Origin of the sequence: Streptomyces sp. SCPE 10 (assembly GCF_051980735.1) — a bacterium.
Taxonomy (GTDB): domain Bacteria; phylum Actinomycetota; class Actinomycetes; order Streptomycetales; family Streptomycetaceae; genus Streptomyces; species Streptomyces misionensis.
The window spans coordinates 2,537,098-2,593,680 of record NZ_CP197069.1 but is presented as its reverse complement, the minus strand read 5'-3'; the positions used below and the strand labels follow the sequence as shown (position 1 = coordinate 2,593,680).

Sequence of the window (56,583 nt, the reverse complement as noted above, 5' to 3'; positions counted from 1 at the left end):
GCAAGATCAAGTGAAATGTGGCGCCGCTTGACCCATGCAGGGTCCACGTCTCGCTCGGAAGCCTCGGGCTTATAGCCGAAGATCACATGGTCGATGCTCACGCCCTCGTCAAACTGACACTTCTCATAGAATTCAATGACTTGCTCAACCGTGTACGGAGGCTCTTCCAGGTCAATGTAGTTGAACGCGCCGCAGTCGCCGAGGCTGGACATTCCCTCAGGGAGACGGAAGAATTCTCGAACCCCATCTCGATAGAGTCGATACCTTTGCCTATCGCTGTATTTTCCAGCGCCCTTCACGGAGCCGTCGACAATTGCTTTGCTGACCAGGATCCCCTCGTATGGGATCGGATGCACGACCTGGTGAGCGTATTTATCGTCGCGCTGCCGGACACGGTGGGTGGGATATTCCTCGTCGATAAAGTCATAGGTCGGACTGACCTGATCTTGACTGTCCGGGAAGTAGAACTTCACGACGCGCTCATCCTCGACTGAAGGTAGATTCGGATCAAAAGGTTGGACAGGGTGCTGATATGGCGGGGAGTGTTCTGGAGTTCATTCCAGGGGATGTTGAGCTCTGGCCAGCGACCCTTGGTCCAATGGCAGTAGGGCTTAACCAACGCCAGTTCCGCCATGGCCCTGTTGTAAGCGTCCTTTGATCCGATGTCCGCCGCGCCAAGAACGCGGTCCATTATCCGATCCATGAGGCGTCCCATTGATCGAATTCCGACACCATGCATGAGTCGGCTCCGAGCGGGCGAGAGTCCCCACGCATCCGGGAAGGTGTCTCTTACGGCTGTCCAGTAGACGACGAGGATATCCCTCATCGCTGCCGTGTCGGTGGTTCCGTTGGAGAGGTTCTTGTATGGAAACAGAACCCCTGAGGGAGAGAGCGACTCTTCAATAGCCGAGATGAGGCTGTTGTCCTTGACGACTGCCTCGGACTTCCTCTCGCCTGCTGTTGACGCCTGCTTGATCAGCCCTCTGAACGGTGAATCACTGTCCTGGTTCAGGGCGTTGACGAGCGCAGAGGGAAGCTTCCGAGCGGATAGCTTGGTGGGGAGTTTGGTATTGACCTCGGGCAGGAGTTCAGACACCAGGTTAGTGGGAAGGGGGGACACGGTGTTGACGCGGAGGAACTGGTCGCGTTGGACTTCGAGGTCTTCAGCAACGAAGCCGGCAATGGCGATTGGGAGCTTCGATCGCTTGGTACGCGCGAGCGCGAGGCTTCGCTGCTGTCCGTCTACAATCAAGGCGGGGCGAGGTGCTTCGTCAGATTCCGGTAGCGGGATCTCGATAGTCCCGATTGTCGCCAACCCGTCGGTGCTGTTGGGCCCTCGGCTGCCTTTGAACCGGACCGAGGAGGGAAGGGCGAGGATGAGGCCGTTCGGGAAGAGGACGTTTTCGCTGTCAAGGTAGTCGAGGATCTGCTTGACGTGCTGCTTCTTCTCGGGCCGCTGATAGCCAAGCAGTTTCCCTGCCTCGTCGCGGGAGATCCGTGCGACGTCGGCAACACGGTCTACCTCTCCGGCCTGCAGGGCGAAGAGGTAGAGGGGAATGTCTGGATTCTGCTCGATACGCAGTGCTCTGCGCCGGATCGGGTTCTCCGTCACGACTGCCCCACGGTCTTGATGTATAGGTTGGCGAAGCGGCTCTGTTCGCAGGCCCGGCCCTCAGCTCGGAGCTGGCGCAAGAGGCGTGTCCGCGAGATCCCCGGCTGGGATGCGGTTTGCTGTCGGACGAATGTGATTACCTCGTCATCGGTCATCGGCTTGCGGTTGTGCTGCTCGGGCCTCGATTCGCTAGCCGCCCACTTCTTCCAGGAGCCGCTGGTAGCTGGCGAGGTGAGTTGACCGTCCTCGCAGTGCTGGAGCCATGACGCGGCCATGCGCACGTTCAGGCTCGTCAGTGTTCCGCCCAGGGCATGTCTGAGTCCTGCATCGGCCGGGACTCTTTGGATGCCGGGGATCTCTTCGACGCCGCCGACGAGGAGTGCCTCACTCGCAACCGCGGCCAGGGCACGCAGTTCTTCTCCCATGGCTTTCGCATAAACCTCGGAGAGCGCCACGAGGACGGGGCCGTTCTTGCCGAGCTCCTGCAGCGTTGCGCGGCCCGTTCCCTCTTGGAGACGGCCCCACCATTGAGCACTGCCTGCCGCGGAGGTAGCCACCGAGTCTGCGTGTCGGGTACTGAAGGTCGCCGCGTACGAGGGAGCTGACGCAGATACCGGCTGAAGACCGAGGCCGGCGGATGCTACCCAGAGGTCGGCGGCGAATCCTGCCTTGGAGGCCGTATCAACCAGACGCCGCGCCTGCGCCCAGTGGTCGCCGCGATAGAGCTCGGCGAGTGCGTGCGTGTGGGAGGCACCCTTAACGCGCTCAGCCCAGAGCGCAGCGCGCTCTTTCACAGACCCGCTCGGGAGCGACCTCGCATGCAGTGCATCCTCTGGCGCCGCAGCCTTGCGGTCTGTGCACGTGACTACCAGCGTTAGTTGCCTCACGCGGCCCTGCTCCCCGACGAGTATAACTGGAAGGTTGTTGCCGTTACTCTACCTGCCAGTTTTCACGCTAGTGTTCAGCTGTACACGTGAGGGCTAACTAGGGAGCAGGCATGGCGGAGCGTCCCGCGATCGTTCTACTGAGTGGCGGGCTGGACTCGACGACTGTTCTGGCGATCGCCAAGGACCAGGGCTACACGCCGTACGCGCTGAGCTTCCGCTACGGCCAGCGGCACAGTGTGGAGCTTGAGGCCGCGAAGCGCGTGGCTGCGGCGCAGGGGGTCGCACGTCATGTGATCGCGGACATCGACCTGCGGGTTTTCGGTGGCTCGGCGCTCACGTCGGACATCGAGGTTCCGAAGCGCGAGTCTCTGGACGCCGCTGACGACAAGGGCATCGACAGCAGCGTGCCCATCACCTACGTTCCGGCACGCAACACGATCTTCCTGTCTTTCGCGCTGGCGTACGCGGAGACGGTCGGGGCGAGCGACATCTTCACGGGCGTGACCGCCGTCGACTACAGCGGCTACCCGGACTGCCGACCCGAATACATGGAGGCCTACGAGCGCATGGCCAACCTGGCCACCCGCGCCGGGGTCGAGGGCACGCAGAAGCTCAAGCTGCACTCCCCGCTCATCTCCATGTCGAAGGCCGACATCGTCCGTGAGGGCCTGCGCCTCGGTGTCGACTACTCCCTGACGTCCTCGTGCTACGACCCGGACGATCAGGGACGAGCCTGTGGGCACTGCGAAACCTGCCTGCTTCGCCTCAAGGGATTCGCGGAAGCCGGCGTCACCGATCCTGTGCAGTACCAGGGCGCGTGAGAATGACCTACCTGGTCAAGGAGATCTTCTACACCCTGCAAGGTGAAGGGAGTCACGCAGGCCGTCCGGCTGTCTTCTGCCGCTTCTCCAGGTGCAACCTGTGGACGGGCTTGGAGAAGGATCGGCACCGTGCGATCTGCCAGTTCTGCGACACAGATTTCGTCGGAACTGACGGAGAGGGTGGCGGCAAGTTTCGGACCCCGGACGACCTCGCTCAGGCGGTCGAAAAGGCGTGGCCGTCGGCATCTAGGGAGCACCGCTTCGTGGTGTGCACGGGCGGAGAACCGCTTCTGCAACTCGATGAAGAAGCGATCGATGCCCTTCATGCACGCGGCTTCGAGGTGGCAGTCGAGACGAACGGCACGCGTGTGCCGCCCAAGGGCATCGACTGGCTCTGCGTGAGCCCCAAGATTGGCTCTGAGCTGGTCGTGACCAGCGGAGACGAACTGAAGTTGGTCTACCCCCAGTTGGGAGGTGACCCACGTCAGTTCGAGCAGTTGGACTTCCGGTACTTCCGCCTCCAGCCCATGGACAACCCTGACGTTGAGGCCAACACCAGGGCGACGGTCGAGTACTGCATGAAGAACCCGCGCTGGACTCTCTCTCTCCAGACGCACAAGTATCTGGGAATTCAGTAATGGAAATCTTTCGCGAGTTCACGTTCGAAGCCGCGCACCGTCTGCCCAACGTTCCTGAGGGACACAAGTGTGCGCGCCTCCACGGCCACTCTTACAAGGTCATCGTCCACGTAGAGGCACCCGTCGACCCTGAGGCGGGTTGGGTCATGGACTTCGGGGACCTCAAGAAGGCGTTCAAGCCCATCGAAGCCCGACTCGATCACTACTACCTCAACGACATCGAGGGTCTGGACAACCCGACCAGCGAGGTCCTCGCCCGCTGGATCTGGGATCGGTTGAAGCCGGCGCTGCCCGACCTCTCTGCACTCACCGTCCGCGAAACGTGCACGTCCGGCTGCACTTATCGGGGCGAGTGACCATGCACGACATCCAGAACGAGACCGATGCCCGAGGTATCGAGATCGACGACGTGGGCATCAGCGGGCTGCGGTACCCGCTGTACTTCGAGGACGGTCACCTCCGCCAGGAGGGCATCGCCGAGATCGAAGTGACCGTGCGGCTCCAACACGACCGCCGCGGAACTCACATGAGCCGCATGGTGGCCTTCGCGCATGAGTACCTGCGCCGGTTCGATCCCCGCAAGCTGCCATACCTCCTGAAGGTCGGGGCGGATCTCCTGGACGCGCCGGCTTTCGCAGTGGCGATCGATCTTCCCTTGAGTACGACAGTGGTGGCACCTGCTAGCGGTCAGGAGTCGCTACAGGTCCACGATGTTCGCTTCGAAGGCCGCTGGGACACCGGTGCCACCTCGGTGGTCACGTCCGTCACCACCGAGGTGACCAGCCTATGTCCGTGCTCGAAAGCTATCTCGGACTACGGTGCGCACAACCAGCGCAGCCAGGTCACTCTGTCCGTGACGGGACACGGGGATACGCCTTACCCCTTCGGTGTGCAGGAGGCTGTCAGGCTTCTGGAGCGGTGCGCGTCCGCGCCGGTCGTTCCCTTGGTGAAGCGCCCCGATGAGCGAGTGCTGACGATGCAGGCGTACGACCACCCCATGTTCGTCGAGGACATGGTTCGGAAAGTCAGCTACGACTGCCGCGAGCGAGGTCTTCGCCACCGTGTGAAGGTCCGCAACCTGGAAAGCATCCATAGCCACGACGCCATCGCTTACGTCACTGGATAATTTTTGTGGCCGGTGCAGGGGCTTAGACCGTGTCCTACATGGCCAGTTGGTCGTTGGTTCGGTTATGGGGAGTGGGCGGTGGGGATGGATCGTTCCGGATGGCTTATGGGAGATCGCCAGGCCGCTGCTGCCGCCGGCGCGGGTGCGTCCGCAGGGCGGTGGGGTCGCGAACATCGATGACGAAGCGGTGTTCGCCGCGATCATCTATGTGCTGGTCAGTGGCTGTGCCTGGCGGGCGTTGCCGCCGTGCTTCGGGGCGTCGAAGTCGACCGTGCACCGTCGGTTTCTCATCTGGTCCCGGGCTGGTGTGTGGGGACGACTGCACCAGAAGGTGCTCCAACTCCTGGACGGTCAAGACCTGATCGATCTATCCCGAGCGGTCCTCGACTCGGCCCATGTCCGCGCTAAAAAAGGGGCGAACTTGCAGGTCCGAGCCCCGTGGACCGGGGTAAGCCCGGTTCCAAGATGCATGTCCTGTCGGATGCGAACGGACTGCCCCTACGCGTCGGACTCTCGGCGGCCAACACCCACGACAGCCTCGCCCTGAAGCCGATGCTGTCCCATTTCCACATGGGACACGAATCCCATGCGAACGATTCCAAGCCTGGGCGGCTTCACGCCGACAAGGCCTACGACGTCCCTCACCTGCGGCGATGGCTATGGGGCAAGCACATCGGCGTCCGCATCGCACGCAAGGGCATCGAGTCCAGCGAGCGGCTGGGCCGCCGCCGCTGGGTCATCGAGCGCACGATGTCCTGGCTGACCGGCTACCGACGTCTCAACCACCGCTACGAGCGTCAGCCAGGCAACTACCTGGCCTTCCTCGGACTCGCCGCCGCCCTCTGCTGCTACAAGCGACTCCTCAAACGGACCATGTAGGACACGGTCTAAGACCGTGTCCTACATGGCCAGTTGGTCGTTGGTTCGGTTATGGGGAGTGGGCGGTGGGGATGGATCGTTCCGGATGGCTTATGGGAGATCGCCAGGCCGCTGCTGCCGCCGGCGCGGGTGCGTCCGCAGGGCGGTGGGGTCGCGAACATCGATGACGAAGCGGTGTTCGCCGCGATCATCTATGTGCTGGTCAGTGGCTGTGCCTGGCGGGCGTTGCCGCCGTGCTTCGGGGCGTCGAAGTCGACCGTGCACCGTCGGTTTCTCATCTGGTCCCGGGCTGGTGTGTGGGGACGACTGCACCAGAAGGTGCTCCAACTCCTGGACGGTCAAGACCTGATCGATCTATCCCGAGCGGTCCTCGACTCGGCCCATGTCCGCGCTAAAAAAGGGGCGAACTTGCAGGTCCGAGCCCCGTGGACCGGGGTAAGCCCGGTTCCAAGATGCATGTCCTGTCGGATGCGAACGGACTGCCCCTACGCGTCGGACTCTCGGCGGCCAACACCCACGACAGCCTCGCCCTGAAGCCGATGCTGTCCCATTTCCACATGGGACACGAATCCCATGCGAACGATTCCAAGCCTGGGCGGCTTCACGCCGACAAGGCCTACGACGTCCCTCACCTGCGGCGATGGCTATGGGGCAAGCACATCGGCGTCCGCATCGCACGCAAGGGCATCGAGTCCAGCGAGCGGCTGGGCCGCCGCCGCTGGGTCATCGAGCGCACGATGTCCTGGCTGACCGGCTACCGACGTCTCAACCACCGCTACGAGCGTCAGCCAGGCAACTACCTGGCCTTCCTCGGACTCGCCGCCGCCCTCTGCTGCTACAAGCGACTCCTCAAACGGACCATGTAGGACACGGTCTTAGACGGTGTCTTGATTGGTGGAAGCTCGTTGTCTGTCGTATGGGGATAGTTGAGCGGTTGGTGCCAGACGCGCTGTGGGAGTTGTTCCAACTGGTGGTGCCCAAAGTATCGGTGCGTCCGCAGGGCGGGGGCCGGCGCCGGTGTGACGACCGTGCGGTGCTGGCCGCGATTGTGTTCGTGGCCACCTCGGGCTGCACCTGGCGGCAACTCCCGCCAGTGTTCGGTGCTTCCTGGCAGACGGTGCACCGGCGCTTTACCGACTGGTCGACGGCCCGGGTGTGGGCCAAGCTGCACCGGGTGCTGCTGGATCGGCTCGGTGCGGAGGGAGAGGTGGACTGGTCGCGCTGCGCGATCGACTCAATCAGTCTCCGGGCGGTCAAAGGGGGCCCTTGACGGGACCGAATCCGACTGATCGTGGGAAGAAAGGTTCGAAGATCCATGTCATCTGCGACCGCACTGGTCTGCCCATTTCGGTCGGCATCTCCGCCGCCAACCTGCACGACAGCCAGGCACTGGTGCCGCTGATGCAGGGTATTCCGCCGATCCGCTCCCGCCGAGGTCCCAGGCGTCGCCGCCCAGCCAAGCTCCACGCCGACAAGGGCTACGACTTCGACTACTTGCGCAACTGGCTGCGACGGCGACAGATCGTGCCGCGCATCGCACGCCGCGGCAAAGAGAACTCCGGCCGCCTCGGTCGGCACCGCTGGGTCATTGAACGCACGCTGTCGTGGCTGGGCGGCTGCCGACGTCTGCACCGCCGCTACGAGCGCAAGGCCGAGCACTTCCTCGCGTTCGTCGGTCTCGCCAGCGCTCTGATTTGCTACCGGCGACTGCTGGAATCAACGATTCTGAGCAGCAACGCTGGCGAACAGAACAGCCGCAGCGCCGAGAACGAGTAGGTGAACGGACCCGGCGATCCACAACCGCAGGCCCATCAAGCCGCCACCAGGTACAACCGCTGCGCAACCACAGAGCCATGCCCCGCGCCGCCCGGCTTGGGCAGTGCGAATCCCGGACGATCCGAAGTCATCACCCGAGAACATCACATGCGCCCCGAGCCAGACGATAAGCATGGCCGACACCGGAAGAAGCACGATCGCGAGCCCAAGATCCAACCACACCGAAGGACGCTGCATGTCCGCCAGCATGCCGCGCCACCCTCAGACGCACCTGAGTATGGGTACTCATCCCGCACGCCAACTGAGACAACCTCTTACTGGAGCGCCCAGCGGCCGTGTCTTGCGACCCGATGCGATTTGCGAAATGAGACACCGGCCATCCAGCGCGGTCTGAGGGTGACACGAGGGTTGTACGACAGTGGTACGACCTGAAGCTTTCCTGTTCCGTTGGTTTCCTTTGCTGCAGTGCGTGTGCCGACCCGGTTGGGGCGGCACACGCACTGCAGCACTGTTTGACCTACCGGCCAATCACTCCTTCTGCGGCAGCGTCACGCCGGAGAGCTGAGTGCCGTGGCTGCGCAGGGTTGAGGAACCACTTGCGCGCGGAGGCCAGCCACCAGATGCCGCAGAAGGCGATGACGACTCCGACCGCGACGGGCGCGTAGTTGAAGGTGTTCGCGGTGACGGGGGAGGTCTGAGGCAGCATGAACAGCACGATGATCACGAGCACCCAGACGACGGCGATCGTGCCGACGACGGGGGACCAGGAGCCGAGGTGCCAAGGGCCGCGCTCGAAGCGGCTCCCCTGGCGGAGCCGGAGGTAGGTCGGGACGACGTAGGCGATGTAGAGGCCGATGGTCGCGATCGATGTGACGGCCGCGTACGCCGTGGTGTTCCACAGGTAGGGCAGGCCGAGGGCGAAGGCGCCGCCGGTGGCGAGCCAGACGGCGTTGGTGGGTGTGCGGGTGGAAGGGTTCAGCTGGTGCCAGACCTTGGAGAAGGGCAGGGCACCGTCGCGGGAGAAGACGTAGATCATGCGCGAGTTAGCGGTGACAGACGCCATGCCGCAGAAGAGCTGGGCGACGATTACGACCAGCAGCAGCCACTTGCCGGCCGCGGCGCCGAGGGCGTCCATGAGGATCTGCGCCGGGGGCCCCCGGTCCCGGAGGCGAGTGCGCCGGTGTAGGACTGGATGGCGTAGGTGAAGCCGAACAGGAGGACGAAGCCGGCGGCGAGGGAGACGAGGATCGAGCGGACGATGCCCTTGGGGCCGGCGGTGGAGGCGTCGATGGTCTCCTCGGTCATGTGGGCGGAGGCGTCGTAGCCGGTGAAGGTGTACTGCGCCATCAGCAGCCCGATCAGCACCACGTAGGTGCTGGAGGAGAAGCCGGTGTTGTTGACGAACTCGCCGAAGACGAAGCCGGTCGACTGGTGGTGGTTGGGCACGAGCACCAGGGCGCCGCAGATGACGACGACGCCGAGGATGTGCCACCAAATGGAGACCTCGTTGAGGAAGGCGACGATGCGGACACCGAAGGTGTTCAGCACGCCGTGCAGGGCGAGGTGATCCCGAACAGCGTGACGGTGTGGCCGGGCGTGGCGGTGAAGCCGAACTGAAGGTCGAGCAAGGCGTTGAGGAAGCTGGCGGCGCCGAAGTCGACGCCCGCGGTCACCGCTATCTGGCCCAGGGCGTTGAACCAGCCGGTGAACCACGCCCAGGCCGCGGCGGTTCTCGCGGGGGCCATGCGGTGTGCCCAGAAGTACAGGCCGGCGCTGGTCGGGTAGGAGGAGCAGACCTCGGCCATTGACAGGCCGACGAACAGCCAGCCCCACATGATCACGGCCGGGCCGCCGGTGTTCATGCCGTAGCCGTAAAGGGTCATGCAGCCGGACAGGATCGAGATGATCGTGAAGCTGACTCCGAAGTTGGCCCGGCCAGACATGGAACGGGCTAGCGTCTGCTGGTAGCCGAGTTGCTTCAGGCGTTCCTCGTCGGACACGCGGGAGACGTCAAGAGGCATAGGAATGCCGCCCTTCGTACGTTGATGGGTGGTCTCGGTGCTCAGTGGTGCCGGCTCCGCGGCGGGCTGTAGGCCCAGGCGCGGTGCCGCAGGAACAGTTGGTCAGCCTGGCCGCAGTAGATCCAGGGGACTTGAGTGGCGTATGGGCCGATCGCGTCGAAGACCTCTGCAGCCTCGCTGTGGCGGTTGGCGAAAGACAGGGCGTGCGCGAGGTAGTTGGCGTCGTCCGCGAAGCAGGCGTGCGGACGAGGCGCGCGCGGTAGTGCCACCAGCGTTCCAACACGTGATCGATCTGCGGGCAGTCGATCCAGGGGTGGATGGTCAGCCCGTACGCCATTTGGTCCATCTCTTGTCGTGAGCGATGGGCCTCGGCGACCACGACCAGCGGCAGGACCGCGATTGGCAGTCCCCGTGGGGCAATGGACGCCTGCTCTTCGGCCCACCACATGGCTTCCCCCGGCTCGCCGTGGTAGCGCGGGAACAGGTAGGTGACGGCCTCATGGTGTGCCTCGCGGTTCCAGGGATCACGCTGCTTGATCTCCGCCCACACCTGCCGCAGGGTCGCCCGGTCTGGAGCGTGCGTCCGCAACAGTGCGAGCATCACCACCAGCGGCGCCACGTCGTGCGGCCACACCTCCAGCGCGGAACGACAGGTGGCCCACGACTCTTCCATCAGCGACCAGCCGGAGTTACGCCCGGCGATCATCGCGCGGAGCGCCTGCACGTTCGCGAGGAGGGCCAGTGCGTGTGGCGAGCGCGGCTCTGCCTTCGCCCAGGTGTCGGCGAACCGCAACCGCGCCCCCGCTTCGGCGAGGACCTGCAGGCGGAATATCCTGCGATCCCAGTCGGCACCGGTTGAGGCCAGCAAGTCCCGCGGGCCCTCCCATCGCCCCATGGAGGCGTCTTCTAGGACCCGTCTCAGCGCGTCATCATCTCTTGCCGGGCGCATGTCAAGAGATGGCTGACCTCCAGTCGTAGGCATCATGTTCGCTCCGGTAGCCACCTCCTGCCTGCTCAGCACGAGGAGGCGAGGTCGTCAGGCGGTCCGGATCTCGGTGCCGAGCGCCGCCGAGATGGCCCGCTGGTGGACGAGTCCTGTGCGCACCAGCCTGGCCTCGGGGGTGAAGCAGTCAACGATGGTCATGTGGTTCGCCGCCGGGCACACTCCGCCGTTGACGATGACGTCGGGCTCCAGGCCGGAGGCGGCCAGGAAGGCGTGGACCTGGTTGATGGTGATGGCCGGGCCCGGGTCGTCCGGGCCGGCGTCTCCGGAAATGTTCGCTGTGGTGGCCGCGAGCGGGACTTTCACCGCCGACGCGAGGTCCCCGAGGATGCCGGGGGCGACCGTGACCAGGGCAGGTGATCCGACGGCCGCATGCTGGGCGGCGTCTTCCGCGTTCTTCCACGGCAGTAGCAGCGCGAGATCGCCGGGCCAGAAGGCTCCCGCGAGTCGCCTGGCCTCTGGGCTGAGGATGAAGCGTTCCTCGCAGGAGGCGGTTGAGGCCGCTACGTAGGCAAGGGGCTTACCGCTCGGGCGCCGCTTGCCCGTGATGATGTCGTCGCACGCCCGCGCGTTGCTCGCGTCGGCGCAGACCATGTACCAGCGCCTGAATTGCCCAGGTCAGCAAGCGAGCAGGTTGCATGCCCACGTCATCTGGAGGGCTACTTTGCTACCCTGTGAATAGGCGGCTGACCTGCGGAAACGTCGCGCGGCTCCACCCTCGGGCGAAGAGGGCGGAGCCCTTCTCGTCGGTAAGGCACTCCGCTGCGTCCAAGTTCAACCGGAGCGCATCTCGCGGTGGCGACCAGGGCCTTAGCGAATGAGGTGGCGCCGCGGCTATCTCATCGCGCGTCGAGGGGCCGGCGAAGGGACCTTCCAGGGACCCGAAAGGCGCCCAGGGGCCAGCAAGGGACCGGAAGGACCCGGAAAGATCAGGAAGGGCACTGGCCTCAGGCGTATGGCAGCACGGCTCTGACCTGCGGATACAGGAAGCCGAGGGCAGTATTAGGAAGATCGCGGAAGATCCTCAAAGGACTCATAATCCGTCGGCCGTGGGTTCGAGTCCCACCCGCCCCACCCGTCGCAGGTGGCTACAGGACCGTTTCTACCTGCAGAAACGCGAGAACGAGGGCCGCCACTCCAGAGTGGCGGCCCTCGTTCATTCGATCAGGCCAAGACCCGCTGGACGCGTGGCGGGCGCGGGGTGGACGCGTGGCGGGCGACATATCAAGCCATGATCGACTCGCGCCGCTTCAGCCGGACGGACGTGGCGAGACCGGCTCTTTCAACAGCGCCGCCCGTTCAGGCGTTCGGCCACGAGCCGCCGGACCGTACGGGCCGGGTGTGGTCGGCACCCCGGCCCGGCCGGGGGGAAGCCCCCCTGCCGTCCGGTGGTTGGCAGGCTGTCCCGAGCGGACGGCCGTCGCAAGACTCGACGGCATGACGATTTCCACACAGGCACCCGTGGCCGCGGGTACCTCCGCCGCCGGCAGCGACTACGCCCGCCTCACCCGGCGCATCACCGATGCGGGGCTGCTGGAGCGGCGCCCCGGCTACTACGCGCTGCGCCTCGGTGTGGTGGTCGGGCTGCTGGCGGCGGGCTGGGGGGCCTTCCTCGCGCTCGGCGACACCTGGTGGCAACTCGCGGTCGCCGCCTTCCTGGCGCTGGCCTTCGGCCAAGTGGCCCTCGTGGCCCACGACCTGGCCCACCGGCAGGTCTTCCGGCGGCGCCGGCCGAGCGAGATCTGGGGCCGGCTCTTCGGCAACCTCGGCATCGGCATGAGCTACGGCTGGTGGATGAACAAGCACACCCGCCACCACGCCAACCCCAACCACGAGGACCTCGACCCCGACGTCGCCCCCGACATCCTGGTGTGGTCCACCGACCAGGCCCGTGCCAGCAGTGGTCCGGCCCGCCTCATCGGCGGCCATCAGGCGTACCTCTTCTTCCCGCTGCTGACCCTGGAGGGATTCAACCTGCACGTCGCGAGCGTGCGGGCGCTGCGTTCGCCGTGGATGAAGAGCCGGTTGCCGGAGAGCCTCCTGCTCTTCCTGCACATGGCGGTCTACCTGTCCGCGCTCTTCGTGGTGCTCCCCCCGGGCAAGGCGGTGGCGTTCCTCGCCGTGCACCAGTGCCTGTTCGGTGTCTACCTCGGCTGCACCTTCGCGCCGAACCACAAGGGCATGCCGACCTTCAGCGGCGACGAACGGCCCGACTTCCTGCGACGCCAGGTGCTCACCTCCCGCAACGTGCGCGGCGGACGGCTCACCGACGTGCTGCTCGGCGGGCTCAACTACCAGATAGAGCATCATCTGTTCCCGAGCATGCCCACCCCCCATCTGCGACGCGCACGGCTGGTGGTGCGCGCGTACTGCGCCGAGATCGGTGTGCCGTACCACGAGACCGGACTGCTCCGGTCCTACCGCGAGGCGCTCGCCCATCTGCACCGGGTGGGGGAACCGATCAGGCGGCGGCGCCGGGCGGCCAGGACCGGCCGGGCCTGAGCGGGCCGCGGCCGGGGGGCACGCGGCCGGCCGTCGTAGGCGGCGCGCCCCCGGCCGGTTGCGCGCGGTGCCGCGGCCGCGGAAAGTGCCGGAAGGAGCCGCGTACTTGGCGGATGCCGGTCACCGAGGCTTGAAGCACACCCGGTGTGGGCACGGACCTCCTACCGGTGTCGGCAGGAGGAGACGTCATGGACCGTCGGATCCGGGTACGCGTCAGCCGGCGGCCCACCGCGCCGCGCGAGCAGGAGATCGACCGCAGGACGCCGTCGGGGCGCGTGCTGCCGTACTGACCGGCGTCACACGGGCGCCCGGGAGACATGGCGGGCCGCCGCCGCGCGCAGGGCCGCCCGCAGGGGTTCCGGCGGGGGCGGGCCGTCGGGAGCCGCGCTGGCGGTGATCGCGTCGGCGATGTGGCGCAGCTTGGTGTTGGTGCGCTGCGAGGTCTCGCGCAGGATCTCCCAGGCCTGGTCGGGGGTGCAGCCGTGGGCGGCCATCAGGACGCCGCGGGCCTGGTCGATCACGGGACGGGAGTCCAGGGCGTGGCGCAGCTGCGCTATCTCCATGCGCAGCACGGCCAGTTGCTCGGCGCGTTCGCGGGCCACCGCGGAGGCCGTGCGCTCGCGGGAGTCCGCGGGCGGGCCCGTGCGCAGCGGGTCGGTGGTGTCCAGACCGATCAGCTCCAGGACCCGGCGCGGCTGGCCCCGCCAGCGGCCCGTGGTGACCCGTACGCCCTGCCGGTCGCCGTACTCGGTCAGCAGGTCCAGCAGGGCGAGCCCGGTGGTGTCCATGAAGGTCACCCCGGCCAGGTCCAGCTCCACCTCGGTGATGCCCGAGGGCAGCCCGGCGAGGGCCTCGGCGAGGGTGTTCGTGGCCCCGTGGACCAGTTCGCCGTGCGCCGTGAGAAGCGCCCGGCGGCCGTCGGTACGGCCGTCGATCGTCAGGGCGTTCAGCAGCAGGCCGTGGGCTCCGAGTCCCGCTGAGGTCATGTCTCCCCTCCCGATCGGCCCTTTGGGCGCCACAACCGTCGCCTGCCCTGCGTGCCGACGGCTACACCCGTGGCCCGTGCCACGTGCCCCGGAGCGCCGGGCGCGATCCGTGCCCTCCGTCCCCCTGGGCCGCGCCGGCTCGCATGGTCGCGGCCGGGGAGGGCAGGCGCGGCCGTGGTCCATGCCCCCGGGAAGCAAGGTGCTCCCGTGCACGGAGCGGCCGAGCCGTTCGCCCATCCCGCGCTGTTCTACGGCGACCCGCACGCCTACCTGGCCGGTACGGTCCCCTTCGTGCGCGCCGGGCCGGCCGCGGGCGAGCCGGTCGCCGTCGCCGTGCCGGGGGAGCGGCTGCGGCTGATCCGGGACGCGCTGGGCGCGGACGGCGCGGGGGTGCGCTTCCTGGACATGCGGGAGGTGGGCCGCAACCCCGGCCGGATCATCCCCGGGGTGCTGCGCGCCTTCGCGGACGCGCGGCCGCCCGGCCGGCGCGTCCGGATCATCGGCGAGCCCGTCTGGGCGGGGCGCGGCCCCGCCGAGTACCCCGCCTGCGTCCAGGACGAGGCGCTGATCAACGCCGCGTTCCGGGGGCGCGAGGTCACCATCCTGTGCCCGTACGACACCGCCGGGCTGGACGCGCGGGCCCTGGCCGACGCCCGGGGCCACCCATCCGGTCGTCATCGAGGACGGCGAGGAGCGGGCCGGCGCGGCCTACGACCCGCAGGGCGTCGTCGCCCGCTGCAACGTGCCCCTGCCGGCCGCCCCGGCCCCCGGCCCCGGGGCGCTCCGCGTCGCCTTCGACGAGGACCGGCTGCCCGACGCGCGGCACCTGGCCACGGACCACGCCAGCGGGCTGGGACTGACCGGCGAGGCGCTGGAGAACCTGGCGCTGGTCACCGCCGAGCTGACCACCAACAGCGTGCTGCACGGGGGGGTTCGGGCACGCTGACCGTGTGGGCCGAGGACGGCCGGGTGCTGTGCGAGGTCCGCGACCGGGGCCGGCTCACCGATCCGTTGGCCGGCCGCCGCCCCGTCGGCCGCGACCGGCGCGGCGGCCGTGGGCTGCTGCTGGTCAACCTGGTGTCGGACCTGGTGCGCGTGCACACCGGTCCCGACGGCACGACCATCCGCTGCCACCTCGGCGGTTGACGCGTCAGCGCATCAGGCCGATCCCGGTCAGCACCACCGCTCCCGCCACCAGCCGCAGCCGGCCGAAGGGTTCGCGGAACACGAGGGTGGCGATGACCGCGGCGACGAGGATGCCGGTCTCGCGCAGGGCGGCGACCGCGGCGACCTGGCCGTGGGCCTGGGCCCGGACGACCAGGCCGTACGCCGTCATGGACAGCACCCCGCCGGCCAACCCGGTGCCGGCGACCGGGCGGAGCTGGGCGAGCAGCCGCCCGCGCCGCCGGGCCAGCGCGATCAGCGGCATGATCGGCCCCTGGAGCAGGAACAGCCAGGCGGTGTAGGCGAGCACGTCAAAGGAGTGCCGTACGCCCACGCTGTCGACCAGGGTGTACGAGGCGATGATCGCGCCCGAGCCGAGTGCCGCGCCCAGGGCCGGCAGCTGGGCGCGGCCGATCCGGCCCGAGGCCAGCGCGAGGGCGGCCAGGCCCCCGGAGACCAGCAGCACGCCCGTCGCCTGGACGGGGCTCAGCGTCCCGCCGAGGAGGGTGACCGAGGCGATGGCCACGAGGAGCGGGGCGACCCCGCGCGCCAGTGGGTACATCTGCCCGAAGTTGCCCAGTTCGTAGGCGCGCAACAGGAACAGCTGCGAGGCGACCTGGAGCGCGGCCGAGGCGGCCAGGAACGGCCAGGCTCCTGCCGGGGGCAGCGGGGTGCAGCAGACCAGGACGGCCGCGCAGCCGGTGCACGCGAGGCTGATCAGGGTGAAGCCGATCAGCTTGTCCGGTATCCGGTGGGCTATCGAGTTCCAGACGGCGTGCAGCACCGCGGCCGTGAGGACGGTGGCGAGCACTCCGGCGGACATGGTGGCCGGCATGGCGAGGCGACTCCTGGCGGGGAGGTGTGGAATTCAATTCCACGCTAGGCTAAGTCCATGGAACAGAATTCCGCCACCGGGGGGACCACGGGAACGGGCTCCCTCCCGGCACGGGTGCGGGCCCGGCTCCCGGAGCTGCGCGAGACCGAGGCCCGGGTGGCGCGGGTGGTCCTCGACCAGGGCGCGGCCCTGGTCCACCTCAGCGTCAGCGACGTCGCCGCGCTGGCCGGCACCGCGTCCTCCACGGTCGTGCGCACCTGCCAGCGGCTCGGCTTCCGGGGCTTCCAGGAGCTGAAGATCGAGGCCGCCCGGCACACCGCGCCGCCGCCACCGCCGCCGGTCGACGAGCCCGCCGCGCACGCCCTCGCCGCCACCCTGCACGCCTCCCGCGACGCCCTGGACGGCGTCGCCGCCACCCTGGACACCGCCGCCCTCGCCGCCGCGGCCGAGGCCCTGCACGGCGCGTCCCGGGTGGTCGTCGTGGCCGCCGGGCTGTCCGGTGCGGTCGCCCTGGACGCCGCCTACCGGCTGCGCGCCCTCGGCTGCACCGTCGACGCGCCGCCCGATCCGCTGACCGCCCAGCTCGCCGCCGCGCAGCTGCCGCCGGACGGGGTGCTGCTCGCCATCAGCCACACCGGGGCCACCCGCACCACGGTCGACGCCGCCCGCCGCGCCCGGCAGGCCGGCGCCACCGTCGTCACCGTCACCAGCTACGCCCGCTCACCGCTGAGCGAGACCAGCGGCCATGTCCTGGTGGCCGGGGGGCAGGACCTCGTCTTCGGGCTGGAGACCTCCGCCAGCCGGATCGCCCATCTCGTCGCGGTGGACGCCCTGACCCACCTCCTGATGGGCCTGCGTCCCGAAACCGCCCGCCGGCACCTCGACCTGTCCGCCGACATCACGGCCGACCACGCCTACTGACGGCCGGCCCCACCGACTGACGGGCCGGGGACGGTCGTTCAGGCGGCCAGCGGGTCCAGGACCAGCGGCTCGATCCGGCCCTCCAGCATCTCGCCCAGCCCCCGGGCGGCACACAGGTCCGGGCGCTCGGCGATGAACACCGGCATCCGGGTGGCCTCGCGCACCATCTGGTCGAAGCCGGGCAGCAGCGCCGAACCGCCGACCATGATGATCCCGCGGTCGGCGAGATCGGCCACCAGGTCCGGCGGGCACTCGCGCAGCACCTTGCCGATGCCGTCCAGGACGGCCGTCAGCGGGGTCTGGATCGCGTTGCGCACGGCCGCGGTGTCGACCCGCACGCTCCGGGCCAGCCCCGTGGCCACGTCCCGGCCGTTGATCTCGGTCTGGGCCGGGCCCTGCGGGGTGAGACCGTTCTCGGACAAGGCCAGCTGGAGCGGCCGTACCGACTGGCTGGGCAGCACCAACTGGTGCGCGTGCCGCAGGTGTTGCACGATCGCCTGGTCCACCGCCTCCCCGCCCACCGGGATCCGCTCGGCGGTGACGATCGAGCCCAGCGACAGCACCGCGACCTGGGTGGCCGCCGCCCCGCACACCATGATCATGGTGGCCTCGGGCCGCTCAACCGGCAGCCCGCAGCCCACGGCCGCCGCGATCAGCGTGTCCACCAGCTCCACCCGGCGCGCGCCGAGCCCGACCAGCGTCTCCACCGTCGCCCGCTGGGCCAGCGGATCCGCGTCGTGCGGGGTGCAGGCGGCGGCGCGCAGCCGGGCCTTGCGGCGCAGCGCGCGGCGCATCTTGTCGCCGATCAGATGCCGCAGCATGCGCTGGGCCATCTCGATGTCGACCACCGTGCCGCCGGAGATGGGCCGGACGACCCTGATGTAGTGCGGTGTCCGCCCGGTCATCTGCTCCGCGAAGTCGCCCACCGCGATCAGCGAGCCGGAACGGATGTTCACGGCCGCGACCGAGGGCTGGTCCACGACGAGTCCGGCACCCTTCACATACACCCGGGTACGGGCCGCGCCCAGGTCGACGGCGAAGTGGCAGCGGCGCAACTGCTCCAGGCTGACGGTCACGGCGGTTCCTCCCGGCGGGGCTTTCCTTCTCCCTGCATCCTGTGCGGGGGCCGGGCGCGGGCGCCTTCTGAGGGGGGCCGGGCGGGGCGCCGCCGAACGGGGGGCATCGCCCGGCCCACCGGAGTGTCGCCGGGTCAGCCGCCGCGGATCGCCTCCAGCAGCGGTTCGAGCGAGGAGACCACGGCCGCACCGCCGCCCTCCCGCAGCCGCCGCTGCCCGGGGGCCGTGGGGGCGAACCCGACGAAGGGCAGCCCGAGCCGCTGGGCCGCGGTCAGCTCGGCGACCGAGGAACCGAGCAGGACCGCCGCTCCAGCGGGGACGTCGAGGTGCTCCAGGGCCCGGCGCAGCGAGTCCGGGTCCGGGGTCAGCAGCCCGAGGTCCTTGCGGCGCGCGTGCACACCCGCCAGCGGCAGCTTGTGGGGCGCAAGGCCCCGGTGCACCGCCCGCGAACTCACGTCCGACACCACGCTCACCCGCCGCCCGGACCGGTGCAGCGCGCGCACCAGTGCGAGCGAGAGGTGCGTCATCGGCGCGTCGGGCACGGCGGCCAGTTCCAGCTCGTCCAGCCGGTCCCGCAGCAGCGGCCCGACCGGTTCCCGGGCGAACGCGCGCAGCAGGTCCAGCGGATGCGGGAACGCCCCCGTGACCGTCGGCAGCGGCCGCCCCGCGAGCGCGTCCCCGGGGGCGCGGTGATCGGCCACGACGTTCAGCAGGTCCAGTACGGCCGCCCGCGCGCCCTGCACCGTGAACAGCCGGGCGAGCGGCCCGTCGAACGCCACCAGCACACACTCGGCCCGGGTGAGGAGGGCCGCCGGGGGCGGGGCGGCGGCGGGCGCGGGCCCCGGTGCGCCCTCCGGGCCCAGCCGCACACGGCACGACACGGCGAGCCCCGGCACCGGCCAGTCCCGCACCGCCTCGTTGACCGCCCGCTGCGCGGAGGCCGCCCGGCGCGCCGGATGCCGGCGGGTGACCGCCGCCGCCGTCGCGCGCAGATGCTCCAGCAGCAGCGCGGAGACACCGGCGACACCGGCCCGGACGAAGGCCACCGGATCGGTCACCTGCCAGGTCAGCTCGGCGACGGCGGTGAACGCGGCCTTGCCTGCGCTGGGCAGCGACAGGGTGTGCCGGGCCTGCTGCACGGTGAGGTCGACCGAGTAGTACGTCTGCGCGCGCGGCGGCAGGCCGCCGTACGGCTGGATCGGGTCCAACAGGGTGAGGGGTCCGTCGGCGCGGGTGTGCACGACGGCGGTACGGCCCGGTGTGGGGACGCCCAGCTCGCGCAGGTCCCGGGTGATGAACGGGCCGCGCACCAGCTCGCGTTCGCCCTCCTCCCGGGGCTCGGGGCCGAGGCGGCAGTACCAGGCCGCCGGGGGCGCCTGCGGATCGTCGTCGCGGTAGAGCGGTTCGAAGGGGCGGGCGTCCCGGGCGGCGGAGCTGGCGGCGAACTCGTCGTAGAGCGCGGGCGGTACGACGACGTCGACGCCCGTGGGAGCCGCCGGCGGGGAGACCGGCCCGGGCCCGAACGTCACCCGCAGCCGGGCCGGCCGCGCCAGCCCGGCCAGCGCGTGCGGGAGTTCCCGCAACACCGCGACCAGCACGGGCAGCAGATAGGCGTTGGACGCGGTGCGCACCCGGTAGCCGTCCGGGCGGACGTCCATCCGGAACCGGTCGTAGGGCAGGGAACGGGACAGGATCTCGTGCACGGCGGCTTCGAGGGTGATGCGGACCTCGGGCCGCCCGGCGAGGTCGTCGGTGGTGAAGAGGATGCCGGTGTCCGGGTCGGAGCGGACGGCCCCGACCCGCTCCGGAGGCAGCCTCCGCCCCAACGGGTCGTCGGCATGCGGACCCGAGACGATCGCCGCGACCCGCTCCAGGGCGTCCGCGCGGCTCCCGTGCGCGAGCGGCGCGGAGTCCAGGCAGGTCAGGACCGGTCCGTTCGGGGAGAGGACGATGGAACGGTCGTCCAGCTCGCCGCGCGGCCCGTCCTGCGCGTGCAGCGCGAGGACCGCCTGGCGCAGCCTCGGCTCCAGGAGGCGCGTCTCGTCGGGGGACAGTTCGGCGGAGGGGTCGCTGCGCCGCTCGCGCAGTGTCGGCCCCGCCACGAACTCCCGTACCAGATACGGGGTTCCGTCGGCGAAGCCGTGATCGAGGAGGCGTGCGATCCCCGGGTGGTCCACCGCGCCGAGGTCCCGGCACAGCTCGGCGAAGGGCACCACGGGCTCGTCCGGGGAGTACCGGCACACCACGACCGGGGCGTCCCCCTCCCGGGTGTCCTCGGCGACCCAACCCCGGTCGCCCGCACGCGACTTGCGGACCAGCCGGTACCGTCCCGCGAACAGCCCCGCCCCGGCCCCCGGCGCCAGCCGCCGCACGCTCTCCGCGCTGAGCGTGGCGACGACCTCGCGCTCCACGGGCGTCGGCGTGCCCCGCTCGGACGGGATGCGCACCCAGAAGTCACCGCGCGCCACCCCGGCCAGTTCGTCGATGAACTCGCCCATTTTGTCAAGGAGTTGGACCGTGCGGCCGCGCTCGCTGTGCGGCAGTCCGAGCAGCAGCAGTTCGCGTACGCCCTCCCGGAAGGCGTAGGAGCCGGGCGGGGCGCCCGGCAGCGCGGTCAGCAGGCCGCTGAGCACGACCTCGGCCAGATGCTGGGGTCGCGGGTCCTTCTCCACGGCGGCCTGCACCAGCCGCATCACCGGCAGGTCGGGGCGGCCGACGGCGAGGTGCCCGGCCAGCCGGAACGCCTCCGGGGAGGCGGTCGCCCGGAACCGCAGCACCAGTTCCTCGGCGGACAGCCGGCCGATGTCCGTGCGGTCCTGCGCGCTCGCCGGCAGCGGCCCGCCCAGCCAGGCCGCCGCGGCCGGGAACCGGGTGCCGCCCGGCGTCGTGAGCACCCCGGCCCAGTGCGCCAGCCAGCGCGGCTCCGGCTCCAGCACCGGGAGGGGCACGGCACCCTCCGGACGGCCGAACTCGGGCTCCTCGTACGGGGCGAAGGTGAGCGCGGCCGTGGGCGCCACCGGATGCGGGGCCGACAGCAGGCCGGGGGTCGCGGGCAGCGCCGACTCCCGCCACAGATGCTCGGGCAACGGCTGTACGACGGCCAGCGGCATCCGGCGCGCCCAGCGGTGCAGGGTGGCGAACCAGCGGGTGCCGGCCGGGCCCTGCCGCCACTGCGGACCCATGCAGTCGCTGATCAGCAGGGTGACGGTGCGGCCGTCGGCCGGGATCCGCCCCTCGGCGCCGCGCAGGGTGCCGTCCGCGTCGGCGCGGCACAGGGCGACCGTGCGGAAGGCGCCCGACTGCGCCAGGGCGGTGTGCAGTTCACGGATCAGGGGGCGCCACACCGGCATCGTGGGACCGGCGTCGTACACCAGGTTCAGGCTCAGCCAGCGCTCCCGGGCGGGGCGCAGCACGGGCAGCCAGTGGTCGGGGTCGGCGCCGAGCCGGGCGATGCGGTCGGCGGTCGCCCGCTCGTCCAGCTCCCGGCCCACGGGTGCGTCGACCCGGCGCCGCAGGGCGCGCAGCGCCCGCTGGAGGGCGAGCGGGTGGCGCAGCATCGGGGGCGCCGGGGCCAGCAGCGAGGCGCCCGGCGGGCCCTCGGCCGGGGCGGGCCGGTGCGCGGGGAGCCGCACGGGGACCCGGGCGGGCGGCTCGGGGGTGGGGCCCGGCGGGGCCTGCTCGCGCGGCGGCCGTTTCCGGGCGGGCGCGTCCACGGCCGCGGGGGCCGGAGCGGGGTCCGGTGCCTCCCGGGCGGGGGCAGGGGCGGGGCCCTCGCGGGTGTCGTCCTGGTCGGGCCCGGGCCCCATGTGCCGGGCCAGCCAGAGCAGTTCCGCCAGCTCGCGCGGGGTCGGGGGGACGCCGTGGGCCGCCTCGGCCAGTACGGCGGCGAGGCGGGCCAGCGCGTCCGGGGTGTCCCGGGAGCCGGGGCCGTCAGAAGACATCGGACTGTGTGCTCTGCCCCAGGTGCGGCATCAGCTGCTCGGCCAGCCGGTCCAGGGACTCGGCGGTCAGCTCGCCGGCGCCGGCCAGATAGATCGCGTTGAGGAGCTGGTCGGTGGCCAGGTCGCCCGCGCCGGTGCGCTCCAGGAAGCGGGTGATCAGGCTCCGCGCGTACGCGTCGGGCTCGCCCAGATGGGCGCGGACGATGTCGGCGAGATGCCGGTCGTCGGGCTGGCGCAGCCGCAGCGTGACACAGCGGCGCAGGAAGGCCGGCGGGAACTCGCGCTCGCCGTTGCTGGTCAGCACGACGAACGGGAAGGCCCGGCAGCGGACCCGGCCGCGCGCCACCGGGACCCGCTCGTCCGTGCCGTCGGCGGGCACCCGGGCGATGCCGTCCGGGGACAGCTCGGCGGCGCGCACCAGCTCCGGGATCTCGTACTGGCCTTCTTCCAGCACGTTCAGCAGGTCGTTGGGCAGATCGAGGTCGCTCTTGTCGATCTCGTCGATGAGCAGCGCGCGGGGACGGGCGTACGGCAGCAGGGCGGTGCCGAGCGGGCCGAGCCGCAGGTGGTGCTCGATGCCGGTGTCGTCGGCCGCGGGCCCCGCGGCCTCGGGCCGGTCCTGGCGGGCGGCCCGCTGCCGGGCCGCGTACAGGCGGGAGAGGGGGTCGTACTGGTAGAGGCCGTCGTGCAGGGTGCTGCGGCTGGTGATGTTCCAGCGCAGCACCGGGCCGAGCCGCAGCTCCCGGGCCACGGCGTAGACCAGCGAGGACTTGCCGGTGCCGGGCGGCCCGGTGACCAGCAGCGGGCGGCGCAGGTACAGGGCCGCGTTGACCAGCTGCACCGTCTCCTCGGTGGCCCGGTACGTCACGGCGCGGTGCACCCGGTCGGGGGAGACGGCGGACAGGTCGGCGGTCGCGTCGGGCGCGGCGAGCGGCGGGCCGCCGTCGAAGGCGCGCCAGGGCGGCGGCGGGGGCAGCTTCTCGATGCCGTCGTGCGGCTCGTTCGTACCGGTGTAGACGGGCCACAGGGGCATGGCTTCTTCTTCTCCGTGGGTGGTGCGGGCGGTCAGTCGACGGGTGAGTGCAGGCTGGCGGCGGGCTCGGGGAAGCAGCGCGGGTCGTCCCAGAGCAGTTGCAGGTCCCTCGCCCAGTGCCCGTCCGGATCGTCGGCGGCGTCCGCGGTCATCCGCAACGAGAGGATGTGGCGGGGGAGTTCGGCGGGCGGTACACCGGCGACGGCGGCGGTCAGCTGGTCGAGGAAGACGGTGCCGGGGCAGGGGGAGGGGGCCTCGGCGAGGACGGCGGCGTGCGGCCGGCCGGACCCGGCCCGCTGCTGCCCGTGCTCGCTCCAGGCCAGCCGCGGATCCTCGTGCCCGCAGCCCGCGCCCGGCTGTTCCCCGTGGACCGCCGCCGGGCACCCCGTGCGGGACCACACCAGCACCGGGACCGGCACGTTGAGGCCCACCTCGAAGTGCTCCCGGGCCGCCGCGGGCGGGGCCGCGAACCCGGCGAGATGGGCGTCGCCGTCCCACAGCCGTTTGCGCAGGCTCGGCGGCCGTTCCTGGCTGCCGCACTCGACACGGTGCACCTCGACCGGGAGCCCGGCGTCCAGCTTCTGCCACTTCTGGTGCAGCCGGCGCCGCAGCCGCCCGCTGCGGTGCCGGGCGCGGTCGGTGACCACCAGGGGGTAGGCGCAGCCCAGGGGAGTGCTGTCGTCCGCGCCGCACTCCCAGTGCGCCACCGCCTCGTTGAGCCACTCGCGCGGCAGCACGAACGTCACCAGTTCCTCGGCGTCCGGGTCGAGCTGGGCGACGGCCTCGTCGATGCGGCGCTGCACGTACGCCCGCACCCCGGTGCGCGGCAGCCGGCGGGTGCCCACCGGGCGGCGCTGTCCGTCGCGGTACGCCGACACCTCCACGGTCACCTGGTCGGGTCCGGCGCCGCTGTGGTCGATCTCCACCACGACCGGTGCCCAGGCCGGGTCGGCCGCCGTCGTGTGCGGCGCCGCGGGCGGGGCCTGCGGGCCCGGGTCCACCAGCTCCCGCAGCCGCCCGGCGAACCGGTCGACCGCCGCCGGGTCGGGCACCTCCCACTGCACGTACGCGGCGGCCGCGCCGAGCGTGTGGAAGCCGCCCTCGGGCAGCGGCGGCCCGAAGGCGCCCACCGCGTCCACGTACATCCGGTTGGGATCGCACTCCCGGCCGGCCCCCGCGGCCCGCCGCAGCAGCGCGTACAACTCCCGCAGCACATCGGTGTCATGGCCCGGGGTGGGCACCAGCGAACCCAGCTCCGGCCAGTACCGGGCCAGCACGTCCAGCGGCAGCATCCGGCCCTTGAGCACGTTCGGCGCGTCCGAGGCCGCGGTGATCATGCCGACCACCCGGCCGTTGGGCAGGGTCGCAGCGGCCCCGCTGAACCCGGCCTCGATCGGCTGCCCGTGCCCCTGCCAGGACACCAGCTCCAGCCACTCGCCCGCGATCAACTGCCCCGATACGGCCCGGTATTCGGCGAGCGTGCCCTCGTCGTAGCCGGCCGGGAAGCCGTAGGCGACGAGCTTCGGGTACGGCTCGGTGTACGCGCTGTCGGGCGGCGCGAAGCGGGCCGGGACGAGCGGCACGTCCCGCTCCAGTTCGAGCACGGCCAGATCGCCCGGGTCGGTGGGGCCGCCCGCCCAGCCGCCGTGCGCGACGACCGACGCGGACAGCTCGCCCAGCTCCCTGGCGTGCGGGAAGACCACCGTCACCGGGTCCTGCTCGCTCCAGCGCACGACATGGGCGCAGGTGAGCACCCGGCGCGGGGTGACCAGGAAGCCCGCGCCCACCTCATGGCCGCAGTGGATGCGGGCATGCCAGGCGGCACTGTTCATGGGCGGTCGGCGGCCTCCGGGTCGGACACCGCCTGCCCCGGCACGGCGGGCACGCCCCCGGCCGGTGCCGCCGCCCCGGGCGACCAGCTGAGCTTGACGGTCAACTGCCCTTCGGCGGAGCCCTTGGCGATGATCGCACCGGCCTCCGCGGACATCTTCACACCGAACTCGATCTCCACCGAGTCGGGCCGCAGGGCGCCGTCGCGGAAGACCCGCAGCGCGGCCTCCGCCGCCGCCCGTACCCCGTCCAGCGCGTCCTCGAAGGTGCCGGCCGCCCGCAGCACCCCGTCGCCGCGCGAGACCAGCCGGGTGCCGGGCCGGGTGCCGACGCCCTCCACCACGACGCGGGCGCCGTCCTGTGTCGTGAACTCCACCAACCCGTCCATGACGCCGATCCCGCTCCCCCTCGTCGCTGACCTGTGGGCAAACCCCATGGTACGGACCGTGCTTGGGCCGTCCCACTTCTTTGCCGCGTGGCGGGCCGACCGGTGATCGTGGCGGGAACCCGCCAGGGTGACAACCCGCCACCTGCGCGCCCCTGTGCCGTCACACCGGCCGCACCACACTCGTCCCAGCACCCGACGCACGGCAGACAACGGCAGTTTCGACGTGGAAGAGGGCGTGGATGAGCACAGGACCAGTAAGACGCCGGGCCGTTCTGCTGTCGGCGGGGCTCGCGCTCGCCGTACTGCCGGCACCCGGGGCGAGCGCCGCGGCGGCCGGACCCGCGCCGGCGGCCGGACCGGCCCCGGCGCCGACGGCGCACCAAGACCAACGGACCGTCACCCTCGTCACCGGCGACCAGGTGACCGTCACCGACCTCGGGCACGGCAGGCAGACCGTCACCGTGCGACGCCCCCCGGGCGCCGGCGGAGCGGTACGCACCCAGCGCAGCGGCGGCGACCTCACCGTCGTACCGGACGAGGCACTGCCGTACCTGCGCTCCGGAAGGCTGGACCGGCGGCTGTTCGACGTGAGCGCGCTGATCCGGCAGGGGCTCACCGACGCCAAGGCGAAGTCGCTCCCGCTGATCGTGAGTTACGGAAAGAACAGCCGCACCGCCGCCGCGGCCCCGGCCGGCACCACCCGCACCCGGAACCTGCCCAGCGTGCGCGGCGCCGCCGTCGAGGCGGGCCGGGGGCCCGCGTTCTGGCGGTCCTTCACCCGCGGCGACGGCGTCGACAAGGTGTGGCTGGACGGGCGGGTCGAGGCCGACATGGCCGAGAGCAACGCCCAGATCGGCACCCGGGCCGCCTGGGACGCGGGCCTGACCGGCAAGGGCGTCACCGTCGCCGTGCTGGACTCCGGCGCCGACCTCACCCACCCCGACCTCGCCGGCCGGGTGAGCCGGACCAAGAGCTTCGTCGACGGCGAGGACATCGCCGACCGCCTCGGCCACGGCACCCACGTCACCTCCACCGTCGGCGGCAGCGGCGCCGCCTCCGACGGCAAGGAGCAGGGCGTGGCCCCGGACGCGACGCTCGCCGTCGGCAAGGTCCTCGGCGACCAGGGCACGGGCAGCGAGTCCCAGATCATCGCGGGCATGGAGTGGGCCGCGCGGGACGTGCACGCCCGGATCGTCTCCATGAGCCTCGGCTCCACCGAGCCGAGCGACGGCACCGACCCGATGGCCCAGGCGGTCGACAGTCTCTCCCGGGAGACCGGCGCGCTCTTCGTCGTCGCCGCGGGCAACACCGGCGCCCCCTCCTCCATCGGCTCACCCGGCGCCGCCGACGACGCCCTCACCGTCGGCGCGGTCGACTCCGCCGACCAGCCCGCCTACTTCACCAGCGCGGGCCCCCGCCACGGCGACAACGCCCTCAAGCCCGACCTGTCCGCCCCCGGCGTCGACATCCTCGCCGCCCGCTCCGGGCTCACCGACGGCAGCGGCTACTACACGAGCATGAGCGGTACGTCCATGGCGACCCCGCACGTCGCCGGGGTGGCCGCCCTGCTCGCCCAGGAGCACCCCGACTGGACCGGCGCACAGCTGAAGGACGCGCTGATGTCCACGTCCACGCGACTGGACGTCTCCGCCTACACGGCGGGCGCCGGCCGGGTGAGCGTCCCGGATGCCGTCCGGGCCACGCTGACCGCCACCGGCAGCGCCGACCTCGGCTTCTACGGCTGGCCCTACGACGCCGACAAGCCGGTCACCCGGACCCTCACCTACACCAACTCCGCCGACCACGACGTCACACTGGAACTGTCGGCGCAGGGCGCCCCGGCCGGCGTCGTCACCCTGGCCGACACCGAACTCACCGTCCCGGCCCACGGCACCGCCACCACCACCGTCACCGGCGACGGCGCCAAGGCACCGGTCGGCACCACCAGCGGGCAGATCGTGGCCGCCGACGACACCGGCACCGTGCGCGCCCACACCGTGTTCGGGCTGGTCAAGGAAGACGAGCGGTACACGCTCACCGTCCACGTCAAGGACCGCTCCGGCGCGCCCACCGCGGCCGACCTCACCGTGCAGCGGCTGGCCGAGGGCGTGGACCCCGAGTCGGACCACGTCGGCGACTCCGGCACCCTGCGGCTGCGGCTGAAGCCCGGCACGTACGCCCTGACCTCGTTCCTCGACGTGCGCGGCAGCCACGGCCCCGACTCGCTCGGCCTCGGCTTCCTCGCCGCCCCCGAGGTCGACCTCACCCACGACACCGACGTCACCCTGGACGGCGGCACGCTGCGAGAGGTGAAGACCTCGGTGCCCCGGCGCACCGAGACCCACCAGATCCTCATGGAGTACGACCGCGCCGCCGACGGCGCCGACCTGTCCGGCGCGGTCCAGGTGCCCCTCACCTACGACAGCGTCTTCGCCGCCCCCACCCCGAAGGTCACCCGGGGCAGCTTCGAGTACCGCACCGTGTGGCGGCTGGCCAAGCCCCAGCTGGAGGTCAAGGGCATCGGCGAGGCGACCGTCCAGGCGGGCGGCACGCTCACCGACGGCCGCAGCAAGCTGGCGCTGACGGACGCCGGCGACGGCCCGGTCCCCGCGTCCGCGCGCGGCAAGGCGGTGCTGGCGCGGCTCGCCGACGGCGCCGATCCGGCCGCCCTCGCCCAGTCCGCCCAGGACGCGGGCGCCAAGGCCCTGTTCGTCACGGACGACGCGCCCGGCCGGCTGATGGACTGGTGGGGCACCGACGACAACGCCGGCCGACCCCTGGTGATCGCCACCGTGAACCAGGCGGACGCGGCCCGGCTGCGCGCCGCGCGGCACGTCGACATGACCGGCACCCGCAACTCGCCCTACGTGTACGACCTGTCCGACGGCCACCGGGGCGCGATCCCGGACCGCGACCTCACCTACGCGCCCACGGGCCGCGACCTCGCCGCCCTCCAGGTGTCCTTCCACGCCCCCCGGCCGGCGAGCGGCGGCGAGTTCCGCTACTCGATCACCGACGCCTTCCCCGTCGGCATCGGCTTCCAGGAGAGCGTCGACCTGCCCGCCCGGCGCACCGACTACGTCTCCACCGGCCCCGGCCAGCTGTGGCACGAGTCCGTCACCCTGGGCGAGGGCACCCTGGAGGAGCGCAGCGGGCTGGTGCGCTACGACGGCGGCGGCAAGCCCCGGCTGAACTGGTTCGGGCCGGTGTGGCACCCGTACCTCGGCACCGGTCTCGGCTGGGGCCAGCAACGCGCCGGGGACCGGATCCAGTTGAACACCCCCGGCTGGGGCGACTCCGGCCCCGACCACACCGGTTTCGGCGACGTGTGGGGCGACAGCGGCATGAGCCAGACCACCTCGGTGTACCTGGACGGGGTCCTGGCCGACAGCAGCAAGGACTCGACCGCGTACGTGACGGACGCGCCCGCCGACGAGCACACCTACAAGGTCGTCACCGACACCGCCCTCGACCCGGCCCGCTGGACGCTCGCCACCGAGGGCCACACCGCATGGACGTTCCGCTCCGCGCGGACGGCCGACGACCACTGGACCAACCTGCCGCTGATCAACCTCTCCTACGGCCTCGACACGGATCTCGCGGGCACCGTGCCCGCCGGGCGGCGGCTGCCGGTCACCCTGGGCGCGCGGTACGTGGCGGGCGCGGCGGGCACCGGGACGCTCGGCGCGGGCCGGCTGGAGGTGTCGTACGACGAGGGCGCGAGCTGGCGCACCGTGCCCCTGGCCGGGTCCGCCACCGAGTGGCGCGGCACGCTGGACGTGCCGCGCGGCGCGGGCTCCGTCTCGCTGCGGGCGTCGGCGCGCGACGACAAGGGAGGAGCGGTGACCCAGGAGATCATCCGGGCGGTGGCGGTGCACTGACCCCGTCCTCGCCGGCGGGCCCGACGATGCCCCGGACCAGCCCCAGCTCCACCAGGTCCTGCGGGCGCAGGCGGAGCTGGTCGGCGGTCGACTCGACGGCCTCCGGCGGGCGTTTGAGGATGGCCGCCGCCGGCTCCGGGGCGATCACCGAGAAGTAACTGTCCGGCGTGGCCCAGGTGTTGCCGGGAGCGGCCAGGGCCAGGGCCCCGCCGGAGCCGCCCTCGCCGATCACCAGCGTGGTGACCGGCACCCGGGCGGCGGCCACCGCCCCGAACACCTCGGCGATCGCCGCGCCCGCCCCCTGCCGCTCGGCCTCCGCGCCGTTGGCGGCACCGGGCGTGTCCACCAGTGTCAGCACGGGTGTCCCGAGCCGGTCCGCCAGCCGGATCAGCCGGGCCGCCGTCCGGTACCCGGCGGGCCGCGTCGCCGTCCCGGTCTGCGCGGCGAACGCGACCGTACGGCCGTCACGCTCGCCGAAGCCGCACAGCATCCCCTCCGGGTCGGCGCCGCCGCACCGGTCGCCGCTCAGGTGGGCCCGGTGGGTGAAGTAGGCGTCCAGATAGGCGTGCGCCCGGGGCCGTTCGGCAGAGCGGGCGCGCCGGACGGCCGCCCAGCCGCTGTCCGGCAGGCCGGTGGTGCCCAGCGCGGCCGGGACGGGGGCCGGTACGGCCTCGCCCGGCCGGGACAGCAGCCGCAGCCACGTGCCCAGCGCCTGCTTCAGGTCCTCCGGTCGCACCACCGCGTCCGCCGATCCCACCGCCACCTGCGACTCGGCCGTGTAGGCGGCGGGATCGGCGCCGGCCGGGCGGACACGCGAGCCGGCGAAGCCGACCTGAGCGCCGGGCAGGGCGAGGATCACGTCCGCGCCGGCGCCCAGGGTGGCCCAGCCGCCCCCGGTGGTCGGGTCCCGCAGGACCGCTATCTGGGCCTGGCCCGCCGCCCGGGTGAGCGCCGACTGCCGGGCCACCCGCTGGAGCTGGGTCAGCGCGACCATGCCCTCCTGCATCCGGCTGCCCCCGGTCGCGATCAACGGCACGACGGGCAGGTGGTGCTCACGGGCGTACGTGTACGCCGCCGCCAGCCGGTCCCCGGTGCGTTCGCCCAGGGAACCGCCGAGGAAGCCGAACTCGAACGCGATCAGCACGGCCCGGGCGCCGGCCACGGTCGCGGTGCCGCAGACGACCGACTCCTCCTCGCCGGTGCGCTCGGCGGCGCGGGCGCGCGAGGCGTCGTACCCCTGCCAGCGCAGCGGCCCGTCGGGGGCGGACTCCCGGGTGGGGGCCGGGAGTTCGGTGAAGCTGCCGTCGTCCGCGACGAGGGCGAGCACCTCGCGCGCGGAGCGCCGCCGGTCAGGCATCGGCCAGCGCCCGCTTCATGATCTTGCCCATGTCGTTGCGCGGGAGGGCGTCCAGATAGCGCACGACGCGGGGCCGCTTGTGCGGGGCGAGCCGCCGGGCCACGTGCCCGGCCAACTCCTCGGCGCCCGGCGGCGCCTGCGGATCGGCCGGGACGATCCAGGCGACGATCCGCTCCCCGAGATCGGCGTCCGGCTCCCCGGTGACCGCCGCCTCCCGCACCCCTGGGTGTTCCAGCAGTGCGTTCTCGATCTCGCCCGCCCCGATCTTGTAGCCACCGCTCTTGATCAGGTCGGTCGCCTTGCGCCCCACGATCCGCACGTACCCGTCGGGCTCGCGCACCGCCATGTCCCCGGTGCGGAACCAGCCGTCGGCGGTGAACGCGGCGGCCGTGGCGTCGGGCCGGTTCAGGTACTCGGTGAACAGGTTCGGCCCGCGCACCTGGATCTCCCCGACGGTCTCCCCGTCGAGGGCGGTGATCTCCGAGCCGTCCTCCTCCACCAGCCGCAGCCGCACGCCGGGCAGCGGCACCCCGACCGTTCCGGCGCGGGGCTCCCCGTCGGCGCGCACGCTGGTGTTCATCAGCGTTTCGGTCATGCCATAGCGCTCGATCACCCGGCGCCCGGTGGCCGCCGCGATCCGCTCGTGGTCGTGGACCGGCAGCGCGGCCGAGCCCGAGACCAGCAGCCGGGCACCACCGAGCGCCTTCGCCAGTTCCGGATCGCCCGGCAGCGCCTCGGCGATGCGGTGGTACATCGTCGGCACCCCGAACAGCATGGTCGCGCCGTCGGACAGTTCCCGCGCCACGCCCTCGGTGGAGAACCGGCCCAGATGCCGCACCGAGCCGCCGCGCCGCAGCGGCCCGAGGACACCGAGCACCAGCCCGTGCACATGGAACAGCGGCAGCCCGTGCACCAGCACGTCCGCCTCCGTCCACCGCCAGGCCTGCGCCAGCGCGTCCAGCGTCGCCGCGAGGGCCCGCCGGGGCAGTACGGCACCCTTGGGCGGGCCGGTGGTGCCGGAGGTGTAGACGATCAGCGCCGGGTCCTCGTCGGACACGCCGGCGGACGGGACCGGGGCGACGGCGGCCGCGTCCACGTCGACGCGCTCCAGTTCCCCCAGGGCGGCGGGCAGCCGGGCCCCCGGCGCGGCCAGCACCATCCGGGGCGCGCTGTCGGAGACGATGTGCGCCAGCTCCCGCTCGCCCGACTTCGGGTTGAGCGGGACGGCGGCGGCCCCGGCGAGCAGCACCCCGGTCACGGCGACGGCGGTCTCCAGCTCGGGCGTGGCCCACACGGCCACCCGCCCGGCCCCGCCGATCCGCGCCGCCACGGCCCCGGCGGCCCCCGCCAGTGCGCCGTACGTCAACGACCGCTCGCCGAACCGCACCGCGACCCGCGTGGGCGGACCGTCCGTCAGGGCGGGAAAGAGGGAGGACACGCGGCGGACTCCTTCGCTCTCGGGACCATCTGCGTCCTTCCTACACCACCGGCTCCCCGGGGGTGGCCGGTCGTCCGGCCACGGCGGGCGCCCGGACGGGCGCGGTGACGTCGGCGACCACGCAGGTCACGTTGTCGGGGGCGCCCGCCGCGAGGGCCGCGTCCACCAGCGCCCGCACCGTGCCCTCGGCGCCCGCGCCGCCGCCCAGCAGCTCCGCGATCCGCGCGTCGGGCACCGCCTCCGTCAGCCCGTCCGAGCACAGCAGGTACCGGTCGTCCGGCAGCGGCTCGTGGAGGCGCAGGTCCGGCACCGGGTCGGCGTCGCCGGTCAGCGCCTTGAGCAGCAGCAGCGAACGGGGTTCGACGCGGTGGTCCCGGGTGAACCGGTACAGCTCGCCGCCGCGCAGCAGATACGCCCGCGAGTCCCCGATGTGCGCGAGGGCCAGCCGGGACCCGGTCCACAGCAGGGCGGTCAGCGTGGTGCCGGCGTCGTTCGCGCCGCCCGTCAGGTCCCGTACCGCCTCGCCCGCGCGGCGCACCGCGTCCTCCAGGGCGCCCAGCAGCCCGTCGGCGGGCGGCTTTGCCGCCTCGTCCAGGAAGCGCAGCGCCGCCACCGCGGCGCCGCTCGCGGACCGGCCCGCCGGGCCGAACCCGTCGGCGACGGCGAGCAGCCTGCGGCCCGCGTACACGGTGTCCTGGTTGGCCGGGCGCACCAGCCCGCGGTCGGTGTGCGCCGAGTGCCGAAGTTCCAGCATGGTCATGGGTTCCCTTCCCGGTTCGCCGGTCAGCTCCGCGACGAGGAACGCGGCGAGGTCCCGCCGTACGGCCGTCTCCGCCTCGACCCGGGCCCAGTACGCGCCGATCTCCCGCGCGACCCCGGCCGGCGGCAGCGCGCACACGGCGCGTATCCCGGCCAGCGGCATCCCGAGCCGCCGCAGCCAGGCCACGAGCCGGGCCCGGCCCAACTGCCCCGCGGCGTAGTACCGGTAGCCGGTGTCCGGGTCGACCCGGGCGGGCCGCAGCAGCTCCAGCTCGTCGTACAGTCGCAGTGCCTTCGGCGACAGCCGGCTCAGCCTGGCGAACGCCCCGATCGTCAGCAGTTCCATCGCACCCGCGCCTCTCGTCGTCCGCCACCGATGCTGGGGCTTCACCGAAGGTGAAGGTCAAACCCCCTGTCCCGGTTCCGGGCCGCTTGTTAGCCTCGCCGGTGTTCGAACCGCCGTACGACAGGGAGTCCGCCGTGCCCCGCATAGCCCTCGCCACCTACGACCCCGGTGCCGGGCCGAGCAAGGACCGCGATCTGCCGGTGCTGGTGCGGGCCCTGAACGACGCCGGGGCGCGGGCGGACGCCCCCTGCTGGGACGACCCGGACGTGGACTGGGCCGGGTACGACCTGGTCGTCATCCGCTCCCCCTGGGACTACAGCTGGCGCGCCGCGGAGTTCGCGCACTGGCTGGAGCGGGTGGGGCGGGCGACCCGGGTCGCCAACCCGCTCGACGTCGTGCGGTGGAACACCGACAAGCGGTACCTGGGCGACCTGGCCGCGGCCGGGGTGCCGACCGTGCCCACCCGCTACCTCGCCCCGGGCGAGCCCGCCGGCCTGCCGTCCGACCACGAGTACGTGATCAAGCCGACGTCCGGCGCGGGCGCCCGCTTCGCCGCCCGCTACACTCCCGCCGAGCACGACACGGCGCTGCGGCAGCTCGCCCGGATGCACGCCGAGGGCTTCACCGCGATGGTGCAGCCCTACCTCGCGGCCATCGACGTCACCGGGGAGCGGGCGCTCCAGTTCTTCGGCGGCCGGCTGCTGCACGCGAGCCGCAAGGCCGCCGTGCTCACGCCCAAAACGCCGTACGACACCGACAAGGTCGCCCACCCCGACCTCACCCCCTGGCAGCCGACGGAGGCCGAACTCGCCGTCGCCGAAAAGGCGTTGGCGGCGGTGCCCACCCGGTCGCCGCTGCTCTACGCCCGCGTGGACCTCGCCGACGGCCCGGACGGCGCGCCCCGCCTGATGGAACTGGAACTGGTGGAGCCGAACCTCTTCCTCTTCCTGCACCCGGACTCGGTGCCGCACGTGGTGACGGCGATCCTGGCCGAGGCCGAGGCCCCGGCCTAACGCCCGACCGTCTCGCGGCACGCCTCCGCGTACGCCCGTACCAGCGGACGTCCCCCGGCCTCGCGCCGCCAGGCCAGCGCGTACCGGCTGGGTCCCACGCCGCTGACCGGGCGGGTGACGACCCCGCCCAGGCTGATCAGCGGTGCGTTGCCCGCCGCGACCAGGCAGATCCCCAGCCCCGCGACCAGCGCCTCGTACGTCTCCTCCGCCCCGGCGATCTCCGCGCCGATCCGCGCCGGCCGGCCCGCCCGGGCGTCCAGGGCGAGCCAGTGGTCGCGCAGCACCCCCGCGCCGGGCGGCAGGGCGAGGAACGGCTCGTCCAGCAGTTCCGCGAAGTCCAGTTCGGCGCGGGCGGCGAGCGGGTGCGTCTCCGGCAGGGCCACCAGCCGGGCCTCCCGCGCGACGACGACCCAGTCGTACCGCTCCTCGTCCGGCAGCGGCAGCCAGACGAACGCGGCGTCCACGGCCTGGCCCGCGAGCCCCGCCGTCGGGTCCTCCCAGCTCGACTGGCGCAGCCGGACGGTGACATCGGGGTGCGCGGCGGTGAAGCGGGAGCGGATGGCCGGCAGCAGCCCGCCCCGGCCCGGGCTGGTGCTCATGCCCACGGTGAGCGTGGCCCGCTGGGCCGCCTTGGCCGCCTCCACGGCGTCCGCGCCCGCCGCCCACGCGGCCAGCACCGCCCGGGCGTGCGGCAGCAGCGCCTCGCCCGCCGCCGTCAGCGCCACCCCGTGCCGGTCCCGGCGCAGCAGCTCGGCCCCCAACTGCCGCTCCAGCGCCCGGATCTGCTTGCTGAGCGCGGGCTGGGAGACGTACAGCCGTTCGGCCGCGCGGGTGAAGTGCAGTTCCTCGGCGACGGCGACGAAGTACCGCAGATCCCGCGCGTGCACATCGGGGGTCATAGCCATGGGTTATCACCAGGGGTCTTGGACGGGCAACGGATCACGGCGCGAAGCTGGTGCGCGTCGAGGGGCGGCCGCGGGGCCGCCCGCGGGGCCAGGGGAGCTGACATGAACAAGGTATGGCTGGTGACCGGGGCGAGCAGCGGGTTCGGGCGGACCATCACCGAAGCGGCCGTAGCCGCCGGTGACGTGGTGGTCGGCGCGGCCCGCCGCACCGAGGCCCTGGACGACCTGGTCGCCGCGCACCCCGACCAGGTGGAGGCGCTGCGCCTGGACGTGACCGACATCGCCGCGGGACAGGCGGCCGTGGCCGACGTACTGGCCCGGCACGGCCGGATCGACGTGCTGGTCAACAACGCGGGCCGCGCCCATGTCGGGGCCGTCGAGGAGACCGGCGACCAGGAGCTGCGGGACCTGTTCGACCTGCACTTCTTCGGGCCCGCGGCACTGGTGCGGGCGGTGCTGCCCGCCATGCGGGAGCGGCGCTCGGGAGTGATCGTGCAGATGAGCAGCATGGGCGGCCGGCTGTCCTTCGCGGGCTTCGGGGCGTACAGCGCGACCAAGTTCGCGCTGGAGGGCATGTCCGAGGCGCTCGCGGACGAGGTCGCCGAGTACGGCGTCAAGGTGCTGATCGTGGAGCCGGGCGCCTTCCGCACCTCCCTCTTCGACGCCCGCCGCACCGCGGTCAGCGCCGACAGCGGGCTGTACGCCAGGGTCGGCGAGACCCGCGGCAACGTGGCGGAGGGCGACGGTGCCCAGCCCGGCGACCCCGCCAAGGCCGCGGCCCTCGTCCTCGCCGCCCTGGAGGCCGACCGCACACCGCTGCGGCTGCCGCTCGGGGACGACGCGGTGAGCGCGGTGCTGGCCCATCTCGACCAGGTCCGCGCGGACGTGACCGAGTGGGAGAAGCGGACCCGGGCGACGGGCTTCGACGACTGAGCCGGCGGCGTTCAGGTCACGACGGCGGTCCGCTGGAGCAGGCCCCAGGTGAACTCGGCGACCACCTCGCGCGGCACACCGTCCCGGTCCGGCGCGGTGAGGGCGAGGCCCCAGCGGGTCGGGGCGGTGCCCTCCAGCGGGCGGGCCGGCGGGAAGGCGCGGGCGGCCTCGTCCACGGTGCAGGACCAGGGCGTGAGGTCGTCCAGGGTGCGCAGGCTCGGCACGGGAGCGCCGGGCGCGCGGACCAGCCACTCGTTCCACACGGCGCCGCCGGGCCCCACGAGCACCTCGAAACGCAGCTCCGGCCAGAGGGGGAGGGCCCAGCGGCGGGCCTCGCAGTCGACGTCGCCCAGCCTGCGTGGCAGCACCTCCTCCGGCTCGCCGAGGACCGAGCGGTAGCGGGCGGCGGCGGACCGGGACCGCGGCGAACGCACCATCGCCTGCCAGCGCCTGTTGGTCTCCCGCATCTCCGCGGCCGACACCCCGAGCCGCCGTCTGGCCTCGTCCACCAGAACGGGGTTGTGATCGCTCATCCGCCGCAGCAACACCAGTTGGAAATCAAGGTCCACGCCTCCCATGGTGCGCCCTTGGGGACCCGTCACTCGGGCACCCGGACCCCGGACCGCGGCACGGCGTCCGCGAGGACGCGGACCGCCGCCACCTCCCGGCGCCGGCGCAGCGCCCCGGAGATCTCCCCGATCCGACGCAGCAGCGCCGAGGGATCGGCGTCCGCCGCCGGGGCCGCCCCGCCCCGGCCCCGCTCGATCGCGTCCAGCACGCCCACCGCCGCGGCCAGCGCCCGCGCCCGCGCCGGGTCGTGGCCGAGGGACACCGCGGCCGCGTACGCCCGCCGCTCCAGCCCGGCGTCCAGCCGCCGCGCCAGCGGCAGCAGCGCGTCCCGGATGAACGTCTCCCGCCGCGTCAGCCGCAACCCGGCCGGGGCCCGCAGCGCGAAGCGGGGCCCCGGGCCGCCGCCGGCGTCCCGCAGCAGCCGGTACAGCGGCCCCAGCCGGTGATGGGCGAGCCGCAGGCGCAGCCGGTCGTGCAGGGCCTGGCCGGCGTGCGGCAGGATGAACCCGGCGGCCAGCAGGATCGCCGCGAGCGAGGCCACCGGCGGTGCCAGGTTCGTGCTCAGCCAGTCCGGGGAGCGCCCGCACCACCGCGCGACGACGGCGCCGAGCTTCGCCCCGTCGTACAGCAGGCTCAGCGCGTACCCCCCGCCCAGCAGCCGCAGCCCCCACCGCAGCCAGGCGTCCAGCCCCCGGTCCCCGGCCCAGTCCCGGATCAGCCGGAGGCTCAGCGCGCACGCGACGGCGTGCGCCAGCAGATAGAGCAGGATCTCCTCGCACATGAACGGCGTGCGCGCGTAGTACGTGTCCAGGTCCCGCACCCGCTCCACCGGCACGTCGGCGAGCAGGAACAGCACCCACAGCAGGGCGATCACCCCGGAGTACACCGAGACCACCCAGCGCGTCGTCCGCCGCGTGCGCGCCGACCGCTCGGGCAGCCCGTCGCGCCAGGTGACGATGAACAGCAGACACGCCCCCGAGTTCGCGGTGATCAGCGAATAGCACCAGGGAGCCGCGAAGTTGGCGACCCCGGTCAGCCGGTTCAGCCAGGCGATCATCGACGGCATGCAGAACACGAACACCGCGGCGGCGAGCACCAGCACCCCGCCGACCGCGCGCAGCAGCGGGTCCCGCCACAGCTGGACGATCGTGGGCAGTTTGAGCAGCAGCGCGGCGGTCAGCAACACCGTGGGGACCCAGAAGGAGATGTACAGGTGGCCGAGCAGCGCCGACGGATCCAGCGCCAGCGTGCTCACCGCGCGGCTCCGCCCCGTCCGCGGTAGCCGAGGGCACGCTGCGGCGGGGCGGGCGCGGCGCCCCCGGAACCGGCGCCGGGAGCGTCCCCGGTACCCGTGAGCCGGGGCCGGAACAGCGTGGCGAGCCGGTGCCCGAAGTCGTCGGCCTCCGCCTCGTCCGCCTCCCGGGACCCGTTGCGCGCCGCCACCGTCAGCGCCGTCTCCGGCCAGCCCGGCGTCCTCGCGAACGCCCGCGCCGCCGCGTCCCCGGCGAGATGGTGGTGGCGGTGCCCGGCGTGCAGATGCCACAACTCATGGCCCAGGATGACCAGTTGCTGCACGTCCTCGGCCCGTTCCTCCACGATCACCAGGTCGAAGTCCGCGAACTCCACCCACAGACCCGTGACCTCGATCTCGTCCGGGAAGCGTTCGAACCTCAGCTTCAGCGGCCGGCCGCCGCGCAGCGCGCTCATCTCGTCGCACAGCGCCCGGCACAGCCCCCGTACGTCGCCGGGCGGTTCGGGCCGGGCACGGACGGCCGCGGACAGCTCGCCCGCGAGGGCGCGCATGGCCGAGCCGGGCCCCGGGCGCCGCAGCCGTGCGGTCAGCCGGGCCGCCCGCCCCCGCGCGCCCGCGATGCCCATCCGTGCCCCTTCCCGCCGTCGGCGCCCAACCGTCCGAGCGTACGCGCCGGGATATGCCCTCGTCACGCGGTCGCACCCCCGGCCCGCGGCGACCGCCCGCCCCGACGCGCCGTCTCAGCGACCCGGTGACGGCACCACCGACACCTCGGTCCCGCCGAGCGCCCGGCCCAGCAGCGACAGCCGCACCGTCCCCGGTCCCGACAACGTCGTGAACTCCGAGAGCACCGCCAGCGCCAGCGTGTTCTCGCCCCGCGTCCGCAGGATGCCGTTGGGCAGCACGAACGTGTGCTGCGGGCCCACGTTGTTGATGTACTGCCCGAGGTTCCAGCCGTTGAGGAAGATCTGCGTCCGGTACGCGCGGTACGGATCGTCCTCCAGCGTCAGTCCGACGGACGCGTCGACGTCGCCGGGCACCGCCAGCCGGAAGGTCGTCCGGTACCAGGTCACCCCCTGGTACCGCGCCGACACCGGGAAGTCCACCGGCTCCCAGTCCCGGTCCGCGAAGCCCGGCAGGTGCCAGCCCTCCCGCTCGCCGTGCAGCCCGCCGTTGTTCAGCGGGCCGCGCACCGGGTCCGGCGGCCCCTCGCCCCGGATGCGCCAGACGACCTTGGGCGAGGCGCCCGTGAAGACGGCCGCCGTCAGCCCGCGGGCCGCCTTGTGGCCGTCGTCCGCCTTGCCGTCCTGGTCGTGCTGCATCCGCCGCACGAGCACCGACAGCACATGCCGGCCGGGGGAGCGCAGCTCCTCGCGCACCGGGAAGGCGGCCGTGTCCGTCCAGGTGCCCTTGCGGACGGTGTCCCGGTCCGGCACCGGCATCCGGTGCGTGCCCAGCGGTTCGCCGTCCAGCCAGGCCATCAGCAGGCCCTGCGTGCCGGTGCTGTAGCCGAGCGCGACCTCCTCGATGCCGCGGGCGTCGTCGAAGGTGCCCCGGTACCAGACGTCGCCGTAGTGGAAGCCGTAGTCGTCGGCGAAGAGCACCGGCTGCCCCTCGGGGACCGCGGTGGTGCTGAACGACGTCTTCCTGTCGGCGATCCGCCAGCCGGAGTCGTCGTAGCCGGGCCCCGCCTCCGGGTTCTCCCGCCGCATCCGCCAGCCGCCGAGCCGGGGCAGCCGCACCTCGGGCACGCCGGGCAGCGGGCCGGTGGTCATCAGGCTGCCGGACAGGGTCACCCGCACCGGCAGCCTGCGGCCGTTCCACACCAGGGTGTCGATGCCCCGCGGCCCCCACACCTCCATGCTGGTGGTCTCGGCGATGTCACCGCTCAGATGGACCTCGGAGCCGCGCACCTCGGCGTGGCGCAGCAGGGCCGGGCCGTAGACCAGCACGGTGCCGGACGGGGTGTCGTACGGGAACAGGCGCACGGCGGTGGCGTCGTCGGCGAGCAGGAGCAGCAGCGGGCGGTCCCGCTCGCCCTTCTCCACCAGCACCCGGATCAGACCGCCCTGCCCCAGCGGCGCGTTGACGTGCAGCCCGGTGTCGTCCAGGACCCACGCGGCCTCCGGGTCCAGACGCAGCACGTCGGGCTCGTCGGGGCAGTCGACCAGCAGCTCGGCCATCTCGCCCTTGGGCCCGGTGAACACGGCGATGTCCTGCCGGCCCGCGGTCACGCGCATCGACGGCTGGACGCTCGCGTACTTCAGCTTGCGCGGCCCCAGCGACAGGTCGGCGGCCACCAGCTTGGCGTCCCGGGCGGGCACGCTGATCCGCAGGTCGCCCGCGGCGGTCGGCAGGTCGGCGGTGACCGTGTCGTCGCCGTCGTTGCGGGCGACGTACACATGGGCGCCGGTGTCCGGGTTGGTCAGGTGGTAGACCTTCAGGCCGGTGGCCCGCACGTCCGCCGCGCGGTCCAGCTTCGCGAAGTCCGGGACGCGTTGCAGCAGATGGCCGAGCTGGTGCATCGGCGCGATCTTGTCGGTGACCTGGCGGGCCTCGTCGATGGCCGCGCCGTAGTCGTACGACGTGTAGACGACCGGCGCGGGCAGCCAGCCCCACGAGGTCCCGCCGAAGGTCATGTAGACGTTGTGCAGGGTGAGGCCGTTGGCCAGGTTGGTCAGGTAGAAGCGGCGCTCGTAGGCGGCGTCCCGGGTGCGCCGCGACTCCGCGTACCCCAAGCCGTCGAAGAAGACGCCGCCCCACGGGTCGAACCAGCCGCCGCCGAACTCGGGCACGAACCCGGGCGTCGACGGCGAGGCGCTCGCCCCGCCCTTGGCGCCGCCGGGCCCGAACGTCCCCCAGTCCGGCGGGGTCGACTCCGGCGAGGGGTACCCGTCGAAGCCGTACAGCCAGCCCCCGCGCTCCGAGCCGGTGTCGAACGAGCCGGGGGTCCAATAACCGTTGCGGCCCTTGTCGTTGTGGAACAGCGGTACGTCGATACCGTCGGCGCGCACCTTCCGGTACAGGTGGGACATGTAGGCACGGCTGCCGGCCGAACCCACCCGCGCGTCGTACTCGTTCTCGATCTGGTAGAGCAGCACGGTGCCGGTGCCCTGGGTGAACAGGTGCTTGCGGGCGATGCGGTTCACCTGCGTCAGCCACTCGTCGACGTGCGCCAGGTACTCCGGGTCGTCGGACCGGGCCCGGCCCCTGGTCGCGGTCAGCCAGCCGGGGAAACCGCCGCCGTCCACCTCGGCGTTGATGTAGGGGCCCGGCCGCAGGATGACGTACAGCCCGGTCTCGGCGGCCGTGCGCAGGAACAGGTCCAGGTCCCGGACGCCGGTGAAGTCGTACCGGCCGGGCGCGGGCGAGTGGTAGTTCCAGGCCACGTAGATACTGACGGCGTTGTAGCCGTGCGCCCGCATCTTCTGGAGCACGTCCCGCCACAGGGACGGGCTGGGCAGCCGGAAGGGGTGCAGTTCGCCGGACCAGACCACCAGCCGCTTGCCGTCGACCAGCAGGGAGTAGCGGTCGTACCCGATGGTGTGCGGTTCGCCGTCCGCGCTCGGCGGGGCGGGCGCCGGACCGGTCGGCACGGTGCGCGCCGCGAACGCCGAGGACGCCCCCGGGCCGCCGCTGCCGCCCAGGGCGAGACCGAGCGCGGCCGAACCGGCCAGGGCACTGAAGGTACGTCTGCTGAGCGCCAAGGTGGAGCCTCCGGGCGATCTTACGGGCGCGGATGCGGCCATTCTCCACGCGGGGGCGTCCCACAATGGACCCATGAGGATCTCGGCACGGGCGGATTACGCGGTACGGGCGGTACTGGAGTTGGCCGTACGGCAGGGTAACGGCCCGGTGAAAGCAGAGGAAATCGCGTCCGGGCAGCAGATCCCGCACAAGTTCCTGGAGGGCATCCTCGGCGATCTGCGCCGCGCCGGGGTGGTGGACAGCAGGCGCGGCGGGGGCGGCGGTTACCGGCTCGCGCGCCCGGACGCGGCGATCACCGTGGCGGACGTGATCCGCGCGGTGGACGGCCCGATCGTCTCGGTGCGCGGCGAACGCCCGACGGGCCTTTCCTACACGGGTACGGCCGAGCCCCTGCTCCCCCTGTGGATCGCGCTGCGCGCCAACGTCCGCCGCATCCTGGAGGGCGTCACGATCGCGGACCTGGCGGCGGGCGCCCTGCCGGAACCCGTACGGTCCCTGGCGGCGGAACCGGCGGCGTGGGAGAACCCCTGACGGCGACGGGCCGGTGCGAGGCACCGGCCCGTCTGTGGGGTGGAGCGGGTGTCAGCGGCGGCGTCCGGCCAGGCGCCTACGGCTCACGTAGACGACGGCCGTGCCCGCGCCGAGCAGCAGGGCGACGAGGGAGAGGAGCCTTCCCACGTTCGCCATGCCGGTGCTGGCGAGGGGACCGCTGCCGCCGCCCTGGTGGGTGCCGCCCCCCGGAGCGGCGGGCGTACCGGCGGCCGGCGGTGCCGAGGCCGGGGGAGTGGACGCCGGGGGAGCGGACGACGGCGGGGCGGAGGGCGTCGGCGGCACCTTCTTGGGGATGTACACGCCGGCGTCGATGGTGTGGTCGACACCGCCCGGCTTCGCCGGCGCGGTGACCGGCGTCGATCCCTTGCACAGCCGGCCGGAGCGGGGCGGGGTCACATTGGAGTCGTGCGCCCGGTCGGCGCCGGCCCGCGGCAGGGTGAACCGCAGCTTGGTGGCCGGCGGCTGTCCCGGCACGTCGGTGGTGTCCGCGGTGCACACGTCGAACTCCACGGTGTACTTCGCGCCGGGCGTCAGCTGGTAGTCGGCGCCGACGCCGCCGAAGTAGTACTCGCCGTCCGCGTCGGTCCTGGTCGTGGCGACCTGCTTGCCGTCGGCGTCCAGCAGGTTGATCGTGGCGCCCGGAAGCAGCACCTGCCCGGCGTCCTGGATGCCGTTGTGGTCGCCGTCGTACCAGACCACGTTGCCGATCTGGATCGGGGCGTTCGCCGCGGCGTACGCGATGTCGCCGAGGCCGCCGGCCTTGCCGAACCCGTTCTGGTTCAGGCCGATGAACTGATAGGCGTTGGCGTTCGGGTCGTTGCCCGGGCCGGCGCCGGTGGTGATGTCGTAGTAACCGGTCCCGTCGGTGGCGACATGGGCGGTCGGGTCCATCTGCGTGGTGACGACCCACTGCTGCTGCGGGATGTAGGCGACCGAGCCCAGCGAGGTCTCCTGGTGCGGACCGGCCTGGTCCGGCGCGCCGACGTTCGGGAAGAAGTCACCCGGGAAGTACTCGACGACACCGGCGGACTCGGCCCCGTCGACGCGGGCACCGGTCGCGTGGTTCGGGCAGTTCCCGGTGCCTTCCCACGCGTACCCGCCCTCGGGCTTCGCGCAGGCCATGGTGATGTCACCGCCGGCCATGCCGTTCTCCGGGGTGTCGTTGCCGTCCCTCGGGTCCAGCCCGCCCCAGCTGACCACGTCCATGAACCGGTCGCGGAAGCCGAGGATCAGGGAGCCGTCGCGGGCGAAGGCCATGCCGGCCAGCTCCGGCTGCGGGTCGATCATCGTCCCGTTCACCTTGAGGCTGTCCCAGTCCTTCAGGCTGGAGTTCCACGGGTTCCAGAAGTGGGCCTGGGGGAAGGCGGAGTCGCCGGTGAGGACGTTCCCGCGCTCGTAGGTCAGCGGGTGGGTCAGCACGGGGGTGAACCGCTTGCCGTCGTAGGTGGAGACGACGACCTTCAGGTCCTCGCGCTTCTGTGTGCTCTCCGCGCTGCACACGCCGCCGACGTAGAGGGTGTTGTCGTGGGTGGCGAGGCCGAACGGCCGCCAGTCGTCGGACGAGGCGCAGCCCGGGTCGGGGATCGGCACCGTCGCCTTGGGCGCCGAGGCGGTGGTCCCGGTCGCGTCGAAGCTCACCAGCGCGCGGGTGCGCAGGTTCACCGCGTACAGGGTCCGGCCGTCCTCGGACAGGGCGAGACTGCCGATGGACTCCTTGCCCGGCGCGTCGGTGAACCCGGCGTCCTTGATCATGCGGGCGGTGTCGTGCGCGGTGACCGTGGCGCCCGGCACCTTCGCGAACAGCTTCGGGGCGCCGCCGCCGGTGGTCGGCACGGTGTAGATCGCGTCACCGCCGTCCGGCCCGTACGGGGTGTAGCGGCGGGCGAACTCGGACTGGAACAGCCGCTGGTGGTCGCGGTCGTAGGCGAGCCCGAACGTCGTGCCCACCTGCTCCTGCGTGGCGAGCACGTCCGGGCAGGCCGTCTGGTCGGGGCAGGTGCCGCGGGTCTTGGTCCCGAAGGCCACCAGTGCCCGGGTGTCGGTTCCGCCGGCGGCGTTCTGCACCGGCACGAAGTACCGCGTGTCCGGCAGCGCGTAGTCGGCCGGGTCCCAGACGCCGGTGATCACCGAGGCGTCCTTGCCGCCCGAGACGTCCACGAACGTGGTGAAGCTGTCGAAGTGGTTCTGCGCCGTCGAGGCCGGCGCCGCCCGCAGATACCCGCTGTAGGGCGCCGGGACCGTGACGTCCACGCGGTACCGGCCGCCGGACAGCGAGGCCGACGGGGCGACCACGACCTTTCCGGTGGCGTCCGTGACACCCGAGACGTGATGTCCCGCGGCGTCGGTGACCGTGACCTTCATTCCCCGTTGCGGCACGTCCATGGTCGTGTTGATCACGCCGGTGCCGAAGAAGTCCCGCAGTGTCTCGACGGTCAGTGTGCCGTCGGAGGTCGAGGCACCGGCCTGCTCGGCGCCCGTCGCGATCATGCCCGTGGCACCGCCCGTCAGCAACAGACAGGACAGGCCCACCCGCACCAGCCTACGTAATGGCATCGCATTCCTTTGCGTCGTCTACGTCATCGCCCGACTCGGCACAGCTCGACAGCAATCCCCTTGGTAACCATACGAGTTGACGAGCTGTCATATATGTGAAAACGGAAAAGTCGGGGAGGCGGCGGAAGGGCCTGTTAGCATCCCGGCGCGTGCGGACCATGAAGAGCAGGCGAGGTCTTTCGCGGCGCGCGGCGGACGGACGCCGCCGCCGGCCGAAGTTACGTTGGGCGGTGGCCGGGCTCGCCCTCGTGGCCGCCGCGGCGACCGCGTTCGTCCTGGTCGGGAACGGCGGCGATCCGGGCGGCAGGCGCGCGTTGACGCCGGACGAGGCGAACCGGCTGGCGATCACGCGGTTCCGCAACTACCAGGCGGGCGGCCGCGCGGTGACGATCACCGTACCGAGCGCCGCGGGCGGGCTGGTCGTCACCGGGTCCGTCGACTACCGCGCCGAGATCGGGTACGGGGTGGTGCACGGCACCGGGCGCGACGCGTCCGGCGACGGGCTGATCCAGTGGACGGCCGGCACCGTCCTGGTCCACCCCATGGCCGACGCCCCCGCCACGGCACCGCCGTCACCGCCCGCGTCCGGCTGGTACCGCCGCCCGCTCCAGAAGGCCGGGAGCTCCCTGGACAGTGCGCTGGCCATCGCGCTGGGTCTGGGCAGCGACCGGCCGGACAACGCCGAACTGCTGCCGCAGAACGGTGCCGCCCGGCTCGGCCACGACACCGTGCACGGGCATCCGGTGGACGTGATGACCGGCCCGGACGCCCGCGCCCGGGCCGGCACGGCGGACACCGTGCGCTACTGGATCGGCTCGGACGGCACCATGTACCGGGTGCAGGCCGGTGTCGCGTCCGAATCCCGGCCGCTGGTCATCGACTTCGGCACCGGCCGGTACACGCCGGTGCGGCCCGCACCCGGCATCACCCCGACGCGCTAGCCGTATCGCTCACGAGCCCTTCACCCGCGCCCCCGCCGCGAGCAGCGACGGCGGCGGCAGCGGGATGTCCGCGGTGTCCGGCAGCGCCGGGACGGCCGGGACCGTGGTGGCGCCGGTGGTGGTGGCGTCCGGGAACTGCGGCTGCGGGCCGGGCGCGACCACGTCGGTGAATGGGATGCCCCGGGGTGCAGTCGGCTTCGACCAGGTGCCGGACGGCGTGGGCGAGTCGGCGGGCAGCGGACAGGCCGCGGTCGCCGCGAGCCGGGCGGGCACGGTGGTGCGCAGCCTGTTGCCGCTCAGGCAGTTGCCCTTGCCACGGGTGGCGGAGGGGAACGTCCAGCCGACGTCGACGCCGTTGGCGGCGAAGGTGTTGTCCGTGATCCGGTTGTCGTCGGAGGGCAGGTCGGCGGTCGCGGTGATCACGAACCCGGCGTCGGCGTTCCCGGTGATCCGGTTGCGCAGGAACCGGTTGCCGCTGCCGCCGTCCACCCCGACGCCGATGCCCCAGCCCCCGTCGGCCTGTTCGGGGGTCCCCGGCTGCTGGTTGTCCGCGATCAGGTTGCCGGCGACGACCGCGCCGCGCTGCGGCAGCAGCTTCTCCTGGTGGTCGGAGTCGGTGGTCAGGCCGACACGGTTGCCGACGAGCCGGTTGCCCACCACGTACATGTCCCCGCTCGCGTTGGTGCCCTCGTAGCCGACCGCGTTGAGTTCGGCGATGTTGTCCCGCACCACGACCCGGCACGGCTTGCACTGGCCGACGTAGATCCCCGAGTCGGCCCCGCCCGAGGCGTAGGAGTGCTCGATGACACCGTTCTGCGCGGAGAAGGCGTAGATGCCGTACAGCCCGTTGCGGGTCGCGGTCACGTACGAGACCAGGAACGACTTCAGGAAGGAGACGGGCTCGTCGCCGGTGTCGTAGCCGCCGCTGTGCCCCGGCAGCCCGGCGACGGCCGCCGCCGAGCCGGTCACCAGCACCCCGTTCTGCGTGTTGTCGCGCACGGTCAGGTTCTCCACGGCCACCCCGGGCGCCGCGACGACGACACCGTTCGGCTGCCGCAACCGCCCGTCGATGACGACCTTCTCCCGCGACTCGCCGCGCAGGGTGACGCGCGGCGTCCTGATCCTCACCGACTCGTGGTACTCGCCCGGCGCGACCAGCACCAGGTCGCCGGGCCGGGCCAGGGCCACCGCGTCCGAGATCGTCGGGGCGTCGGCGGGCACGTGGATCGTCACCCGCGCGCCGTCCGGCCGCCGGCCCTTGTCCGCGCCGTCGCCCCCGCCGCTGCCGCAGCCGGCCACGAGCGTCAGGGTGCCGAGCACCGCCGCCATCACGCGTAGAGCTAATCGAGGCATGATCCCAGAATGGCACGACCGGCGAATTCCGTGCGGAAATCCGGAAGTTGAGCGTCATGCGCGATTCCGGTATGGCACGCTGCACCCCATGCGCCGAGCCGATCGCCACCCGTCACGCCGCGCGTTCCTCGATGTCACCGGCGCGCTGGCGGCGGCCGGTCTGACCGCCGGGTGCACCGCGGACGCCGCCCGGCCGGGCCGGCCCGGCCCGGCGGCGACCGGCGCGGCACCGGTGCCCGCGACGGGCCGGCACCAGGCGGGCGTCACGCTTCCCCAGCCGGCCCAGCACCATCTGCTGGCCGTGGTCGCCGACCTCGGCGCCGGCGTGGACCCCGGCCCGCTGCTGGCCGAACTCGGCACGGCCATCGACGCGTTGACCTCCGGCAAGGACCCGCGCCTGCTCGGGCTGCCGCCGGGCGACCTCACCGTGACCGTCGGCGTGGGCCCGCGGCTGGTGCGCGCGGTCGGCGCCTCGCTGCCCGGCGCGAGGGACCTCCCGCGGTTCTCCCGCGAGCGGATCGCCCCCCACGCGCGCGGCGGGGACCTGCTGCTCCAGATCTGCGCGAGCGACGCCCCGGTCGTGCCGGTCGCCGCCGCCGCGCTGCTGCACCAGGCCGGTGACCGCGTCCGCGAACGCTGGCGGCAGTCGGGCCACCGCGGCGCGGACGTGCCCGTCGGCGAGGGCCTGGCCGCACCCCGGAACCTGCTCGGTTTCATCGACGGCATCGTGGGCCCGCACACGGCCGCCGAGCAGCGACGCGACCTGTGGCTGGCCGGGCCGCCCGCGGTCGCCGGGGGCACCCTCGCCGTGGTGCGGCGCATGGAGCTGGACCTGCCGCGGTTCGCCGCCCTGCCGGTGGCCCGGCAGGAGGCGGTCTTCGGGCGGCGCCGGGCCGACGGCGTGCCGCTGTCCGGCGGCAGCGCGGCCGCGGGCCCCGAACTCGGCGCCAAGACTTCCGACGGGCGCTATCTCGTCCCCGCGGACGCCCATGTGCGCAGGGCGCACGCCACCGTGGTCGGGGTCGGCCTCATGCTTCGCCGCTCCTACAGCATCGACGAGCCCGCCCCCGGGCTGCTCTTCATCAGCTTCCAGAACGACCTGCGGACCTTCACCGCCACCCTCACCCATATGGACGTCTCCGACGCGCTGCTGCCCTTCACCACGACGACCGCGAGCGCGACGTTCCTGATCCTGCCGGGCTTCGACCGCGGGCACCCGCTCGGTTCCGGCCTGTTCGGCTGATCGCCTGCCGGCCGGTCCGGCCGGCCCCCGCCCGGCCGTTCACCCCGGCGCCCCACAAAGCGAGTTGTCCGATTTGGCGCTTGTTTGGTGGGATCTGGTAGCCCGAAGGTGGAGGTGAGCGCATAAATCGGCAGATGGGGGAACGATGCCATGCTCGGAGACGTCTTCGACACCGAGGACCTGCCGGTGCGGGACCGGGTGGAGGCATGGCGGGAGATCACGGCGAACGCGCTGGTCCCCAACGAGTTCCGGGTCGACCCGGCGTCCGGGTTCCGGGCGTCGCTGCGGGCCGCGAACCTCGGCGGTGCGCAGGTGGCGGCCATGACCTACGGGTCGCACCGGACCCGGCGCACCCCCCGGCTGATCCGCCGGTCCGACCCCGAGATGTACGCAGTGGGGCTCGTCCTGCGGGGCGTGCAGGGCATCCTCCAGGGCCGGTGCCACGCCTGCCTCGACGCGGGCGAGCTGGTCGTGTACTCCACCTCGCACCCGTTCGAGGCCGTGGTGGACGTCCGTGACGGTGTCGCGGCCTCCGTCGTGGTGCAGGTTCCCAGGGCCCTGGTGCCGTTGCCGCCGAGCCGGGTGGACCGGCTGCTGGCCGCGCGGCTGCCGGGCCACGAGGGGGTGGGGCGGCTGCTCGCCGGCTTCCTCGTCCACCTGTCCACGGACACCGGGCCCTGCCGCCCCGCCGACGGCCAGCGGCTCGGCGGTGTCCTCGTGGACCTGCTCACCGCGTGGCTGGCGCACCACGCCGACGCGGTGGACCGGACGCCGGCCGAGACGCGCCGGGGCGTCCAGCTGCTGGAGGTCCAGCACTTCATCCGCCGGCACCTGGGCGACGCCGAGCTGACACCGGCCGCGGTCGCCGCCGCCCACCACATCTCCCTGCGGTCCCTGCACCGCCTCTTCCGCGAGCACGCCGGCGGCATGACGGTCGCCGCGTACATCCGCGCCCAGCGGCTGGCCGCCGCCCGCCGCGATCTCGCCGACCCGCGGCTGGCCTCGCGGCCCGTGCACGCGACGGCGGCCCGGTGGGGCTTCCCCCGGGCCGCCGACTTCACCCGCGCCTTCCGCACCGCGTACGGCACGACGCCGAGCGAGTACCGCGCATCGGCTCAGTAGGCGATCCAGCCCTTGGACGAGGACGTGCGGTTGAACTGGAGGTAGAAGCCCGAGCCGTGCAGGACGTCCTTGGCGACGACCGTCCACACGCCCGCCTTGGCCGACGTCCAGCCGTTGCACGCGCCGGTCTTCTTGAAGCAGACCTTGACGCTCAGGCTGACGTCGGACTTCACGTTGATGTCGTTGCAGTTGCTGGTGGTGTACGCCCACGTGCCGGTGGCGGGCCAGTGCGCGTTGCTGCTGCCGCCGCCCGCCGTGCTGGTGTAGTACTTGGCGCCGCCGTAACAGGTCGCCTTGACCGCCGGGCCGGCCTTCGGCGCGGCGCCGGCCTGGCCGGCCGCGAGCATGGTGCCGCCCGCGACCAGGACGGCGGCGAGGGCGACGGGTGCGATACGGGTACGGGTGCGCATGGAGCTTCCCCCTTGACTGAGCGGTTCGGTCAGAGGAAATGCTGTCGACTGACGCCCGACGGCGCGTTAGCACCGAGTGCCTGCCGCTTAGCACTGCGTGCCCGCGGCGGGGGAGGAGGGGGCGGGCCGGGACGGGCGTACCCGTGTTTTTCGAGAATCCTTTCGATCCCGCACCAAATCTTCACAGTCGTGTCTGGGAACGTGACGCGGGTGGACCTTAGTCTTCCGCGCGTCATGGACTACTGCCTCCCGTGCCGACGGCACCTCAACGGCGCCCTGGTCTGCCCCGGGTGCGGCACGCCGGCCGACCGGCCGGCGGACCCTGCGGCCCCTGTGCGGGCGGAAGGGGGCCGGGAGGAGCCGGACCCGGGGAAGCCGGCGGAGACGGAGTCGGTGCGCGAGGAGCCGCCGGGGGAGTCCATACGGTCCCGGTCCCGCTCGGAACGGCTCGGACGCAGGGCCGCCGCCCACCGTCGCCGCCGTCGCCGCACCCTTCTGATCGCCGCGGGCCTCCTGCTGGCGGCGGGCGGACTCGGGGTCGCCGAACTCGGCACGGACGCACCCCTGGCGTCGTTCACCGGGGGTGGTGGGCACGCGTCCGCCACCGACACCTCGGCAGGCGGCGGCGCGAGCGGCGCCGCGTCACCGGGCGGCGGTACGGCCGTGTCGTCGCCGGGCGGTGCCGCGCCCTCCGCCTCCGGCTCCCCGACAGCGCAGGCATCCGCGTCCGCCTCCGGCTCCGCGTCCCCCTCGGCCGGCGGCTCCGCCACCGCCACGGACGAGCCGCCGTCGTCCCCGGTCGCCGGCGGCAGCGGCGGCGCACCGGCCCCCACGGGCCCCGCCACCCCGCCGGCCACCGCCCCCGCCACCAGCCCGCCGGCCTCCGCGCCGCCACCTCCCGCGCCCTCGCCCACCCACACCTGCGCGCGCTTCCTGTGGTGGTGCGGCTGATCCGGTCCGCTGCCGCGCGCCTCTTCCGTGCCATCGGCCATCCGGGGCATCGGTGACACCGTCGGGCCTTCCGGGCGGTTGAGCCGGGCAGGAACACCGGTCGAGCAGAGGTCGAGTGGAGGAGAGCGGATGACGCGGGACATCACCGTGCGCGGCACGGTCGCCGAGGGCTACGAGGCGGTGCGCGAGGAGTTCACCGCCTTAGTCGCGGGGGAACGCGAGGACTACGAGGGCCAGTTGTGTGCCTATGTGCACGGGCGGCAGGTCGTGGACCTGTGGGCGGGTGAGGGCGCGGCGGGCGACGCGCTGTACGGCGTGTTCTCCGCCGGCAAGGGCGCGGCGCATCTCGTCGCGGCGCTGCTGGCGCAGGACGGCACACTGGAGCTGGACCGCAGAGTCACTTACTACTGGCCGGAGTTCGGGGCCGAGGGCAAGTGCGAACTGACGCTGCGGGACCTGCTGGCGCACCGGGCCGGACTGGTCGGCACCGACGCCGGATTCACCCGCGCCGAGCTGGCCGACGACCGCGCGATCGCCGAACACCTGGCCGACCAGCGGCCGTTCTGGCGCCCGGGCGCCGCCTTCGGCTACCACGCCCTGGTCATCGGCGCGTTGACGGGGGAAGTGGTGCGCCGGGCCACCGGGCGGACCGTCCAGGAGCTCTACGAGGACCGGATTCGCGCCCCCTACGCCCTCGACCTCCACCTGGGCCTGCCCGCCGTGCAGGAGTCCCGCTTCCGCCCGGTCCAGCCGCCGCTGCCCACCCCCGAGCAGCAGGCGGCCGTCGACGCGCTGCGCGCCGGTCCGCACACCCTCTCGGCGATCGCCTTCAACCGGCACGCGGCCGAACCGACCGAACTGGAGCGGCTGCACGACGACCCGCTGATCCGCGTCAAGGGCCCCGCCTCGGTGGGCGCGGTCGGCTCGGCGCGGGGGCTGGCGCGGATGTATGCGGCGATGATCGGCGAGGTGGACGGCAAGGCGCCGCTGCTGAAGCCGGACACGGTCGCGGAGTTCGGCCGTGTCCACTCGGTCGGCTACGACCTGGTGACCCGCACCCACAAAACCTTCGGGCTGGGCTTCCAGGCCACCGCCGACCTCTGGTACCCGTTCCTGGGCGCCGGCGCGCTCGGGCACAGCGGCGCCAACGGCACCCAGGCCTTCGCCGACCCCCGCAGCGGCCTCGCCTACGGCTACACCCGCCGCCGCTTCCTCTTCCCGTACGGCGCGGCCCCGGAGAACGCCCGGCTGGCGCGGGCGGTGCACAGAGCCGCGCTGGCGCTGGGCTGACCGCCGGCTCAGGCCAGCGTGACGGTGATGTTCCCGCGCGTCGCCTTCGAGTACGGACACACCTGGTGGGCCTTCTCCACCAGGGCCCGGGCGGTGGCCGCGTCGGCGTTCGGGATGCGCGCGGAGATCTCCACGATGATCCCGAAGCCCTCCTCGTTCCTGCCGATCCCGACCTTGGCGGTCACGGTCGAACCGGAGACGTCGGCGCCCTCCTGCCGGGCGACGACGGCCAGCGCGCCCTGGAAGCAGGCGCTGTACCCGGCGGCGAACAGCTGCTCCGGGTTGGTCCCGGCGCCGCTGCCGCCCATCTCCACGGGCGGGTTGACGACGATGTCGAGCCTGCCGTCGTCGGTGGCGACCCGGCCGTCCCGGCCGTTCTCGGCGGTGGCGACGGCCGTGTACAGCACATCGGACTGGGTGAGGGGCATGCGGTGTCCTCCTGGTCGGTCCGCCGCCGACTCGCGCCCACGATCGACGGCGGATTTCGGAAAGAAGTTACCGCAAGACGGAAGCCCTGGGGAGATCAGAGCTTGACGATCATCTTCCCGGTGTTGTCCCCGCGCAGCAGTCCGAGGAACGCGTCCAGGGTGTTCTCGATGCCCTCGACCACGGTCTCCCGGTACTTCAGCCGTCCCGACGCCACCCAGGGGCCGACCTCGTCCACGAACTGCGGCTGGAGGTCGCGGTGGTCGTTGACCAGGAAGCCCTCGATCCGGCCGCGCGTCTGGATCAGCCGGGCGAGGTTGCGCGGGCCGGGCGCGGGCTCGGTGTTGTTGTAGACCGAGATCATGCCGCAGATCGCGATCCGGCCGCCCTCGCGCAGCGACCCGATCGCCGCCTCCAGGTGGTCGCCGCCGACGTTGTCGAAGTACACGTCGATGCCGTCCGGCGCCGCCTCGCGCAGCTGCTCGGCCACCGGCCCCTTCTTGTAGTTGAACGCGGCGTCGAAGCCGTACTCCTCCACCAGCAGCCGCACCTTGTCGTCCGAACCGGCCGAGCCGATCACCCGCGCGGCGCCCTTGAGCTTGGCGATCTGCCCGACCTGGCTGCCCACGGCGCCCGCCGCGCCGGAGACGAAGACGGTGTCGCCCTCCTTGAAGGCGGCGGTGCGCAGCAGACCCGCGTAGGCGGTGAGCCCGGTCATGCCGAGCACGCCCAGGTACGACGACAGGGGCGCGGCCTCGGGGTCGACCTTGACGGCGTGCTCGGCGCCCAGGACGGCGTACTCGCGCCAGCCGAAGGGGTGCAGCACGTGGTCGCCGACGGAGATGCCCTCGGCGCGGGACTCGATCACCTCGCCGACCGCGCCGCCCTGCATCGCCTTGCCCAGCTCGAACGGGGCCACGTACGACTTCTGGGCGCTCATCCGGCCGCGCATGTACGGGTCCACGGAGAGGTAGGTGTTCCGTACCAGCACCTGGCCCTCGCGCGGGGCCGGGAGCGGGGACTCGACGAGTGCGAAGTCCTCCGGCTTCGGCCAGCCGACGGGCCGGCTGAGCAGGTGCCATTCGCGGTTGACGTTCGTCGTGGTCATCGCTGGAAACCTTTCGTTTACTTCAGTACCTGAAACAACGGTGCAGCTGAATATTTCATGTTGTCAAGTAAAGGGGTACGCTGGTGGGCATGGCCACACCGCATCACACCCGTCCGGACCAGCTGACCACGGACGTCGTAGAGCTCATCGCCGAGGTCGTCGCGCGCTACCACGCCGACTACGACGAGGCCGCCTCGGCCCACGCGCTCACCGGTGCCCAGGCCAAACTGCTCAGCCTGCTCGCGCTCGGGCCGACGCCCATGCGCAAGCTCGCGCAGAAGATGAAGTGCGAGCCGTCGAACGTGACCGGGATCGTGGACCGCCTGGAGGCCCGCCGGCTGGCCGAGCGCCGCGCCGACCCCGCCGACCGCCGGGTGAAGGTGGCCGCCGCCACGGAGGAGGGGCTGCGGGTGGCCCGGGACCTGCGCGAGGGCCTGCACTTCGCGCGCGAGCCGCTGGCCGGCCTGTCGGAGGACGAGCGGCGCACCCTGCGGGACCTGCTGCGCCGCATGCTCGACGGGTGAACCTGCCGCCGGCGAGCTGTGGGTAGGGTTTCGCCATGCGTGATCTCGGGGTGGGTTTCCGTCTTCTTCTCGACGGCCAGCGGTGGGTGGCCCGGCACGGCCGGCAGTACGGCTTCGCGCTGCTGCCGGGTTTGATCGCGCTGGTCCTCTACGCGATCGCGCTGGTCGCCCTCGCGGTGTGGGGCGGGGACGCGGTGAGCTGGGCGACCCCGTTCGCGGACCACTGGCCGAGCCCCTGGCAGTCGCTGTTCCGCGGATTCCTCACCGCCGTCCTGTTCGCCCTGGGCCTGCTGCTCGCGGTGCTCACCTTCACCGCGGTGACCCTGCTGATAGGCCAGCCGTTCTACGAGAACCTCTCCGAGCGGGTCGACGCCGACGTCTCGCCCGAGGGCACGGCCCCCCGGTCGGACCTCCCCCTCGCCCGCGAGCTGTGGATATCGGCCCGCGACAGCGTCCGGATCCTGGTCCGGGCGCTGGTCTGGGGCGTCCTGCTCTTCGCGCTGGGGCTGCTGCCGTTCGTCGGCCAGACCGTCGTGCCCGTGATCGGCTTCTTCGTCACCGGCTTCTTCCTCACCGAGGAGCTGACCGCGGTCGCCCTCCAGCGCCGGGGCGTCGAACTGCGCGCCCGTCTCGCCCTGTTGCGCTCGCGCCGGATGCTGGTGTGGGGCTACGGGACGCCGCTGGGGCTGGTCTTCCTGGTGCCGTTCGTGGCCGTGTTCCTGATGCCGGGCGCGGTGGCCGGCGCCACGCTCCTCGCCCGGGAACTGCTGGGCGAGGACCGCGAGGAGGAGCCCGGACCGGTCGAGGAGACCGCCTCCTGACGGCCCGCCGGGCTCACTCGGGAGCGGTCCGGAACCGGCGCCGGTACTCGGTCGGTGTGGTGTCCAGCCTGCGCCGGAAGGCCCGGACCAGGGTGTCGAGGGTGCCGAACCCGCAGGCGGCCGCGATGCGTTCGAGCGTGGCGTCGGTGGACTCCAGCTGGTTGCGCGCGTGTTCGACGCGCACCGACTCGATGTAGGCGTGCGGGGTCGTGCCCAGCTCGTTCTTGAAGATCCTGGTGAGCTGCCGGTCGCTGATGTGGGCGTGTGCGGCGAGCTGGGCGACGGTCAGCGGCTCGGCGATGTGGCGCAGCACGTAGTGGCGCAGATCCTCGATGCGCCGCGTCGTGGAGACCTGTTCCAGGGGGACGCTGAACTGGCTCTGCCCGCTGGGCCGTTTCAGGTACATCACCAGTTGCCGGGCGACCCGCAGCGCCACGGCCTCGCCGAGGTCGTCGGCGATCAGCGCGAGGGAGAGATCGAGACAGGCGCTGATGCCCGCGCCGGTCCACACGTTCCCCTGCCGGATGAAGATCGGGTCGGCGTCGACCGCCACCGCCGGGTGGTCGGCGGCCAGTTGCCGCGCGGTCGACCAGTGCGTGGTGGCGCGCTTGCCGTCGAGCAGTCCGGCCGCCGCGAGGATGTGCGCGCCGACGCAGACGGAGGCCACCCGGCGGGTGCGGTCGGCGAGTTCCCGCACCCGCCGCACCAGCGCCGGGTCCACCAGCGGGTGCACGCGATGGTCGCCGTCCACCTCCACCGCCCCCGGCACGATCACCGTGTCGATGCTCCGCGCCGCGAGGTCACCGAAGGTGACGTCGGGCAGTACCCGTACCCCGGCGGCCGTGACCACGGGGTCCATGGTCTCGGCGGCGAGCACCACGTCGTACGCGGCGGCCTCCTCCGTCTCGCGCCGCGCGAGGTGGAAGACCTCCGGCGGCCCGGTGACGTCGAGCAGGTCGACCTGGTCGAACAGGACGATCACGATCAGCTGGTGGGCGGTGCGCACGAACCCCTCCGGACGGCCGGGACGACACCGGTCTGCGCGATGTCGGTTTCTGCATGCTAGACGTCATTGCCGACGCGACGGGACGGGCCATAGCGTCATAGCGCAAGCCGCCGCACGGCGCGCTGCCTCGCCAACTCCCGATCCCTCAGGCGGTATTCCATGCCCAGAACGACGCTGCGTCAGCTCAACGGCTTCGACGAGACCCCCGCGAAGCTGGCCGATTCCACCCTCGTCCTGATCGACTACCAGAACACCTACACCACCGGTGTGATGGAGCTGGACGGCTGGCAGCCGGCCCTCGACGCCGCCGCCCGGCTGCTGGCACGCGCCCGCCGCGAGGGCGCCAAGGTCATCCACGTCGTCAACGACGGCGGCGAGGGCACGCCGTACGACATCCGCGCCGAGATCGGGCGGATCCACCCGAGCGTGGCCGCGGCCGACGGCGAGCCCGTCGTCGTCAAGCAGGCCCCCGACGCCTTCCACGGCACCGAACTGGGCCGGCTGGTGGACGAGGCGGGCCGTGGCGATCTGGTCATCGCCGGCTTCATGACCCACATGTGCGTGGCCTTCACCGCCCAGGGCGCCTTCCTGCGCGGCAACCGGCCCACCGTGGTGGCCGACGCCTGCGCCACCCGCGCACTGCCGGTCAACGGAACGGAACTGGACGCCCAGGGCGTGCACC

48 protein-coding genes and 1 pseudogene (2 of these 49 cut by a window edge) are annotated in these 56,583 nt (G+C 72.5%); 22 read left to right on the top strand and 27 right to left on the bottom strand.

Annotation, left to right across the window (positions count from 1 at the left end; all coding sequences use genetic code 11):
* The 3 genes in view from dpdA to ACSP97_RS12195 are tightly spaced (each overlapping or abutting the next) and all read right to left on the bottom strand, a layout consistent with a single transcriptional unit that may run on beyond the window.
* Window positions 1-473: the beginning of a tRNA-guanine transglycosylase DpdA gene (dpdA, locus tag ACSP97_RS12205; protein WP_355327182.1), read on the bottom strand. It extends 781 nt beyond the left edge of the window; only the first 473 of its 1,254 coding nucleotides appear in the window; the start codon lies at window positions 471-473; the stop codon falls past the left edge of the window.
* Complete coding sequence (gene dbpB / locus ACSP97_RS12200) at window positions 470-1,612, bottom strand: DGQHR domain-containing protein DpdB (protein ID WP_330340139.1); 1,143 nt, start codon at window positions 1,610-1,612, stop codon at window positions 470-472. The genes dpdA and dbpB overlap by 4 nt, the downstream gene beginning before the upstream one ends.
* Window positions 1,609-2,169, bottom strand: a complete 561-nt coding sequence (locus tag ACSP97_RS12195) for a hypothetical protein (RefSeq protein WP_440557477.1) — start codon at window positions 2,167-2,169, stop codon at window positions 1,609-1,611. The genes dbpB and ACSP97_RS12195 overlap by 4 nt, the downstream gene beginning before the upstream one ends.
* 440 nt (window positions 2,170-2,609) lie before the next feature.
* On the opposite strand from ACSP97_RS12195, the gene queC reads away from it, so the two are divergent.
* The 7 genes from queC (at window position 2,610) to ACSP97_RS12160 (ending at window position 7,739) form a co-directional block, all read left to right on the top strand.
* Entirely contained in the window at window positions 2,610-3,320 is a 711-nt protein-coding gene (gene queC / locus ACSP97_RS12190) for a 7-cyano-7-deazaguanine synthase QueC (protein WP_440557475.1), read from the top strand.
* A gap of 2 nt (window positions 3,321-3,322) precedes the next feature.
* On the top strand, window positions 3,323-3,958 hold the full coding sequence (gene queE / locus ACSP97_RS12185; RefSeq protein WP_355327176.1) for a 7-carboxy-7-deazaguanine synthase: 636 nt from the start codon (window positions 3,323-3,325) through the stop codon (window positions 3,956-3,958).
* Entirely contained in the window at window positions 3,958-4,314 is a 357-nt protein-coding gene (gene queD, locus ACSP97_RS12180) for a 6-carboxytetrahydropterin synthase QueD (RefSeq protein ID WP_136239805.1), read from the top strand. The genes queE and queD overlap by 1 nt, the downstream gene beginning before the upstream one ends.
* A gap of 2 nt (window positions 4,315-4,316) precedes the next feature.
* Window positions 4,317-5,084, top strand: coding sequence for a GTP cyclohydrolase I FolE2 (locus tag ACSP97_RS12175; RefSeq protein ID WP_355327172.1), 768 nt, complete (start codon window positions 4,317-4,319; stop codon window positions 5,082-5,084).
* A gap of 64 nt (window positions 5,085-5,148) precedes the next feature.
* Window positions 5,149-5,963, top strand: a protein-coding gene (locus ACSP97_RS12170; RefSeq protein WP_440556604.1) for an IS5 family transposase whose coding sequence is annotated in 2 segments (ribosomal slippage) — window positions 5,149-5,497 and window positions 5,497-5,963 — 816 coding nt in all. Because the reading frame shifts where the segments join, the coding sequence is not laid out codon by codon here.
* 51 nt (window positions 5,964-6,014) lie between these two features.
* A protein-coding gene (locus ACSP97_RS12165) for an IS5 family transposase (RefSeq protein WP_440556604.1) occupies window positions 6,015-6,829 on the top strand; the annotation gives its coding sequence in 2 pieces (ribosomal slippage) (window positions 6,015-6,363 and window positions 6,363-6,829; 816 coding nt in all).
* A gap of 50 nt (window positions 6,830-6,879) precedes the next feature.
* A protein-coding gene (locus tag ACSP97_RS12160) for an IS5 family transposase (RefSeq protein ID WP_440556174.1) occupies window positions 6,880-7,739 on the top strand; the annotation gives its coding sequence in 2 pieces (ribosomal slippage) (window positions 6,880-7,221 and window positions 7,224-7,739; 858 coding nt in all).
* Window positions 7,740-8,256: 517 nt separating this feature from the next.
* Here ACSP97_RS12160 and ACSP97_RS12155 read toward each other — a convergent pair.
* The 3 genes and pseudogenes from ACSP97_RS12155 to ACSP97_RS12145 all read right to left on the bottom strand — a co-directional run bounded on the left by ACSP97_RS12155 (window position 8,257) and on the right by ACSP97_RS12145 (window position 11,357).
* Window positions 8,257-9,760: pseudogene (locus ACSP97_RS12155) on the bottom strand (amino acid permease).
* Window positions 9,750-10,628: a hypothetical protein gene (locus ACSP97_RS12150; RefSeq protein WP_440557472.1), complete on the bottom strand. Its 879-nt coding sequence runs from the start codon at window positions 10,626-10,628 to the stop codon at window positions 9,750-9,752. Before ACSP97_RS12150 ends, ACSP97_RS12155 begins: the two are co-directional and overlap by 11 nt.
* Window positions 10,629-10,796: 168 nt before the next feature.
* The gene (locus ACSP97_RS12145) at window positions 10,797-11,357 is read right to left on the bottom strand and encodes an L-threonylcarbamoyladenylate synthase (RefSeq protein WP_355323920.1); all 561 of its coding nucleotides are present in this window, start codon (window positions 11,355-11,357) and stop codon (window positions 10,797-10,799) included.
* 843 nt (window positions 11,358-12,200) lie between these two features.
* On the opposite strand from ACSP97_RS12145, the gene ACSP97_RS12140 reads away from it, so the two are divergent.
* The gene (locus tag ACSP97_RS12140) at window positions 12,201-13,265 is read left to right on the top strand and encodes a fatty acid desaturase family protein (protein ID WP_440557470.1); all 1,065 of its coding nucleotides are present in this window, start codon (window positions 12,201-12,203) and stop codon (window positions 13,263-13,265) included.
* A gap of 296 nt (window positions 13,266-13,561) precedes the next feature.
* On the opposite strand, the gene ACSP97_RS12135 is transcribed toward ACSP97_RS12140, so the two are convergent.
* Complete coding sequence (locus ACSP97_RS12135) at window positions 13,562-14,251, bottom strand: ANTAR domain-containing protein (protein WP_355144460.1); 690 nt, start codon at window positions 14,249-14,251, stop codon at window positions 13,562-13,564.
* 51 nt (window positions 14,252-14,302) lie between these two features.
* Between ACSP97_RS12135 and ACSP97_RS12130 the strand changes: the two genes are divergently transcribed.
* Complete coding sequence (locus tag ACSP97_RS12130) at window positions 14,303-15,397, top strand: anti-sigma factor RsbA family regulatory protein (protein WP_440557469.1); 1,095 nt, start codon at window positions 14,303-14,305, stop codon at window positions 15,395-15,397.
* Window positions 15,398-15,401: 4 nt separating this feature from the next.
* Here ACSP97_RS12130 and ACSP97_RS12125 read toward each other — a convergent pair whose 3' ends face one another.
* Complete coding sequence (locus tag ACSP97_RS12125; protein ID WP_440558411.1) at window positions 15,402-16,238, bottom strand: EamA family transporter; 837 nt, start codon at window positions 16,236-16,238, stop codon at window positions 15,402-15,404.
* A 69-nt stretch (window positions 16,239-16,307) separates the two neighbouring features.
* Between ACSP97_RS12125 and ACSP97_RS12120 the strand changes: the two genes are divergently transcribed.
* Window positions 16,308-17,171 (top strand): MurR/RpiR family transcriptional regulator, encoded by an 864-nt coding sequence (locus ACSP97_RS12120; RefSeq protein WP_358675436.1) that lies wholly within the window; start codon window positions 16,308-16,310, stop codon window positions 17,169-17,171.
* A gap of 38 nt (window positions 17,172-17,209) precedes the next feature.
* Here the strand turns inward: ACSP97_RS12120 and ACSP97_RS12115 are convergent, their stop codons facing one another.
* From ACSP97_RS12115 to ACSP97_RS12095, 5 genes are all read right to left on the bottom strand, one after another.
* Complete coding sequence (locus ACSP97_RS12115) at window positions 17,210-18,247, bottom strand: rod shape-determining protein (protein ID WP_355529395.1); 1,038 nt, start codon at window positions 18,245-18,247, stop codon at window positions 17,210-17,212.
* A 134-nt stretch (window positions 18,248-18,381) separates the two neighbouring features.
* Window positions 18,382-22,188 carry an SAV_2336 N-terminal domain-related protein gene (locus ACSP97_RS12110; protein ID WP_440557467.1) on the bottom strand — a complete coding sequence of 1,269 codons (3,807 nt, stop codon included), beginning with the start codon at window positions 22,186-22,188 and terminating at the stop codon, window positions 18,382-18,384.
* Window positions 22,178-23,221 carry an AAA family ATPase gene (locus tag ACSP97_RS12105; RefSeq protein ID WP_440557465.1) on the bottom strand — a complete coding sequence of 348 codons (1,044 nt, stop codon included), beginning with the start codon at window positions 23,219-23,221 and terminating at the stop codon, window positions 22,178-22,180. The genes ACSP97_RS12110 and ACSP97_RS12105 overlap by 11 nt, the downstream gene beginning before the upstream one ends.
* A gap of 32 nt (window positions 23,222-23,253) precedes the next feature.
* On the bottom strand, window positions 23,254-25,053 hold the full coding sequence (locus ACSP97_RS12100; protein ID WP_440557464.1) for a VMAP-C domain-containing protein: 1,800 nt from the start codon (window positions 25,051-25,053) through the stop codon (window positions 23,254-23,256).
* Window positions 25,050-25,439: a CU044_2847 family protein gene (locus ACSP97_RS12095; protein ID WP_355144446.1), complete on the bottom strand. Its 390-nt coding sequence runs from the start codon at window positions 25,437-25,439 to the stop codon at window positions 25,050-25,052. The genes ACSP97_RS12100 and ACSP97_RS12095 overlap by 4 nt, the downstream gene beginning before the upstream one ends.
* Window positions 25,440-25,678: 239 nt before the next feature.
* Here ACSP97_RS12095 and ACSP97_RS12090 point away from each other — a divergent pair, with 239 nt between their 5' ends.
* Window positions 25,679-29,320: a S8 family serine peptidase gene (locus tag ACSP97_RS12090; protein ID WP_440557462.1), complete on the top strand. Its 3,642-nt coding sequence runs from the start codon at window positions 25,679-25,681 to the stop codon at window positions 29,318-29,320.
* Here the strand turns inward: ACSP97_RS12090 and ACSP97_RS12085 are convergent.
* Genes ACSP97_RS12085 through ACSP97_RS12075 form a run of 3 tightly spaced genes read right to left on the bottom strand, consistent with a single transcriptional unit; the run spans window position 29,295 to window position 33,220 of the window.
* Window positions 29,295-30,677 (bottom strand): carboxyl transferase domain-containing protein, encoded by a 1,383-nt coding sequence (locus ACSP97_RS12085; RefSeq protein ID WP_355144442.1) that lies wholly within the window; start codon window positions 30,675-30,677, stop codon window positions 29,295-29,297. The genes ACSP97_RS12090 and ACSP97_RS12085 overlap by 26 nt on opposite strands.
* Complete coding sequence (locus ACSP97_RS12080) at window positions 30,670-32,115, bottom strand: acyl-CoA synthetase (RefSeq protein WP_355144440.1); 1,446 nt, start codon at window positions 32,113-32,115, stop codon at window positions 30,670-30,672. The genes ACSP97_RS12085 and ACSP97_RS12080 overlap by 8 nt, the downstream gene beginning before the upstream one ends.
* Before the next feature lie 40 nt (window positions 32,116-32,155).
* Window positions 32,156-33,220, bottom strand: coding sequence for a MerR family transcriptional regulator (locus ACSP97_RS12075; protein ID WP_440557459.1), 1,065 nt, complete (start codon window positions 33,218-33,220; stop codon window positions 32,156-32,158).
* 134 nt (window positions 33,221-33,354) lie between these two features.
* Here ACSP97_RS12075 and ACSP97_RS12070 point away from each other — a divergent pair, with 134 nt between their 5' ends.
* On the top strand, window positions 33,355-34,233 hold the full coding sequence (locus tag ACSP97_RS12070; RefSeq protein WP_440557457.1) for an ATP-grasp domain-containing protein: 879 nt from the start codon (window positions 33,355-33,357) through the stop codon (window positions 34,231-34,233).
* Here ACSP97_RS12070 and ACSP97_RS12065 read toward each other — a convergent pair.
* Window positions 34,230-35,138: a LysR family transcriptional regulator gene (locus ACSP97_RS12065; protein ID WP_440557456.1), complete on the bottom strand. Its 909-nt coding sequence runs from the start codon at window positions 35,136-35,138 to the stop codon at window positions 34,230-34,232. The genes ACSP97_RS12070 and ACSP97_RS12065 overlap by 4 nt on opposite strands.
* 102 nt (window positions 35,139-35,240) lie before the next feature.
* Here ACSP97_RS12065 and ACSP97_RS12060 point away from each other — a divergent pair, with 102 nt between their 5' ends.
* Entirely contained in the window at window positions 35,241-36,071 is an 831-nt protein-coding gene (locus ACSP97_RS12060) for an SDR family NAD(P)-dependent oxidoreductase (RefSeq protein WP_391870003.1), read from the top strand.
* Window positions 36,072-36,082: 11 nt separating this feature from the next.
* Here ACSP97_RS12060 and ACSP97_RS12055 read toward each other — a convergent pair whose 3' ends face one another.
* From ACSP97_RS12055 to ACSP97_RS12040, 4 genes are all read right to left on the bottom strand, one after another.
* Window positions 36,083-36,649: a hypothetical protein gene (locus ACSP97_RS12055; protein ID WP_355144430.1), complete on the bottom strand. Its 567-nt coding sequence runs from the start codon at window positions 36,647-36,649 to the stop codon at window positions 36,083-36,085.
* A 20-nt stretch (window positions 36,650-36,669) separates the two neighbouring features.
* Window positions 36,670-37,896, bottom strand: coding sequence for an MAB_1171c family putative transporter (locus ACSP97_RS12050; RefSeq protein WP_440557454.1), 1,227 nt, complete (start codon window positions 37,894-37,896; stop codon window positions 36,670-36,672).
* Window positions 37,893-38,519 (bottom strand): toxin-antitoxin system, toxin component family protein, encoded by a 627-nt coding sequence (locus tag ACSP97_RS12045; RefSeq protein ID WP_440557452.1) that lies wholly within the window; start codon window positions 38,517-38,519, stop codon window positions 37,893-37,895. Before ACSP97_RS12045 ends, ACSP97_RS12050 begins: the two co-directional genes overlap by 4 nt.
* A 114-nt stretch (window positions 38,520-38,633) precedes the next feature.
* Window positions 38,634-41,600 (bottom strand): glycoside hydrolase family 35 protein, encoded by a 2,967-nt coding sequence (locus ACSP97_RS12040; protein ID WP_440557451.1) that lies wholly within the window; start codon window positions 41,598-41,600, stop codon window positions 38,634-38,636.
* A gap of 73 nt (window positions 41,601-41,673) precedes the next feature.
* Here ACSP97_RS12040 and ACSP97_RS12035 point away from each other — a divergent pair, with 73 nt between their 5' ends.
* Window positions 41,674-42,132: an RrF2 family transcriptional regulator gene (locus tag ACSP97_RS12035; RefSeq protein WP_355529366.1), complete on the top strand. Its 459-nt coding sequence runs from the start codon at window positions 41,674-41,676 to the stop codon at window positions 42,130-42,132.
* Between the two features lie 51 nt (window positions 42,133-42,183).
* On the opposite strand, the gene ACSP97_RS12030 is transcribed toward ACSP97_RS12035, so the two are convergent.
* Entirely contained in the window at window positions 42,184-44,706 is a 2,523-nt protein-coding gene (locus ACSP97_RS12030) for an SdrD B-like domain-containing protein (protein WP_358303961.1), read from the bottom strand.
* 230 nt (window positions 44,707-44,936) lie between these two features.
* On the opposite strand from ACSP97_RS12030, the gene ACSP97_RS12025 reads away from it, so the two are divergent.
* Window positions 44,937-45,647, top strand: coding sequence for a hypothetical protein (locus tag ACSP97_RS12025; protein ID WP_391878511.1), 711 nt, complete (start codon window positions 44,937-44,939; stop codon window positions 45,645-45,647).
* A gap of 9 nt (window positions 45,648-45,656) precedes the next feature.
* Here the strand turns inward: ACSP97_RS12025 and ACSP97_RS12020 are convergent, their stop codons facing one another.
* On the bottom strand, window positions 45,657-47,000 hold the full coding sequence (locus ACSP97_RS12020; protein WP_440557448.1) for a right-handed parallel beta-helix repeat-containing protein: 1,344 nt from the start codon (window positions 46,998-47,000) through the stop codon (window positions 45,657-45,659).
* 88 nt (window positions 47,001-47,088) lie between these two features.
* Here ACSP97_RS12020 and ACSP97_RS12015 point away from each other — a divergent pair, with 88 nt between their 5' ends.
* Both ACSP97_RS12015 and ACSP97_RS12010 read left to right on the top strand, forming a co-directional pair.
* Window positions 47,089-48,243, top strand: a complete 1,155-nt coding sequence (locus tag ACSP97_RS12015) for a Dyp-type peroxidase (RefSeq protein ID WP_440557446.1) — start codon at window positions 47,089-47,091, stop codon at window positions 48,241-48,243.
* Window positions 48,244-48,393: 150 nt separating this feature from the next.
* On the top strand, window positions 48,394-49,365 hold the full coding sequence (locus tag ACSP97_RS12010) for a helix-turn-helix domain-containing protein (protein WP_440557445.1): 972 nt from the start codon (window positions 48,394-48,396) through the stop codon (window positions 49,363-49,365).
* Here the strand turns inward: ACSP97_RS12010 and ACSP97_RS12005 are convergent.
* Window positions 49,359-49,775, bottom strand: coding sequence for a hypothetical protein (locus ACSP97_RS12005; RefSeq protein ID WP_355529354.1), 417 nt, complete (start codon window positions 49,773-49,775; stop codon window positions 49,359-49,361). The two genes, ACSP97_RS12010 and ACSP97_RS12005, sit on opposite strands and share 7 nt — an antisense overlap.
* A gap of 234 nt (window positions 49,776-50,009) precedes the next feature.
* On the opposite strand from ACSP97_RS12005, the gene ACSP97_RS12000 reads away from it, so the two are divergent.
* Both ACSP97_RS12000 and ACSP97_RS11995 read left to right on the top strand, forming a co-directional pair.
* Window positions 50,010-50,726 (top strand): SCO2400 family protein, encoded by a 717-nt coding sequence (locus ACSP97_RS12000; RefSeq protein WP_440557443.1) that lies wholly within the window; start codon window positions 50,010-50,012, stop codon window positions 50,724-50,726.
* A gap of 129 nt (window positions 50,727-50,855) precedes the next feature.
* The gene (locus tag ACSP97_RS11995) at window positions 50,856-52,016 is read left to right on the top strand and encodes a serine hydrolase domain-containing protein (RefSeq protein ID WP_440557442.1); all 1,161 of its coding nucleotides are present in this window, start codon (window positions 50,856-50,858) and stop codon (window positions 52,014-52,016) included.
* A gap of 8 nt (window positions 52,017-52,024) precedes the next feature.
* On the opposite strand, the gene ACSP97_RS11990 is transcribed toward ACSP97_RS11995, so the two are convergent.
* Window positions 52,025-52,444, bottom strand: coding sequence for an organic hydroperoxide resistance protein (locus ACSP97_RS11990; RefSeq protein ID WP_440557440.1), 420 nt, complete (start codon window positions 52,442-52,444; stop codon window positions 52,025-52,027).
* 95 nt (window positions 52,445-52,539) lie between these two features.
* A complete protein-coding gene (locus ACSP97_RS11985; RefSeq protein WP_355529348.1) occupies window positions 52,540-53,550 on the bottom strand; it encodes an NADP-dependent oxidoreductase in 1,011 nt (336 codons plus the stop codon).
* Window positions 53,551-53,639: 89 nt separating this feature from the next.
* Between ACSP97_RS11985 and ACSP97_RS11980 the strand changes: the two genes are divergently transcribed.
* Together ACSP97_RS11980 and ACSP97_RS11975 are read left to right on the top strand one after the other, a co-directional pair.
* Window positions 53,640-54,074, top strand: coding sequence for a MarR family winged helix-turn-helix transcriptional regulator (locus ACSP97_RS11980; RefSeq protein ID WP_180331247.1), 435 nt, complete (start codon window positions 53,640-53,642; stop codon window positions 54,072-54,074).
* 35 nt (window positions 54,075-54,109) lie between these two features.
* Entirely contained in the window at window positions 54,110-54,895 is a 786-nt protein-coding gene (locus ACSP97_RS11975; protein WP_355323860.1) for an EI24 domain-containing protein, read from the top strand.
* Window positions 54,896-54,908: 13 nt separating this feature from the next.
* Here the strand turns inward: ACSP97_RS11975 and ACSP97_RS11970 are convergent, their stop codons facing one another.
* Window positions 54,909-55,901, bottom strand: coding sequence for a GlxA family transcriptional regulator (locus tag ACSP97_RS11970; RefSeq protein WP_358271389.1), 993 nt, complete (start codon window positions 55,899-55,901; stop codon window positions 54,909-54,911).
* A 159-nt stretch (window positions 55,902-56,060) separates the two neighbouring features.
* Between ACSP97_RS11970 and ACSP97_RS11965 the strand changes: the two genes are divergently transcribed.
* Window positions 56,061-56,583 carry the 5' portion of a cysteine hydrolase family protein gene (locus ACSP97_RS11965; protein WP_355144392.1) on the top strand. 71 nt of this gene lie beyond the right edge of the window, so 523 of the gene's 594 nt are visible here — the first part of the coding sequence; it begins with the start codon at window positions 56,061-56,063; its stop codon lies off the right edge, out of view.

Bases quoted from the DNA above. Each gene is read 5' to 3' on its own strand.
- queC (WP_440557475.1), top strand. From the start codon at position 2,610: ATGGCGGAGCGTCCCGCGATCGTTCTACTGAGTGGCGGGCTGGACTCG.
- queE (WP_355327176.1), top strand. From the start codon at position 3,323: ATGACCTACCTGGTCAAGGAGATCTTCTACACCCTGCAAGGTGAAGGG.
- queD (WP_136239805.1), top strand. From the start codon at position 3,958: ATGGAAATCTTTCGCGAGTTCACGTTCGAAGCCGCGCACCGTCTGCCC.
- ACSP97_RS12175 (WP_355327172.1), top strand. From the start codon at position 4,317: ATGCACGACATCCAGAACGAGACCGATGCCCGAGGTATCGAGATCGAC.
- ACSP97_RS12145 (WP_355323920.1), bottom strand. From the start codon at position 11,357: ATGGTCTGCGCCGACGCGAGCAACGCGCGGGCGTGCGACGACATCATC.
- ACSP97_RS12140 (WP_440557470.1), top strand. From the start codon at position 12,201: ATGACGATTTCCACACAGGCACCCGTGGCCGCGGGTACCTCCGCCGCC.
- ACSP97_RS12135 (WP_355144460.1), bottom strand. From the start codon at position 14,251: ATGACCTCAGCGGGACTCGGAGCCCACGGCCTGCTGCTGAACGCCCTG.
- ACSP97_RS12125 (WP_440558411.1), bottom strand. From the start codon at position 16,238: ATGTCCGCCGGAGTGCTCGCCACCGTCCTCACGGCCGCGGTGCTGCAC.
- ACSP97_RS12120 (WP_358675436.1), top strand. From the start codon at position 16,308: ATGGAACAGAATTCCGCCACCGGGGGGACCACGGGAACGGGCTCCCTC.
- ACSP97_RS12110 (WP_440557467.1), bottom strand. From the start codon at position 22,188: ATGTCTTCTGACGGCCCCGGCTCCCGGGACACCCCGGACGCGCTGGCC.
- ACSP97_RS12105 (WP_440557465.1), bottom strand. From the start codon at position 23,221: ATGCCCCTGTGGCCCGTCTACACCGGTACGAACGAGCCGCACGACGGC.
- ACSP97_RS12100 (WP_440557464.1), bottom strand. From the start codon at position 25,053: ATGAACAGTGCCGCCTGGCATGCCCGCATCCACTGCGGCCATGAGGTG.
- ACSP97_RS12095 (WP_355144446.1), bottom strand. From the start codon at position 25,439: ATGGACGGGTTGGTGGAGTTCACGACACAGGACGGCGCCCGCGTCGTG.
- ACSP97_RS12090 (WP_440557462.1), top strand. From the start codon at position 25,679: ATGAGCACAGGACCAGTAAGACGCCGGGCCGTTCTGCTGTCGGCGGGG.
- ACSP97_RS12085 (WP_355144442.1), bottom strand. From the start codon at position 30,677: ATGCCTGACCGGCGGCGCTCCGCGCGCGAGGTGCTCGCCCTCGTCGCG.
- ACSP97_RS12075 (WP_440557459.1), bottom strand. From the start codon at position 33,220: ATGGAACTGCTGACGATCGGGGCGTTCGCCAGGCTGAGCCGGCTGTCG.
- ACSP97_RS12065 (WP_440557456.1), bottom strand. From the start codon at position 35,138: ATGGCTATGACCCCCGATGTGCACGCGCGGGATCTGCGGTACTTCGTC.
- ACSP97_RS12060 (WP_391870003.1), top strand. From the start codon at position 35,241: ATGAACAAGGTATGGCTGGTGACCGGGGCGAGCAGCGGGTTCGGGCGG.
- ACSP97_RS12055 (WP_355144430.1), bottom strand. From the start codon at position 36,649: ATGGGAGGCGTGGACCTTGATTTCCAACTGGTGTTGCTGCGGCGGATG.
- ACSP97_RS12045 (WP_440557452.1), bottom strand. From the start codon at position 38,519: ATGGGCATCGCGGGCGCGCGGGGGCGGGCGGCCCGGCTGACCGCACGG.
- ACSP97_RS12035 (WP_355529366.1), top strand. From the start codon at position 41,674: ATGAGGATCTCGGCACGGGCGGATTACGCGGTACGGGCGGTACTGGAG.
- ACSP97_RS12030 (WP_358303961.1), bottom strand. From the start codon at position 44,706: ATGCCATTACGTAGGCTGGTGCGGGTGGGCCTGTCCTGTCTGTTGCTG.
- ACSP97_RS12020 (WP_440557448.1), bottom strand. From the start codon at position 47,000: ATGCCTCGATTAGCTCTACGCGTGATGGCGGCGGTGCTCGGCACCCTG.
- ACSP97_RS12015 (WP_440557446.1), top strand. From the start codon at position 47,089: ATGCGCCGAGCCGATCGCCACCCGTCACGCCGCGCGTTCCTCGATGTC.
- ACSP97_RS12010 (WP_440557445.1), top strand. From the start codon at position 48,394: ATGCTCGGAGACGTCTTCGACACCGAGGACCTGCCGGTGCGGGACCGG.
- ACSP97_RS12005 (WP_355529354.1), bottom strand. From the start codon at position 49,775: ATGCGCACCCGTACCCGTATCGCACCCGTCGCCCTCGCCGCCGTCCTG.
- ACSP97_RS12000 (WP_440557443.1), top strand. From the start codon at position 50,010: ATGGACTACTGCCTCCCGTGCCGACGGCACCTCAACGGCGCCCTGGTC.
- ACSP97_RS11995 (WP_440557442.1), top strand. From the start codon at position 50,856: ATGACGCGGGACATCACCGTGCGCGGCACGGTCGCCGAGGGCTACGAG.
- ACSP97_RS11990 (WP_440557440.1), bottom strand. From the start codon at position 52,444: ATGCCCCTCACCCAGTCCGATGTGCTGTACACGGCCGTCGCCACCGCC.
- ACSP97_RS11985 (WP_355529348.1), bottom strand. From the start codon at position 53,550: ATGACCACGACGAACGTCAACCGCGAATGGCACCTGCTCAGCCGGCCC.
- ACSP97_RS11980 (WP_180331247.1), top strand. From the start codon at position 53,640: ATGGCCACACCGCATCACACCCGTCCGGACCAGCTGACCACGGACGTC.
- ACSP97_RS11975 (WP_355323860.1), top strand. From the start codon at position 54,110: ATGCGTGATCTCGGGGTGGGTTTCCGTCTTCTTCTCGACGGCCAGCGG.